The 57,671-nt window shown below is 62.6% G+C and carries 46 protein-coding genes and 2 tRNA genes (1 of these 48 running past the window's edge); 28 read left to right on the forward strand and 20 right to left on the reverse strand.

The annotated features are described in order from the left end of the window. Positions 1 to 1,836, forward strand: a 1,836-nt coding sequence (locus tag BM177_RS15275; RefSeq protein WP_210185921.1) for a glycosyl hydrolase family 28-related protein, incomplete at its 5' end; no start/stop codon positions are given. A 175-nt stretch (positions 1,837 to 2,011) separates the two neighbouring features. On the opposite strand, the gene BM177_RS15285 is transcribed toward BM177_RS15275, so the two are convergent. Beyond that, positions 2,012 to 3,511 (reverse strand): phosphomannomutase/phosphoglucomutase, encoded by a 1,500-nt coding sequence (locus BM177_RS15285; protein WP_091685241.1) that lies wholly within the window; start codon positions 3,509 to 3,511, stop codon positions 2,012 to 2,014. A gap of 383 nt (positions 3,512 to 3,894) precedes the next feature. Here BM177_RS15285 and BM177_RS15295 point away from each other — a divergent pair, with 383 nt between their 5' ends. The 7 genes from BM177_RS15295 to BM177_RS15330 all read left to right on the forward strand — a co-directional run bounded on the left by BM177_RS15295 (position 3,895) and on the right by BM177_RS15330 (position 12,238). Beyond that, positions 3,895 to 6,147, forward strand: coding sequence for an RNA degradosome polyphosphate kinase (locus tag BM177_RS15295; RefSeq protein ID WP_091685373.1), 2,253 nt, complete (start codon positions 3,895 to 3,897; stop codon positions 6,145 to 6,147). A 469-nt stretch (positions 6,148 to 6,616) separates the two neighbouring features. Then, positions 6,617 to 7,642 carry a phosphate ABC transporter substrate-binding protein PstS gene (gene pstS, locus BM177_RS15305; RefSeq protein WP_091685376.1) on the forward strand — a complete coding sequence of 342 codons (1,026 nt, stop codon included), beginning with the start codon at positions 6,617 to 6,619 and terminating at the stop codon, positions 7,640 to 7,642. Between the two features lie 87 nt (positions 7,643 to 7,729). After that, positions 7,730 to 8,698: a phosphate ABC transporter permease subunit PstC gene (pstC, locus tag BM177_RS15310; RefSeq protein ID WP_091685246.1), complete on the forward strand. Its 969-nt coding sequence runs from the start codon at positions 7,730 to 7,732 to the stop codon at positions 8,696 to 8,698. After that, a complete protein-coding gene (gene pstA, locus BM177_RS15315; protein WP_091685248.1) occupies positions 8,698 to 9,603 on the forward strand; it encodes a phosphate ABC transporter permease PstA in 906 nt (301 codons plus the stop codon). Before pstC ends, pstA begins: the two co-directional genes overlap by 1 nt. A 9-nt stretch (positions 9,604 to 9,612) precedes the next feature. Then, positions 9,613 to 10,431 (forward strand): phosphate ABC transporter ATP-binding protein PstB, encoded by an 819-nt coding sequence (gene pstB, locus BM177_RS15320; RefSeq protein WP_091685250.1) that lies wholly within the window; start codon positions 9,613 to 9,615, stop codon positions 10,429 to 10,431. A 23-nt stretch (positions 10,432 to 10,454) separates the two neighbouring features. Then, positions 10,455 to 11,432: a phosphate ABC transporter substrate-binding protein PstS gene (gene pstS, locus BM177_RS15325; RefSeq protein ID WP_091685252.1), complete on the forward strand. Its 978-nt coding sequence runs from the start codon at positions 10,455 to 10,457 to the stop codon at positions 11,430 to 11,432. Between the two features lie 128 nt (positions 11,433 to 11,560). Beyond that, on the forward strand, positions 11,561 to 12,238 hold the full coding sequence (locus tag BM177_RS15330) for a hypothetical protein (RefSeq protein ID WP_091685254.1): 678 nt from the start codon (positions 11,561 to 11,563) through the stop codon (positions 12,236 to 12,238). A gap of 55 nt (positions 12,239 to 12,293) precedes the next feature. Here the strand turns inward: BM177_RS15330 and BM177_RS15335 are convergent, their stop codons facing one another. Further along, complete coding sequence (locus BM177_RS15335; RefSeq protein ID WP_091685256.1) at positions 12,294 to 12,740, reverse strand: DUF1236 domain-containing protein; 447 nt, start codon at positions 12,738 to 12,740, stop codon at positions 12,294 to 12,296. A gap of 221 nt (positions 12,741 to 12,961) precedes the next feature. Here BM177_RS15335 and BM177_RS15340 point away from each other — a divergent pair, with 221 nt between their 5' ends. Both BM177_RS15340 and BM177_RS15345 read left to right on the forward strand, forming a co-directional pair. Next, positions 12,962 to 14,416, forward strand: coding sequence for a cation:proton antiporter (locus BM177_RS15340; protein ID WP_175492638.1), 1,455 nt, complete (start codon positions 12,962 to 12,964; stop codon positions 14,414 to 14,416). Positions 14,417 to 14,477: 61 nt separating this feature from the next. After that, a tRNA-Met gene (locus tag BM177_RS15345) sits at positions 14,478 to 14,554 on the forward strand. A gap of 1,331 nt (positions 14,555 to 15,885) precedes the next feature. On the opposite strand, the gene BM177_RS15360 is transcribed toward BM177_RS15345, so the two are convergent. From BM177_RS15360 to BM177_RS20950, 3 genes are all read right to left on the reverse strand, one after another. Next, positions 15,886 to 16,116 (reverse strand): hypothetical protein, encoded by a 231-nt coding sequence (locus BM177_RS15360; protein WP_139223659.1) that lies wholly within the window; start codon positions 16,114 to 16,116, stop codon positions 15,886 to 15,888. 132 nt (positions 16,117 to 16,248) lie between these two features. Next, complete coding sequence (locus BM177_RS20945) at positions 16,249 to 22,791, reverse strand: hypothetical protein (protein WP_139223660.1); 6,543 nt, start codon at positions 22,789 to 22,791, stop codon at positions 16,249 to 16,251. Then, on the reverse strand, positions 22,784 to 23,821 hold the full coding sequence (locus BM177_RS20950) for a hypothetical protein (RefSeq protein WP_175492639.1): 1,038 nt from the start codon (positions 23,819 to 23,821) through the stop codon (positions 22,784 to 22,786). Before BM177_RS20950 ends, BM177_RS20945 begins: the two co-directional genes overlap by 8 nt. Between BM177_RS20950 and BM177_RS20130 the strand changes: the two genes are divergently transcribed. After that, positions 23,820 to 23,984, forward strand: a complete 165-nt coding sequence (locus BM177_RS20130) for a hypothetical protein (protein ID WP_175492640.1) — start codon at positions 23,820 to 23,822, stop codon at positions 23,982 to 23,984. The genes BM177_RS20950 and BM177_RS20130 overlap by 2 nt on opposite strands. Here BM177_RS20130 and BM177_RS15375 read toward each other — a convergent pair. After that, positions 23,965 to 24,549, reverse strand: coding sequence for an invasion associated locus B family protein (locus BM177_RS15375; protein ID WP_091685274.1), 585 nt, complete (start codon positions 24,547 to 24,549; stop codon positions 23,965 to 23,967). The two genes, BM177_RS20130 and BM177_RS15375, sit on opposite strands and share 20 nt — an antisense overlap. Positions 24,550 to 25,028: 479 nt before the next feature. Here BM177_RS15375 and BM177_RS15380 point away from each other — a divergent pair, with 479 nt between their 5' ends. Continuing rightward, positions 25,029 to 26,144 (forward strand): FUSC family protein, encoded by a 1,116-nt coding sequence (locus BM177_RS15380; RefSeq protein WP_091685276.1) that lies wholly within the window; start codon positions 25,029 to 25,031, stop codon positions 26,142 to 26,144. 48 nt (positions 26,145 to 26,192) lie between these two features. Here the strand turns inward: BM177_RS15380 and BM177_RS15385 are convergent, their stop codons facing one another. The 4 genes from BM177_RS15385 to dapE form a co-directional block, all read right to left on the reverse strand. After that, entirely contained in the window at positions 26,193 to 29,090 is a 2,898-nt protein-coding gene (locus BM177_RS15385) for a DUF2235 domain-containing protein (protein WP_091685279.1), read from the reverse strand. 230 nt (positions 29,091 to 29,320) lie between these two features. Beyond that, positions 29,321 to 30,262, reverse strand: coding sequence for a hypothetical protein (locus BM177_RS15390; RefSeq protein WP_091685281.1), 942 nt, complete (start codon positions 30,260 to 30,262; stop codon positions 29,321 to 29,323). Positions 30,263 to 30,368: 106 nt separating this feature from the next. Then, positions 30,369 to 30,905 carry a Spy/CpxP family protein refolding chaperone gene (locus BM177_RS15395; RefSeq protein WP_091685284.1) on the reverse strand — a complete coding sequence of 179 codons (537 nt, stop codon included), beginning with the start codon at positions 30,903 to 30,905 and terminating at the stop codon, positions 30,369 to 30,371. 171 nt (positions 30,906 to 31,076) lie between these two features. Next, positions 31,077 to 32,258: a succinyl-diaminopimelate desuccinylase gene (gene dapE / locus BM177_RS15400; protein WP_091685286.1), complete on the reverse strand. Its 1,182-nt coding sequence runs from the start codon at positions 32,256 to 32,258 to the stop codon at positions 31,077 to 31,079. A gap of 17 nt (positions 32,259 to 32,275) precedes the next feature. On the opposite strand from dapE, the gene BM177_RS20955 reads away from it, so the two are divergent. The 8 genes from BM177_RS20955 to BM177_RS15435 all read left to right on the forward strand — a co-directional run bounded on the left by BM177_RS20955 (position 32,276) and on the right by BM177_RS15435 (position 41,055). Then, on the forward strand, positions 32,276 to 32,410 hold the full coding sequence (locus tag BM177_RS20955; protein ID WP_280140569.1) for a hypothetical protein: 135 nt from the start codon (positions 32,276 to 32,278) through the stop codon (positions 32,408 to 32,410). Positions 32,411 to 32,419: 9 nt separating this feature from the next. Next, entirely contained in the window at positions 32,420 to 33,583 is a 1,164-nt protein-coding gene (locus tag BM177_RS15405; protein ID WP_091685289.1) for an isovaleryl-CoA dehydrogenase, read from the forward strand. A gap of 7 nt (positions 33,584 to 33,590) precedes the next feature. After that, entirely contained in the window at positions 33,591 to 35,198 is a 1,608-nt protein-coding gene (locus BM177_RS15410; protein ID WP_091685380.1) for a carboxyl transferase domain-containing protein, read from the forward strand. A gap of 22 nt (positions 35,199 to 35,220) precedes the next feature. Beyond that, positions 35,221 to 37,254: an acetyl/propionyl/methylcrotonyl-CoA carboxylase subunit alpha gene (locus BM177_RS15415; RefSeq protein ID WP_091685378.1), complete on the forward strand. Its 2,034-nt coding sequence runs from the start codon at positions 35,221 to 35,223 to the stop codon at positions 37,252 to 37,254. A gap of 233 nt (positions 37,255 to 37,487) precedes the next feature. Next, positions 37,488 to 37,955, forward strand: coding sequence for an aspartate 1-decarboxylase (gene panD / locus BM177_RS15420; protein ID WP_091685292.1), 468 nt, complete (start codon positions 37,488 to 37,490; stop codon positions 37,953 to 37,955). Positions 37,956 to 38,124: 169 nt separating this feature from the next. After that, positions 38,125 to 39,297, forward strand: a complete 1,173-nt coding sequence (gene metX / locus BM177_RS15425; RefSeq protein WP_244532378.1) for a homoserine O-acetyltransferase MetX — start codon at positions 38,125 to 38,127, stop codon at positions 39,295 to 39,297. A 1-nt stretch (position 39,298) separates the two neighbouring features. Next, complete coding sequence (metW, locus tag BM177_RS15430; protein ID WP_091685295.1) at positions 39,299 to 39,958, forward strand: methionine biosynthesis protein MetW; 660 nt, start codon at positions 39,299 to 39,301, stop codon at positions 39,956 to 39,958. 203 nt (positions 39,959 to 40,161) lie between these two features. Continuing rightward, positions 40,162 to 41,055 carry a bestrophin-like domain gene (locus BM177_RS15435; protein WP_091685297.1) on the forward strand — a complete coding sequence of 298 codons (894 nt, stop codon included), beginning with the start codon at positions 40,162 to 40,164 and terminating at the stop codon, positions 41,053 to 41,055. A gap of 69 nt (positions 41,056 to 41,124) precedes the next feature. On the opposite strand, the gene ppa is transcribed toward BM177_RS15435, so the two are convergent. The 6 genes from ppa to pheS form a co-directional block, all read right to left on the reverse strand. Next, positions 41,125 to 41,661, reverse strand: coding sequence for an inorganic diphosphatase (ppa, locus tag BM177_RS15440; RefSeq protein ID WP_091685383.1), 537 nt, complete (start codon positions 41,659 to 41,661; stop codon positions 41,125 to 41,127). A 136-nt stretch (positions 41,662 to 41,797) separates the two neighbouring features. Continuing rightward, complete coding sequence (locus BM177_RS15445; RefSeq protein WP_091685300.1) at positions 41,798 to 42,304, reverse strand: GNAT family N-acetyltransferase; 507 nt, start codon at positions 42,302 to 42,304, stop codon at positions 41,798 to 41,800. A 91-nt stretch (positions 42,305 to 42,395) separates the two neighbouring features. Continuing rightward, positions 42,396 to 43,703: a hypothetical protein gene (locus BM177_RS15450; RefSeq protein WP_091685302.1), complete on the reverse strand. Its 1,308-nt coding sequence runs from the start codon at positions 43,701 to 43,703 to the stop codon at positions 42,396 to 42,398. Between the two features lie 146 nt (positions 43,704 to 43,849). Continuing rightward, positions 43,850 to 44,518, reverse strand: coding sequence for a cob(I)yrinic acid a,c-diamide adenosyltransferase (locus BM177_RS15455; RefSeq protein ID WP_091685303.1), 669 nt, complete (start codon positions 44,516 to 44,518; stop codon positions 43,850 to 43,852). 94 nt (positions 44,519 to 44,612) lie between these two features. Further along, on the reverse strand, positions 44,613 to 44,984 hold the full coding sequence (locus BM177_RS15460; RefSeq protein ID WP_091685305.1) for a hypothetical protein: 372 nt from the start codon (positions 44,982 to 44,984) through the stop codon (positions 44,613 to 44,615). A 61-nt stretch (positions 44,985 to 45,045) separates the two neighbouring features. Then, on the reverse strand, positions 45,046 to 46,131 hold the full coding sequence (gene pheS / locus BM177_RS15465; RefSeq protein WP_091685307.1) for a phenylalanine--tRNA ligase subunit alpha: 1,086 nt from the start codon (positions 46,129 to 46,131) through the stop codon (positions 45,046 to 45,048). 153 nt (positions 46,132 to 46,284) lie between these two features. On the opposite strand from pheS, the gene BM177_RS15470 reads away from it, so the two are divergent. Continuing rightward, positions 46,285 to 47,322: a cytochrome-c peroxidase gene (locus BM177_RS15470; RefSeq protein WP_091685310.1), complete on the forward strand. Its 1,038-nt coding sequence runs from the start codon at positions 46,285 to 46,287 to the stop codon at positions 47,320 to 47,322. 4 nt (positions 47,323 to 47,326) lie between these two features. Here the strand turns inward: BM177_RS15470 and BM177_RS15475 are convergent, their stop codons facing one another. From BM177_RS15475 to murA, 3 genes are all read right to left on the reverse strand, one after another. Continuing rightward, positions 47,327 to 49,141, reverse strand: a complete 1,815-nt coding sequence (locus tag BM177_RS15475) for an aminopeptidase P family protein (RefSeq protein WP_091685312.1) — start codon at positions 49,139 to 49,141, stop codon at positions 47,327 to 47,329. A 100-nt stretch (positions 49,142 to 49,241) separates the two neighbouring features. Continuing rightward, the gene (locus BM177_RS15480) at positions 49,242 to 49,760 is read right to left on the reverse strand and encodes a DUF2948 family protein (RefSeq protein WP_091685315.1); all 519 of its coding nucleotides are present in this window, start codon (positions 49,758 to 49,760) and stop codon (positions 49,242 to 49,244) included. Positions 49,761 to 49,918: 158 nt separating this feature from the next. Continuing rightward, positions 49,919 to 51,214 (reverse strand): UDP-N-acetylglucosamine 1-carboxyvinyltransferase, encoded by a 1,296-nt coding sequence (murA, locus tag BM177_RS15485; protein ID WP_091685318.1) that lies wholly within the window; start codon positions 51,212 to 51,214, stop codon positions 49,919 to 49,921. 512 nt (positions 51,215 to 51,726) lie between these two features. On the opposite strand from murA, the gene BM177_RS15495 reads away from it, so the two are divergent. From BM177_RS15495 to BM177_RS21280, 4 genes are all read left to right on the forward strand, one after another. Beyond that, a tRNA-Thr gene (locus BM177_RS15495) sits at positions 51,727 to 51,801 on the forward strand. A 126-nt stretch (positions 51,802 to 51,927) separates the two neighbouring features. Further along, positions 51,928 to 52,194 carry a hypothetical protein gene (locus tag BM177_RS19615; RefSeq protein ID WP_139223661.1) on the forward strand — a complete coding sequence of 89 codons (267 nt, stop codon included), beginning with the start codon at positions 51,928 to 51,930 and terminating at the stop codon, positions 52,192 to 52,194. A 14-nt stretch (positions 52,195 to 52,208) separates the two neighbouring features. Then, positions 52,209 to 53,306, forward strand: coding sequence for a hypothetical protein (locus BM177_RS19620; RefSeq protein WP_175492641.1), 1,098 nt, complete (start codon positions 52,209 to 52,211; stop codon positions 53,304 to 53,306). A gap of 212 nt (positions 53,307 to 53,518) precedes the next feature. Further along, the gene (locus BM177_RS21280; RefSeq protein ID WP_175492642.1) at positions 53,519 to 53,815 is read left to right on the forward strand and encodes a hypothetical protein; all 297 of its coding nucleotides are present in this window, start codon (positions 53,519 to 53,521) and stop codon (positions 53,813 to 53,815) included. A gap of 79 nt (positions 53,816 to 53,894) precedes the next feature. Here BM177_RS21280 and BM177_RS15510 read toward each other — a convergent pair whose 3' ends face one another. After that, positions 53,895 to 54,299, reverse strand: coding sequence for a protease inhibitor I42 family protein (locus BM177_RS15510; RefSeq protein WP_091685326.1), 405 nt, complete (start codon positions 54,297 to 54,299; stop codon positions 53,895 to 53,897). Between the two features lie 183 nt (positions 54,300 to 54,482). Between BM177_RS15510 and BM177_RS15515 the strand changes: the two genes are divergently transcribed. The 3 genes from BM177_RS15515 to BM177_RS15525 all read left to right on the forward strand — a co-directional run. Next, positions 54,483 to 55,514 carry a GlxA family transcriptional regulator gene (locus tag BM177_RS15515; protein ID WP_091685385.1) on the forward strand — a complete coding sequence of 344 codons (1,032 nt, stop codon included), beginning with the start codon at positions 54,483 to 54,485 and terminating at the stop codon, positions 55,512 to 55,514. Positions 55,515 to 55,631: 117 nt separating this feature from the next. Further along, positions 55,632 to 56,402: a DUF2189 domain-containing protein gene (locus BM177_RS15520; RefSeq protein WP_091685388.1), complete on the forward strand. Its 771-nt coding sequence runs from the start codon at positions 55,632 to 55,634 to the stop codon at positions 56,400 to 56,402. A gap of 267 nt (positions 56,403 to 56,669) precedes the next feature. Continuing rightward, positions 56,670 to 57,671, forward strand: the 5' portion of a protein-coding gene (locus BM177_RS15525) for a hydrogenase maturation protein (RefSeq protein WP_091685391.1). 852 nt of this gene lie beyond the right edge of the window; only the first 1,002 of its 1,854 coding nucleotides appear in the window; it begins with the start codon at positions 56,670 to 56,672; its stop codon lies beyond the right edge, outside the window.

The following is a 57,671-nucleotide window of genomic DNA, read 5'->3' on the forward strand; positions in this document are numbered from 1 at the left end:
GCCGGCGGCGCCGATCCCTTCGGTCTTGGCGCGCCCTGGGCCGCCGATTTCGCGCCGCTCTCCGCAAACAAATACGACGTCAAGACCAGCACGGCACTGACGCTTCGCGCCAAGGGCGACGGCGTCGCCAACGACGCCCCCGCCATCCAGGCCGCGATCGATCTCGCCACGAAAAAGGGCGGAATCGTCTATCTGCCCGCCGGAACCTATTACATCGGCGGGAACGGCTCCGCCGTGATCGGCCTCATCCTGCGCCCCAACGTGGTGCTCCAGGGACACAGCTCCGCCGACACCAAAATCGTCTACGGACCAAGAGGTTCTGTAGGATCGTCCTACTATTTCATCGCCGTCTACACCAACCCGGCAACGAAGCTCGCCGGCATCGCCGATCTCTCCTTGCAGAACACGGATACGACCAGCCTCAATATCTCTCCGCTCGCGATGGGCGACCCCAATGACAGCGAGAATTTTCTTCAGCGCGTGAACTGGGATCTCGGCTCAGGCAAATCGCTCGTCATGGGAGGCGAAAGGATAGCCATTGAAAATTCGACCATCCGGCAGGCCGCGAACAGCCAATATCCCCGCTCGGACGGAGGGACCGGCATCGGCCCGCTCATGCTTTGCCCGATCACGAATATTTATTTTTCCAACAATACCGTGTCCTGGGCGTCGGGAAACATCTGCCTGAACCACATGACCAACGGGATCATCGAGAACAACCACTTCACACGCATCGCTTCGGACCAGATCGTCGCCGGACCCGCCCAGACCTCGTGGCCCTATGTCGGCAAACCGATCGCCGTCGGGGACGTCGTCCAGCGCACCCCGGGACGTGTGATCTCGGCTGATTTCGGGACCAACTCGGTCTTTCAGAACAATATTTTCGACACGTCCGGCGGCGTCATCAAATACAACTGGAATGACGGCGAAACGATATTGAGCGAGGCGGGATCCTATCTGCCTCAGGAGGACAGCGGCACCGTGACGGCGAAAAAGGACGCCTATAATGTCATGGGTCAATCGGCGAATTCGCAACCATGGAACTATGACCCAACCGTTCCCTATGTGCTCGCCCTCGTCACCGGCCCCGGCGCTGGTCAATGGCGGAACATCACCGGTTTCTCGAACAATACCTTCACCCTCGACAAACCTCTCGACCTTTACGCCGAGGTCGGAGATCATTTCATCATAGCGCATCCTGGCTACCTGAACGTGATCATCCGCAACAACACGATGAGCGGCAATCCCTTCGGCGTCGCCATGTTCGACGGAACTTTCATCAATGTGTCCGTCACCGGCAATACAATGACGGATAACGGCGGCGTCTATCTCAGCCCCTCACAGAACACGAGGAGTTCATACAAGACCTTCAGCACCTACAGAAACATCGAAATCAACAATAACATCATAAAGAACAAATCGGGATACTATCCGGCCTACATCAACATCAACTTCAGACTCGTCGATCAGACCACGTTTTTTGGACGCAGCCTTGACACTGTCGAAGTGCGCGGCAACCAGTTAACCGCGCGGCCCGGCACGAACCTGTCGATTTTCCCGTTCTCCGAGGGGTACGGAAACCTCGTCTGGTACCAGACTGGCATGAACACCTATGTCGAGCAGAACAAGACCCCTATAGTTGGGACCATGTTGCAAGGAAATTTCTGCACGAATTGCCCAGTCAATTACAAGCTGACCGGAGGAGATCTGAACACGGTCATCTGGAATGGGGCGTTAATCAACACCGGCGGCTATCAATCGACGTTCTCGACCGACCTGCGGATCGACAACAACACCAATGTAACCTCGGTCGGAACGATCATCGGTTACGATTGACGAGCCTGCGTCTTCCTGCAATCGAAAGCGCGCCGCGAAGGCGGCGCGCCGACGGATTTCGCTGGAGCCTATTGCGATCAGACTGGTTCGGTCCGATTGACAAGACTATGCTCAAGCTTTTGACTCTGGAGCGATTTCTGATCGATCGCATGACTTCATGCGATCGGAAAGCGCTCTAGATGGTCTGGTTATAGGCGCCGACTTCGGGGCTTTCGCGCAAGATCGCATCGACCTCCGCGAACATCTCCCTCATGCGTTTTTCCGAAACGGGACTTTCGACGACGACGACAAGTTCAGGCTTGTTCGACGAGGCGCGCACGAGACCCCACGTCCCGTCCTCCACCGTGACGCGAACGCCATTGACGGTGACGAGGTCGCGGATCTTCTGGCCAGTGAGAAGCGATCCGTCCCGCCGCATCGCCTCGAAATGCGCGAGGGCCTTGTCGACGACTCCGTATTTCTTTTCGTCGTCGCAATGCGGCGACATGGTGGGCGATCCCCAGGTCTTCGGCAATTCGGCGTAAAGATCGTGCATGGATTTCGACGGATTTCGGTCGAGCATCTCGACGATATGAATGGCGGTGAGCACGCCGTCGTCATAGCCGCGTCCAACAGGCGCATTGAAGAAAAAATGCCCGGATTTCTCAAACCCGGCGAGCGCCTTGAGGTCGGTCACCCGGCGCTTGATGTAGGAATGCCCGGTCTTCCAATAGTCAGCCTTGACGCCTTGCGCCAGAAGCTCTGGATCGGTGGCGAAAAGGCCGGTCGACTTTACGTCGACGACGAAGGTCGCGCCGGGGTGGAGTTTCGAAAGATCGCGGGCGAGCATGACGCCGATTTTGTCGGCGAAGATCTCCTCGCCGAGGTTGTCGACGACGCCGCAGCGGTCCCCGTCGCCGTCGAAGCCAAGACCGACGTCGGCGCCGCACTCGCGCACTTTGGCGGCCATCGCGTGCAGCATCTCCATGTCTTCGGGATTTGGATTATAATTCGGGAAGGTGAAGTCGAGGTCGGCGTCGAGCGGAACGACCTCGCAGCCGATCCTTTCAAGGATTTGCGGCGCGAAGGCTCCCGCCGTGCCGTTGCCGCAGGCGGCCACGACTTTGAGTTTCCGCTTGATCCTCGGTCGATTGACAAGATCCGCGATATACCGGGAGGCAAAGTCCTCGACGAAACGATACGAGCCGCCGTCCGCATAGCGAAACGCGCCGGACAGGACGATGTCCTTCAACCGGCTCATCTCGTCGGGACCAAACGTCACCGGACGCTGGGCGCCCATTTTGACGCCGGTCCAGCCATTGTCGTTATGAGAAGCGGTCACCATCGCCACCGCGGGAACGTCGAGTTCGAATTGCGCGAAATAGGCCATCGGCGACAAGGCGAGGCCAATGTCGTGGACCTTCACCCCCGACGCCATAAGGCCGATGATCAAAGCCTGCTTGATCGAGGCGGAGTACGACCGGAAGTCATGCCCGGTCACGAGTTCGGGTTTGACGCCCATTTCGCTCAGGAGGGTTCCAAGACCAAGGCCGAGGGCCTGAACTCCCATGAGGTTGATTTCCCGCTCGAAAATCCAGCGCGCGTCATATTCGCGAAAGCCGGTCGGCTTCACCATCGGACGGGTTTCGTAGTCGTAGGTGTTCGGGATCAGGAGAGGCGCGGGCTTAGGAAACATGAATTGTCCTTTGTGAGAATACTTGGCGAGAACACTTTGGCGAGGGCGCTTGCGGCTATGGCTGGGTTTTCGGTAGGGCTCCGTTCTGGTTCATGAGTGGAGGGAGCCGCCCCGGACGTCAAGACAGACGGGGAGAGAGGCGCGGGAGCCGTGGACGCAAATCCGTCACATCGCCGCGAGGCGCTCGCGTCGCTAAAACTCCAATCTTTCTCAGCGCTCATCGAATTTATATCAGCGCTCATCGAAAGGTCCGACGCCAAATTTTTGCCCCGCCCGACGCGGCGTCACATCATTGTCATCTCCTGATGTTGGGGTCCGTTCAAGAGGTCCGCTGCGGCGCGGCTGACCTGCCTGCCCCAGACCCGCGACCAATGGAAACGAACATGGCTCCTTCGACCAAACGCCCGGCGGCGGTTCGCGCGCCCCGGCCCGCCTCGTCCGGCGAGGTCGATCCCAGTCTCGCCCAAGATCCCGCCCTTGCCCAAGACCCCAAGCTCTCCCAGGATCCCAAGCGCTTCGTCAACCGGGAATTGTCCTGGCTCAGTTTCAACCGGCGCGTGCTGGAGGAAGCGGCGAACGCCGCGCATCCTCTGCTCGAGCGGTTGAGATTCCTGGCGATTTCCGCGAGCAATCTCGATGAGTTCTTCATGGTCCGGGTTTCCGGCCTCATCGAGCAGGTCGGCGGCGGCGCGACCATGCCGTCCATGGACGGGCTCACGCCTTCCGAACTGCTCGAGAAGATCGGCGAGGCGACCGCTCAATTGACCCTCGATCAGGAGCAAAGCTGGCGACGCCTGCGGGAGGCTCTCGCGAACGAGGGCGTGCTCGTCGTCGATCCTGCGGCGCTCGACGCGGCCGACATCGCCCGCCTCGAGGTCTATTTCGCCGATCATGTGTTCGCGACCGTGACGCCGATGGCGATCGACCCCGAACATCCGTTTCCGTTCATTCCAAATCTCGAACTGTCGCTGGCGCTTGAAGTCGTTCGCGAATCCGATCAGCGCGCCTTTGTCGCCCTTGTCCGTTTGCCGGGCAAACTCGCGCGCTTCGTCCGCCTCGACGACAGCGCCGCGGGAGCCGCGCGCTTCACGCGTATCGAGGATGTGATCGCGCTCTTCGCCGACCGCCTGTTCCCCGGTTGTGCGCTTGGCCCGACCGGTTTGTTCCGGGTGGTCCGCGATCTCGATATCGAGTTCGACGAGGAAGCAGACGATCTCGTCCGCGAATTCGAGGCCGCCCTGAAGGAGCGCCGCCTCGGCGCGGTGATCCGGCTCGAAGTTGACTCGACGATGCCGGAGCGGCTCAAGCAAATGGTGTCGCGCGAATTGCGCATCGCCACCAAGGATGTGATCGTTCAGGATGGGATGCTGGCCCTCAGCGCCCTGTCGCAACTGATCGGCGTGGACCGTCCGGACCTCAAGTTTCCACCGTCGGTTCCGCGTTTCCCCGAGCGCATCCGCGAGTTCGGCGGCGATTGTTTCGCCGCCATCCGCACCAAGGACATTATCGTTCATCACCCTTACGAGTCCTTCGACGTCGTCGTGCAATTCCTCCAGCAGGCGGAGCGCGACCCCAATGTCGTGGCGATCAAGCAGACCCTTTACCGCACCTCGTCCGACAGTCCCGTCGTCAAGGCTTTGATCGAGGCGGCGGAGGCCGGCAAATCGGTCACAGCGCTCGTCGAACTCAAGGCGAGGTTCGACGAGGAGGCCAACATCCGGCAGGCGCGCGCGCTGGAGCGCGCGGGCGTCCAGGTCGTGTTCGGCTTCGCCGAACTCAAGACGCACGCCAAACTGTCCATGGTGGCGCGCCAGGAGGCGGGACGCCTCGTCACCTATTGCCATATCGGCACCGGCAATTACCATCCGATCACCGCAAGGATCTACACCGATCTCTCGGTGTTCACGGTCGATTCCGCCGTCGGACGCGACGTCGCCCGCGTCTTCAACTTCATCACCGGCTATGGCGAGCCGGCTGAACTGGAGCGCCTCGCGATCTCGCCGGTTTCCGCAAAGTCCAGGATTCTCGGTCATATCGCCGCCGAAATCGAGCACGCCAGATCCGGCGGAACCGGGTCGATCTGGCTGAAATGCAATTCCCTGGTTGATCCGGTCGTCATCGACGCCCTCTATGAAGCCAGCGGCGCCGGCGTCTCCATCGACCTTATCATCCGCGGCATCTGCTGCCTGCGGCCGGGCGTGCCAGGCCTTTCGGAAAACATCCGCGCGAAATCCATCGTCGGGCGTTTTCTCGAACATTCGCGCATCTACGCCTTCGGAAACGGCCGCGCCCTGCCCCACCCGGAGGCCGCCGTTTACATCTCTTCGGCCGACCTCATGCCGCGCAATCTCGACAGGCGGGTCGAAACCCTCTTCCCGATCGCCAATCCGACCCTGCACGAGCAGGTGCTTGATCAGGTGCTTCTCGCCAATCTGCTGGACAATGAGCAAAGCTGGGTCATCCTCGACGACGGATCGAGCCAGCGCATCAACCGGACAAGCGACGAGGAAGCCTTCGGGGCGCAGACCTATTTCCTGACCAATCCGAGCCTCTCGGGCCGCGGCAAGTCGCTGGCGGGCTCGTCGCCGCGCAACCTCGCGGGCGGCGGCGGCGAACTTGAAAAGGCCGCCGAATAAATTCGGATGACGCGGATCGAGCCGCAGCGCCGCGGTTCCAGCTGGCCCCGTTGTCTTGCGACAGCAGGCGCCGCATCGAAACCCGGCTCGTCATGCAAGTGTCATAACGAATGGTTAAGTTCACATTGTCCTGGACGTTCAGAAATGAAACGCACCCGGTCCGGCGCGCCTCGATAAGGCAAGCGAAGCTTCTGGAGCGGAACATTGCCGCGCTGGCGGCCGGAACAGCCTCCCTCCCGCTGGTTTTCCGGGCGCGCGGGCGCGGCCGTTTCGACCTAGAGCGCTTTCCGATTGCATGAAGTCATGCGATCGATCAGAAATCGCTCCAGAGTCAAAAGCTTGAGCATATTCTTATCGATTGGATTGATGCTATCCGATCGGAATATGCTCAGGCCTTGCGTTGCGGCGGCGCCTCAAGCGCTGGCTCTCCGAGCCGGCGACCCTTAAACGAAACACGAAAGCGAAATGCATGAAGCGCAGTTTGACCCTTGTCACGGCGGCCTTTTTTGCGCTCGCCGTTCAGATGCCGCAGGCGATGTCCGCCGATTTGCGCCTGACCGGTTCGGGCGCGAGTTTCCCCTTCCCCCTGTACTCGGCGTGGTTCAAGGACTTCAGCAAGAAGACGGAGGGCGTCACGATTGACTATCAGGCCAAGGGCAGCGGCGCCGGCATCCAAGACTTGATCAACAATACCGTCGATTTCGCCGCCAGCGACGCCGCGATGACCCCCGAGCAGATCGCCAAGGTCGAGAGAGGCGTCGTCCTGCTGCCGATGACCGCAGGCGAGATCGTGCTCGCCTATAATCTGCCGGGTTCGCCAAAGAACCTGAAACTGCCCCGCGATGTTTACCCTGACATTTTTCAGGGCAAGATCACCAATTGGAACGACGCCCGGATCGCCAAGGCCAATCCCGATCTCAAGCTGCCCGACCTGCCGATCACGGTCGTCCGGCGCTCGGATTCGAGCGGCACGACTTTCGTCTTCACGAAACATCTCAGCGCCATCAGCCCCTCTTTCAAGGAAACGGTCGGAACCGGCACCAGCGTGCAATGGCTGAACAGCGACAAGATCGTCGCGGCGCCGAAGAACGACGGGGTCACCGCGACCATCAAGCAGACTCCGGGCGCCATCGGCTATATCGAATGGGGCTATGCGAAGCTGACCAAGGCCGACACGGCGCTGCTGCAGAACAAAGCCGGCAAATATATCGCGCCCGGCGGCAAGGGCGGGCCGATCGCGCTCGCGGGCGCCAAGTTCCCGGAAGACCTGATCGTCTGGGTCGAGGATCCGGCCGAGGCTGAAGCCTATCCGATCGTGTCCTTTACCTGGATGCTATTTTACAAGACTCAAGACGCCCCCAAAGGCGAGTATTTGCGCAAGATGGTCAACTATGGGTTGACGGATGGCCAAAAAATAGCTGAAAGCATGGGGTACATCCCGTTGCCGGCCAGCGTGATCGAGAAGGTCAAGGCTGCTTCCGCCAAGATTCAGTAGTCGAATATTCTCAAGCGTCATTACTCTTCAATGGCGCTTGAGGCGACCACTGCAATCTGACAGAGAGCCTTTGCAAGAGGAGTGTGCGTGTCGGTCCAATTCGTCGTCCCTGGAAGCAAGTCGGTGTCGCGGCCGCCGTCAGTCGCCGCATATTTGGTAGACCGCACCTTTTTCTTCATAGCGGCCCTCGGGGCTCTGATCATTATCGCCCTCGTCGCCTATATCCTTTGGGAAATCGGCGGCCAGGCCCTTCCCGCGATCCGCACCAGCGGCGCCAAATTCCTCATCAACACCGGCTGGGACGCGCAACGAGGCAATTTCGGCATCCTGCCGCAGATCTGGGGCACGCTCTACAGCTCGCTTCTGGCGCTGGCGATCGGCGGCTTCATTGGGATCACCATCGCGATCTTCCTCACCCAGGATTTTCTGCCGCCGAGGATCGCGGTCATTTTCCGCACACTGATCGAAATGCTGGCCGCGATCCCGAGCGTCGTCTTCGGCCTCTGGGGCATTTTCGTCGTCATTCCCTTCGTGCGGCCCGGCGCCAACTGGCTTTTTGAACACGCGGGCTTCATCCCCTTCTTCGGTTCCTCGCTGAGCGGTCCGGGTCTTCTGCCCGCGGTGATCGTGTTGTCGATCATGATCCTGCCGACGGTCGCCGCGATCTCGCAAGACGCGATCGGGCTCGTCCCCTACAAGATCAAGGAAGCCGCCTACGGCATGGGCGCGACCCGGTGGGAAGCGATCCTGAAAGTCATCGTGCCGACCGCGTCGGGCGGCATTTTCAGCGCGCTCGTGCTGGGTTTTGGCCGCGCCCTCGGCGAGACCATGGCCCTCGCCATGCTGATCGGCAACTCCAACCAGATTTCCCTCTCGCTGTTCTCGCCCGCGAATACACTCGCGGCGCTGCTCGCCTCGAACTTCCCCGAAGCGGCTCAGCCCGAACGTCAGGCGCTGATGTATGCGGCTTTGGTGCTGCTGGCGATCACGCTGGTCGTCAACGTGTTCGGAACGCTGATCCTGATCTGGACCTCTCAAAAGGTTGCGAAGGCCTGATGTCGAAAGTCTCCCAATACCAAGACGGCGGGATCTCCCGCGCGAGGAGCTTCGCGCCGGACCTGCGCCACAATGCGTTCGAGGCGCGCGCGATGGCGAACGTGCTTCTGACCGCCGGCGCCTGGTTCGTCGCAGCGCTCGGCGCCGTGCCCCTCGTGTCCGTCATCTACATGCTCGTCGTCAAGGGCGGCGCGCGGCTCAACACGGAGCTGTTCACGGAACTGCCTCCGGCGGGTTTTGAAATGGGCGGCGGCATCGGCAACGCCATTCAGGGAACGCTGGTCACGGTCGGCATCGCGTCCGCGATCAGCATACCGATCGCCCTTCTGGCCGCGATCTATCTCGCCGAATTCCGCCCCAACAGCAACATAGCCGTCGCGGCGCGGTTTCTGTCGAAAGTACTGACCGGCTTTCCCTCGATCCTCGCCGGCGTGTTCGTCTACGCGGCCGTCGTACTTTTGATGGGGACCTATTCGGCTCTCGCCGGCGGCGTCGCCCTCGCGGTGCTCATGCTGCCGACCGTCACGCTGACGGCGGAAGGCGCCATGCGGATGGTGCCACAGCGGATGAAGGACGCGGCCATTGGCATGGGCTGCACCAAAACTCAGGTCGTGTGGAGCGTGACTCTCCCGACGGCGCTGCCGAGCATCGTCACCGGCGTCATCCTCGCGGTCGCGCGCGTCGCCGGGGAATCCGCGCCCCTGCTGTTCACCGCCCTGTTCAGCAATTACTGGCTGCGCAGCGTCAAGGAGCCGACCGCGTCGCTCTCGATCCTGATCTACAACTTCTCGAGCATGCCCTTCGAAAACCAGATCGAACTCGCCTGGGCGGCCTCGCTGGTGCTCGTCCTGATCGTACTCACCTTCAACATTCTCAGCCGCTTTATCGGCCGCCCCCAGGTCTAGGAGACCCCCATGTCCACCGCCGCTGTTCTCAGGCGTCCTAAAACCGGCACGTCGTCGGATATCGCGATCGACTGCAACGTCAACAAAATCTTCTACGGCAACTTTCTCGCCGTGCGCGACAGCGCCGTTCCGATCGAGAAAGGCAAGATCACCGGCTTCATCGGACCCTCGGGCTGCGGCAAGAGCACCGTTCTACGCAGCCTCAACCGCATGAACGATCTGATCCCCGGCTTCCGCCTCGAAGGCAAGGTCGATTTTCTCGGCCAGGACATCTACGCGAAGGGCATCGACCCTGTCGTCGTGCGGCGCTATATCGGCATGGTGTTCCAGCAGCCGAACCCGTTTTCGATGAGCATTTTCGACAATGTTGCGTTCGGCCTGAGGCTCAACCGGTTCAAGGGCGACGTCGAGGAAAAGGTGGAGCACGCCCTGCGTCGCGCGGCGCTGTGGGATGAAGTCAAGGACAAGCTGAAAGCCAGCGGGCTGTCGCTCTCGGGCGGCCAGCAGCAGCGCCTCTGCATCGCCCGCGCGGTGGCGACGGAGCCGACCGTTCTCTTGATGGATGAACCCTGTTCCGCGCTGGACCCGATCGCGACACGGCGCATCGAAGAGCTCATGCTCGAACTCAAGAAGGACTACACGATCGCGCTCGTCACCCACAACATGCAGCAGGCGCGCCGCGTCGCCGACGTGACGGCGTTCTTCTCGGTCGACATCTCGAAAGGCGGCCGCACCGGATTTCTCGTCGAGATCGGCGACACCAACAACATCTTCGATGCGCCGGAAACCGAACTGACCAAACAATATATCCGCGGCGAGTTCAGCTGAACCATAAAAACCGGGGGGGTTGCATGTCCTTGTCTTTGAAAAAGCTGGCGGCTGTCCTGGCCGCCGGGACTGGATTGTTTGGTCTCGTCGACGCCCCCATCGCCGCAAGCGGCGTCGAAATCCACGGGGCCGGCTCGACCTTCGCGGCGCCTCTTTACGAAAAGTGGATGGCGGCGTTCGAGGCGGCCCAGCCCTCGATTTCGCTGCATTACGACGCCGTCGGTTCGGGCGAAGGGGTCGCGCGGTTCCGCGCCGGCGCCGCGGATTTCGGGGCCAGCGACGCGCCCTTGCCGGCCACGGACGCCTCGACCGTCGACCGGGGCGTCGTCCAGGTGCCGAGCACCGCCGGAATGATCGTGCTGGCCTATAACCTTCCCGGCGTGCAGGGCCAGCTCAAGCTGCCGCAGGACGTCTATGTCGATATTTTCCTCGGCAAGATCAGGACCTGGGACGACCCCCGCATTCTTGAAGCCAACACGGACCTCGACCTTCCCTCCACCAACATCGCCTTGATCGGCCGGAGGGAATCCAGCGGGACGACCTACGCCCTGACCAGCCATCTCGCGGCGGTCAGTCCATCCTGGCGGGAGGAAGGCCCCGGCGTCGGTAAACTTGTTGAATGGCCCAACGTGGCCATGCTCGCGCGCGGCAACGAGGGCGTCGCCGCAAAAATCAAGCTCAGCGAAGGCTCGATCGGCTACGTGGAATACGGCTTCGCGAAAAGGCTTGGACTGCCCGCGGCGGCCCTTGAAAACAAGGACGGTCAGTACGTCGTCCCGAGCGAGGACGCAGGCGCCGCCGCGCTCGCGGCGTCGGCCGGGCATGGGTTGGACGAACATGGGCTGGACGGACTCCCGGCGTCGTTGACAAACCCGCCCGGTCCGCACACCTATCCGATCGTGACCTACAGCTGGCTCCTTCTTCACGAACGCTATCCGGCCGCCCAGGCGCAAGCGGTCGCCTCCTTCGTCAGCTGGGCGCTCGAAGACGGCCAGCGTTAAGCGGCGGACCTTGGCTATCTCGCCCTGCCTGCCGCGGTGGCCGATTTAGGCAAGCGGGCTCTTTCCCGCGTCAAGTAAAGCAGCCTAGATTCGGGTTCAAAGCCCGATTTACCGGGAAGGTGCATGATTTGGCGGTCCTCAACCTTTCTGCGATCGATGCCGCTCTACACGATCTCCAGCGCGACTTTCCCCGGATCAACAAGGAATTGTTCGACCGGCGCGACCCTCTCGACGACGAAGTCGTCGACAATATGCTGGAGGGCTACGCCGCGGTCGACCGCCTGATCCGCGACGGAACCGACATTTTCGCAATGGGCCAGCTCCATCATTGGCTGGAGCTGAACAACATCGTCCTTTGCGGACGCGACCCCGCCGTCCGGGCGCGCCATCACCGGCTCTCGCAGGCGACAGCGTCGCGCTTTTACGAACATCCTGACGGCGGCATCCGCGAAGTCATCGACTGGTACGCCGTCAATTCCGCCAAAGGCCCCTGGCGGCGCGGCGCCGGCGTCTATATCCGCGTTCTCAGCGATCCACAATTGTTCATCGAGGGCAACCACAGAACCGGCGCGCTCATCGTATCCTACCTTCTCGCCCGCGACGGGCGGCCGCCGTTTGTCCTCACGCGACGGAACGCGCGCGAATTTTTCAACCCCTCCTCCGTGTTCAAGAAGAGCAACAAGCGCAGCGTCATGATGCGCCTCAAGATGCCCGGACTGACGAGCGCTTTCGCGGATTTTCTGAAGGCGCAATCGAACCAGGCCTTTCTCGCCGCGCCGGAACCCTCGCGGGCGCCGACGGCGTAACGCCCTTTGGCAGAAGAGCGGCCAACACCGGCCGCCCTCCTTTTCCAGGGTGACGTCAGTTGATGAACTCGGTCACCTTGCGCGACCTCGCCTCGACAAGAACCGCGCGGTCGTTGACGATCGTGTAGCGGAGGTCCTGCTTTGCGCCGATGTCGGCGGGCAACGCATAGAGTTCGACGCTGTCCGGCAGGACCGCTCCGACCGCCACCTTGTCGGCGAATTTTATCGAAGGCTTTTTTTCCCTGACGACAAACTTCTGAATTTTGCCGCGCTGCTCGGCGGAGGGAGAGCCGGTTTCAGCGGCGGCTTTCGGCTCCGTCATTGCTTTTGCGGGTCCCGCGGCTGATCCCTTCACAGCGGCTTCAGACGGCGTAGCTGGGGAGGCGGCCGCCGCCGGAGCGGCGCCTGGCGAGGCTGCGCCGGGAAGGGGCTGAGCATGCGCCGCCAGAGGAAGCGCGACGATGGCGAGAAGTGCGCTGGCGTAAAAAGCGTGCTTGGTCATGTTGTTTGTCCTTTGGCAATCAGTTGCCGGATCTAAATTCCGCCAATCCGCCTGAAGGGATGATGAAGCCGGCGTTCATGCGCCGTTCAAGCTTTCGAGCCTCTCCAGCCTTCCGCCTTGCCACGCCTTCCTCCTTGCCATGCCTTCCTCCTTGCCAAGCCTTCCGCTTGCCAAGCCGCTCCGGTTCAGGTGCTATGGGCCACGCGGAGGAGAATCGGGGCATGGAGCAGGCCGGCGCCGTCAATCTCATGGTTCTTGCCGTCGCGATGGCGCTCGCCGCCGCGATCCCTACCCTCGCCCCGCGGCTTCCTTTGCCCCGCCCCGTGATCGAGATCGTGCTGGGGGCAATTGTCGGGCCGCACATCCTCGATCTCGTCCATCCGGACCTTATCTGGGATTTCCTCGCGGATTTCGGCCTTGGAATGCTCTTTCTCATGGCCGGCTTCGAGATGGACCCCGCTTCGTTGCGCGGCGACCCGATCCGCAATGCGGCGGCAGGCTGGGCGATCTCGCTGATCCTCGCCCTTGTCGTGTCGATGATTCTCCTCGTCGGGGGCGTCGCAGAGGCGCCTTTCCTGACCGCGCTGGCGCTCTGTACGACGTCGATCGGCCTGCTCTTGCCGGTGCTGCGCGACGGCGGCCTGCTCGCGCCTCCCTATGGCCCGGCCATGCTCGCCGCCGGCGCCCTCGGCGAAGCGGCGCCGCTCTTCCTGCTCCCGCTGGCGCTCGCGCATCAGGGCGGCGCGGGCGCGCAGGCGCTGATCATGATAGGCTTCGGCGTCGCCGCAGCCGCAGCCATCGTTTTCGCCTCACATGCGAGCCGGGGCGCGTTCGCCGCGGTCATCGAACGGACCATGAGGACGTCGGGCCAGCTTCCGATGCGCCTCGCGATCTGCCTTTTGATCCTTCTGGTCGTGCTCTCGCAGCGCTTCGAAATCGACTTCGTCCTCGGCGCCTTCGTCGCGGGCGCCGTGGTTCGCGCCGCCCTGCCACGGGATTTGCACGAGGCCATGGCCGCGCGTCTCGACGGCATCGGCTCGGCCTTTCTAGTGCCTGTCTTTTTTCTGTCTTCGGGGATGCGCCTCGACCTCGCGGCGCTCATGAACGACCACATCGCCGCCGGCATGATCGCCATCCCTGCTGCTTTACGACCGCGAATTACTCCCCAGGCAGACCGTAGGCCTGGCGCTGCATTCGGGCACGCAGCTCTCCCTCGTCGTCGCTATCGCCGGGATCGCCGCGCGGCGCGACCTGATGCCGACAGGCCAGGCCGCCGCGCTGGTTGGCGGCGCCGTCGTGACCGTTCTGTTATTCCCCGCGCTCGCCGCGCGGGCGCTGAGGAAGCAGGCGGGGGAGGACTCAAACCTATCCATCGCCGCCATCGCGGCACCGCCCCCGGTCCCGGAGCTATGCGCCGTGGAGACAAACATTGTCGCGGCGACGGCGGTCGCCGACGTCCGCCGCCTTCGATTTTGGGAGCGCGCCCGCTAAAGCAGAGTCCGATCAGACTGGTTTGGCCTGATCGACGAATATATGTTCCGGCTTTTGACTCTGGAGCGATTTCCGATCGACTGAGATCCATCCGGTCGGAAAGCGCGCCAGCACCGCGGTTTTGCGCAAGCGAACCTTGCCGCCGGTTGCGCCTTCATTCCCCGGCGCGACTTGGCTCTGCTTGACACTGCCGCGCGCCTTGCCTATACGGCGAACGCCTCGAAGCGCTTCGTGAGAGTGAACCAGGGCGGAGTAGCTCAGCCGGCTAGAGCAGAGGAATCATAATCCTTGTGTCGGGGGTTCGAGTCCCTCCTCCGCTACCACCTTTCCAATTCTCGTCAGCGATTCGTTAGCTTCCATCCGCCCCGATCGACGTCCGGCCGAATTGTCATCTTAAACTCTATCGAGACAACGTCAGAACACGCGCTTCTCTACCTCTGCGCAGCAAATTCCGTCGTCAAAGCGCTGAAGTCCCGAAGCGTTACGGCACCTGGCTTGTGAATCCATGGATCGGCGGGGGCGCAATGGTTAACACCGCATCCAAAGCGACCGTACCGATGCAAGCGACCAAGAAGAGTGCGGCGAAGGCAGCTAAGCTAAAGTCGCTAACCTTGCAGGGGACGCAAGAACCAGAAAGGTTGTCGTCCGATTCGTAGATCGTGCTCTCAAGCATCGACATTTGAGCCTCCTAGATCTCAGAGAACGCTTCCCGTGCTCACAGAGTTCCGAGACTTAGGTCCCCCAGCCCATGACGCTTGATCGAAGCCTGCTCCCGACGAGTGGCGACGTCCGCGCACTCGGCATGTCCGGCTTCGTTCTCGATTGCGCAGGCATCCATTGCCATGACACCGCACGGATCGAATTCTCGATGCGGACAATTTGATCTTTATCGAAATCCCGAAGGTGCGGCGGTTCGTTTGCGCGGAATGCGGCGGGAGAGCCGTGAGTGTTCGGCCAGACTGGCTGGAGTATTCGGCCGCCGGGGCGCTGCGCCGGTATCCGAGGGCAAGCATTGTGTGATGAATATGCAATGACCATAAGAATTTGACGGCGCATATCGTCTCTGCATCAATTTTTGAATTGACGTCAAGCTTACGTCGCCACACTATTGCCATGTTTCAGCACGTCAAAATTTCAGGTTTCTTTAAGGAAGCCTGCCAGGCACGACTGCAGACGTGCTTGGCAGGCCGATCGAGCACCGCACTCCGCAGCAACATTGGAAGGCGCTACACTGGCGCGCCATCCTTGACTTTCGCCAAGGCAGAGACGGACGCCTTTAATTCAGCCTCAACCGGCGATCATTATGTTTCTTTGCTGTAGGGACCTTGGCGATCGAAACGTCCGGTAATTCTCGAAGAACAATCCGAGTCTTTTCCAACTTCTCAGAAACCTGAAGACCCATTGCCTCCGCGGCCTCCAACTCCCTCAACCTCTCCCAAAGGACGTAGAAAATCTGGCTCTTCAAATTTATCATGGCGCGCCTTCAATAGGGTTTCCAAGTTCGAGGATTCAGAGAGCGAGAAGATCGCGGATGATCGATTCGGTTATCGCGTCATCGACAAAGCCAAGCTCAACGTATTGAGCCTTTAACTTCACCTCTTCGAAATTCGTGGCAACCGATTTTGCTATCTCATCCTCTAGCCTAAGGACCTCATCAAAAGCTGCGCCGACAGCGCGATCCCCGGTCGACCGCGCTGGAAACGAGCTTTTCGAGGTTTCGATAGTACGCTTTCGTCTTATCGAGTTCGGCCGCGAGCGCCCTTAATTCTGGGTTGATGCTGCTCTCTGATTTGCCGAGCTCCGCTGAGGACGCGCTGCCGTGGCCGGTGGCGACGGATCCGGATGCGAGGAAAAGGCGGCGAGTTTGGTTCTCGGTCACGGTCACGCCCTCCAAGCTAGAAGGTCGGCGATGATCGACTGCGCCACGATCACGAATTCAGAAGTGTTGGCGAGTGTCGCCTTCAATTGAAATTCGGCCAGCGTGACTGCCCGGATGCTCGCGAATCGTTCGAGGGCTTTACCATGCGATCCTGACGCCGCCCGATCCTGCAAGCGCTTGGCCCTTGCCCGAGAAGTCTCCGAGGAAATTGCCGAACAGCGCCATGTTGGGAGTGAGGTCGAGCTTGAAGCCGGCGTTGACCCGGGCCGAGTCGCGCGGCGCCTTAGCGCCATAGACAGTGAAATCAAAGCCTGGCGCGGCGAGGAAAGACGCCGTCACCGGACGCCAGACGGAGAATTCATGCATCCACGACACCCGCAGCGAGGCCGAAAGCAGGGAGTCGCCGGGCAAGACAAAGCCGCCGCTCTCCAGTTTTACGCCGAGGAAGCTCGGCAGTGAGGCGACCGAACGGTCGGAGAAAGTGAGTCCGATCACGCTCGGGCCGCGGTCGGCCGTCTCCGAGAAGCCATGCATGTTGAGGCTGGAGAACTGGAATGCGCCGAACGGGGTGATGTTCACGCCTGCATAGGCGCTGCGCCAGCCAGCCTCAAGCCGCCCGCTGACCGAATCAGCGCCAAAATCGCCGGCCAGATGCTCGGCGAAGCTGGGCGTCGGCACGATCGGTTGATTGGAGCCGGGGATCGCCGCGAAGCGATTCTCGTGCACATTGGAAAAGTCATAAGCGACGACGCCGGTCGCGTAGAAGGCGCCGGCGCGGCCCGCGCCATAGAGCGCGACATGACCGGTCTGAAGCGAACCGCTGGTCTCCCGCGCGGAGACGTTGAAGCCGGACGAACCCGCGCCGCCAGCGACGCCGAGAAGCACGTCCTGGGTCAGCTGGTAGTCGAGGCCGGCCGAGACGCCCGAGTTATTATCCTTCAGTTTGGCCGAGCCGAGCGGATATTCGCCGGCGACGCGCGAATTGCCGCCATAGCCGGCGAACCAGGCGCGCCAGCTCCGCTCGCAAGGCGGCGGCGCTACGCCGCCGTTGGGAGCGACGTGCAGCGCCGAACCAGTGAGCACCGTATGTTCGCAGACGGTCTTCCCGCTGGCGTCGGCCGTACGGTCGGAAAGCCAGAAATCAGTCTGTAGCCCGACCGAGGTCAAAAACAGATCATTGGAGCCGAACGCCGTCTGTTCAAAGCCCGAGACGCCCTCGCCCGAAATGGAATCATAGACCGCGCCGAGCGCGGCGACGGTCGGCTGATAAAACAGCGCCGAGGCGATCGGCGTGAAGGCCGGCGAGATGCGCGCCACCTGGATGTTATTGATGGCGTAGCCGACCGCGTGCTCATTGACGGTAAGGCCAGACGGCGAAAAGTCGATCGCGTAGTCGAGGTTGATGTCGGTCGGCGTGAAAGAGAGGCCGTAGTTCGCGACCGCCGACGGCACATAGGTGAGGCCAAGCCCCGGATGGGTCTCGCCGCCTTCTGCATGGACGATGGTGACGACATGGCCGCCAGGCAGCGCGAGGCCGGGATTGAGGATGTTGATATTGACCCTTCCGCCGACAGTCGCCTTGCCGCCGACGCCGGCGGTCTGAAGAACATTTATGCGGTCCGCGGTCTGGTTCTTGAGTTCGAGATCGAGTCCATAGACGCCGGTCGCGCTTTGCAGAAAATTGCCGGTCACATTGGTGGTCAATACATTGAGATAGGCGCCGGGCGACATCAGGCCGTCGTTGGTGAGCAGATTGGCGCCGCCGAGCCAGACGACCGCGCCGGAATTGAACACGCCGGTGGCCATGAATTTGTCGGTCGTCGCCTCGTTGTGGAGCGCATTGGCGCCAGCGGACAGATCAATCGAGCCGTCCATGTGGCCGAAATTGTCGATGGCGTCGTCGCCAAGGCCGCCGGTCACGGTGAAGCCATCGATCCCGGATCCTGTGGTGAGGATGCCGTGGTTGCTCAACATGTTCGCCGCGCCGCCAATGAAGCGCACCGCATTGGCGGGTTCGTCGCCATGACCGGGTGTTCCGCCAACGCCGAGGCCGCCGACGATGGCGACGCCGGTTGCGACGCCGACATTGATGGACCCCCCACGTCCGCTGGCGTCGGTCGATGCGGCGACGATGCCCGTCGAATCCGCGCCCATGGCGAAAATGCTCGCCGTCGCGTCGACAGTGACGACGCCGGCCGCTCCGACCCCGCCAACGCTGCCGGCAAAGGAGCCGGCCGTCGGCAGGGTCGTCGCGAACTGACCCGCGCCGACGAGGCCGCCGCCGCCGCCGACGGACTGCGCTATCACGCCATGCGCGCCGGCTCCGGTCGTGTTGATCTCTCCCTGCACCAGTACGGTCACGCCGCCGCCGGCGCCGCCGCCGCCGCCCGCACCCGCCTGCACAGTGGGCGACAGCAGCGGTCCGTCGAATGCCGCGAAGAAGCCACCGCCGCCGCCGACTGACTGCGCCAGAATGCCATGCGCGCCGTCCCCAATCGTGCGGATCGAGCCGCTGGACGTCACCGACACCAGTTTGCCGTCGCCGCTCGCGCCGCCGCTCGCGCCGAGGGTGATGATGCCTGATCCGGAGAGTCCATAGGCCTGCGCGGCGCCGCCGCCGCCGCCGATGGACTGGGCTATGATGCCAAGCGCGCCGGTTCCCGTCGTTGACAGCGAACTGGAATTGATGAGCGTGACGACCGAGCCATTGCCGACCGCGGCGCCCCCTGCGCCGAGGATGGCGCCAGCCAGCGGCGGCTTCTGCGCGCCGTCGCTGACGAAACCGGCGAGGCCGCCGCCGGCGCCGATCGCCTGCGCGACCAGCGCATCCGACAACAGGCCGGAGGTGACGATGTTGCCGCCGCCGATGGTCCAGGTCGATGCGCCGGTCGGGTCGGCGGAGCCGCCGGAGCCGCCGGTCGAGCCGAGCGAGAACAGAACGCCCGACGCGCTGAGGCCGGACGAGGCCGTGACCGCGCCGAAGCCGCCGCCGCCGCCGATGGTCTGACCGATCACGCCCGGCGCGAAGCGTCCCTGCGTCACCACATCGCCGCCAGTCGTAAGCGTCAGCAGGCCGCCATTGTCGACGCCGCCTTCGGAACCACCGAGCGTCAGGCTCACCGGCCCCGCCATTCCTTGCACCACGCCGAGGGCGTAGACAGCGCTGCCGCCGCCGCCGCCGATCGACTGGGCGAGAAGCGCCGCAGCCGGGTCGCCGCTCGCCGGAACGGCGAGATCCCCGCCGGTCACGATGAGGGCCGCCGTATTGGTGACGCTGGCGATCCCGCCCGATCCCCCGCCGCTGCTGCTGCCGCCGACAACGAGCTTCAACGGGCCGGCCGCAGTGAAGGTCACGTCGCCGGTGACGCCCGAAGTGCCGCCGCCGCCGCCGATCGACTGGCCAACATAGCCGAGCGCGCCGGCGCCGGTGGTGCCGATCGAATTGGCGTTCTTGGCATCGAGCGGATTGCCGTCGCCGACGATCGAGCCGCTGGCTCCGACCATTTGGGTGCTGCCGAGAATACCGATGGTGAGGGGATCCGGCACGGAGAGCGCGCCATTGCCGCCGCCGCCGCCAATCGCCTGCGACAGCAAGCCGTAGGAGAGGTCGCCCGCGGTCACGATGTCTCCGCCACTGATGTCGACGATGACGTTGCCGTTGACGCCCTGCGTGGCGGCGCCGCTGCCGCCGATCTGCAGCGTCGAGCCGTCGAGCGCGCCGTCCTGGGCCGAGATCGCGAAGGCCCCGCTGCCGCCGCCGCCGCCGATCGACTGCGCGATCACGGCGACGGAATCCGCGCTCAGCGTTTCGATCGAGCCGGTGCTAATCACCGTCACGTTGCCGCCGGCGCCGCCGGCGCCGCCGCCGCCGACCGACTGCGCGTAAATGCCGACCGACCCGGCGCCCTTGACGAGGATCGAACCGGTGTTGGTCACCTTAACCTCGCCGCCGCCGCCGCCCGCCGCCCCCTGGCCGCCGACCGTCGAGGTCGCGCCGCCGGAGCTCGAATAGGCGCCGGAGACGCTGATGCCGCCGGCGCCGCCGCCGCCGCCGATCGACTGCGCGTAAATGCCATAGGAGAGCGCCGCGTCGGTCTGAATGGCGCCGTCGTTTTGAACGGTGACGAGGGCGCCCGCGCCGCCCTTGCCGCCGGTTCCGCCGACGCTCTGCGAGACGCCCGAGCCACCGCCACCGACGCCGCCGGAGAACGAGAAAGCGCCATTGCCGCCGCCGCCGCCAATCGACTGCGCCATGATGCCGGTCGAGTTCGCTTGCTCCGTATGGATGACGCCAGCGACGTGGTTGATGACGGTCACCGCGCCGCCCGCGCCGCCCGCGCCGCCGGAGCCGCCGACCGAATTGCTCGTCGCGCCGCCGCTGGCGCTGAAGGCAAGGCCGCCAGAGAAGCCGCCGCTACCGCCGCCGCCGCCGATCGACTGCGCCAGAATGCCGATCGAACTCGCCCCGCCGGTGAGGATCAGGCCGGAATTCTCGACCGTCACCTGCATCGCGAAGCCGCCGCCGCCGCCAGTTATGTGGGCCGTGCAGTTTGCGTTGCAGTCGCCGCCGATCTTCGAGGAAGCGTCGCCGCCGCTCGAGAAGCTGCCCGCGACGACAAAGCCGCCATTGCCGCCGCCGCCGCCGATCGACTGCGCCTGAATTCCATAGTCCATGGCGCCGCCGGTCACGATGAGCGCGCCGGGGCCGTTCACGACCTTGACGACGCCGCCGTTGCCGCCGACGGAATCGCTCGCGCCATTGCCGCCGGTCGATCCGGCCGCGCCGATGGTGAAGCCGCCATTGCCGCCGCCGCCGCCGATCGACTGCGCGAGGATGCCGGTGCTGTGCGCGCCGTCCGCGAAGATCGCGCCAAGGTTGGTGACGTCGACCTCGCTGCTGGAGCCGCCCTTGCCGCCGCTGCCGCCGACGGTGTTGGCCGCCGCCTCGGCGCCGAGCGACAACCCTGCGCCGATCGAGAAGCCGCCATTGCCGCCGCCGCCGCCGATCGACTGGGCGATGACGCCGGTCGAATTGTCCTTTACGGTATGGATGAGCGCGCTGGCCTGATTGGTCACCTCGACCTCGCCGCCGACGCCGCCATCGCCGCCGGCGCCGCCGACCGAGTTCGACGCCACTGAGCCGTTGAGGCTGAGGCTGGCCGACGCCGCGAAGCCGCCGGCGCCGCCGCCGCCGATTGACTGCGCGAGAATGCCGACCGAATTGGCGCCCAGAGTCTCGACGCCGCCGGCATTGTCGACCGTCACCATCAGCGAGGCGCCGCCGCCGCAGCCGGCGGTCATCTTGCAATCGGCATTCTTGTCTTGGCCGCCGATCGAGGATTTGGCGTCGCCGCCATCCGAGAAAGTGCCGGAGATGGCGAAGCCGCCATTGCCGCCGCCGCCGCCGATCGATTGCGCCTCGATGCCGTAATCCATGAAGCCGCTCGTCGTGATCGAGCTGCCGGCGGAGGTCGTCACCTTGACTATGCCGCCCTGCCCGCCCTTGCCGCCCGAGCCGCCGACCGTGTCGCTGGCGCCGTCCGAATCGCTGACCGAGATGCCGGCGCCGATGGTGAAGCCGCCATTGCCGCCGCCGCCGCCGACCGATTGCGCAAGAATGCCGGCTGCATGCGCGCCGCCGACGGTGATCTTGTTGGCGTTGAAGACGTCGACCTCGCTGCTGAGGCCGCCGTCGCCGAGGCTGTTGCTCGCCGCCTTGCCGCCGAGCGACAGCGCCGCGCCGATCGAGAAGCCGCCGCCGCCGCCGCCGCCGCCGATCGACTGCGCGACGATCGCATTGGCCGCGTCGCCGCCGACGGCGATATCGCCCTTGTTGTTGACGATCACCTGCCCACCGGCGCCGCCAGCGCCGCCCTTGCCGCCGATCGCATTGCTCGATGCGTCACTGTCATTGGAGAAGGACCCGGCGATGGCGAAGCCGCCATTGCCACCGCCGCCGCCAATCGACTGCGCCAGAACGCCATGCGCGGCGGCGCCGGTGGTGGCGATGCCGCCATTGTTGTTAACCGTAACGATGAGGCCGTTGCTGGCGTCGCCGCCGCCGCCTGCGACCGCGCCGGTGGCGCCGAGGACGCTTGAGACGTCGTCGCCAGCCCCGCCTTCGATCGACACATTGAGGTCGATCGCGAAACCGCCGTTGCCGCCGCCGCCGCCGATCGACTGCGCCAGAATGCCAACGGCGCCGAGGCCGTGGGTGGAGATCACGGTTCCCGGAATCGTCGAAGTGGCGGTCGCGTTGGTCGTGACCGTCACCGCGCCGCCGGTGTTGCCGCCGCCGCCGTCGCCGCCAATGGCGTTGCCCATGCCCGAGCCGCTCTCCGAGAACGCGCCGGAAATGGCGAAGCCGCCATTGCCGCCGCCACCGCCTATCGACTGCGCGAGGATGCCGTAGGAGAGCTTGCCGAAGGTCTCGATCGTGCCGTTGCTGGTGACGTTGACGGTGTCAGAGGTGCCGCCCTCGCCGCCGCTGCCGGCCTTGCCGATGCCGATGGCGAAAGAATCGAGCGCGGCCGCGACAGAGAGCGAGAAGCCGCCATTGCCGCCGCCGCCGCCGATCGACTGCGCCTCGATGCCGATGGCGTTGTCGGATGGCGCCCCAGCCGAGCCGGTTGTGATCGAACCATTGCTGGTGACATCGACCTTGCCCGCGGTGTTACCCATCCCGCCGCCCGCTGCCGCCGCCGCCGCCGACGCTTTGCGCATAGATGGCGGAGGCGGCGACGCCGCCGGTCTGGATTGAGCCGCCGTTGACCTGAACCGTGACGTCGCCGCCGGCCCCGGCGCTCGAGCTGTTGCCGCCAAACGATAGGCCAAGGCCGAAAGCCCCACCTCCGGAGCCGGCGAATCCGCCTATACTCTGGGCGAAAATTCCGAAGGCGCTGCCGCCTTGAGTCGTAATGTCGCCGGAGTGGGTCACCACGACGGCCCCGCCGCTCGATGCCGCAGCGCCATTGCCGCCATCACAAAAGAAGCAGGCAAGCGCCGCACCGCCGCCGCCGCCGCCGCCGCCGACGCTCTGCGCCCAGACGCCCGCCGCGCCGCTGCCGCTGGTGCCAAGGTTGAGAGCATTGTTGACGTTGACAGCGCCCGGCGCGCCGCCCTGTCCGCCCCTGCCGCCGCCGCCGCCGAGGCTGACATCGATGTCGCCGCCCGTACCGCCCAAACCACCCTTGCTCACCGCAAGGATAGCATGCGACCCGCTTCCGATGGTGCTGATCGCTCCGCTGCCCGACGCGGTGACGCTGACGGCGCGGCCAGCGCCGCCGCCGCCGCCATCGCCGGCGTTCCCTCCGAGGTATTGCGACCCGCCAGTTCCGCCGCCGCCGCCAACGCTCGAGGCGACTACGCCATAGGCATTGGTTCCGTTGGTGGAAATGCTGACCGCGCCGGTCGCCGTGAAGTTGACGCCGCCGCCCAGCGCCCCGCCGCCGCCGCCGCCGCCCGCGCCGCCATCGCCCGGCGAAAAGAACAAGGCGCCATCGGCGCCGCCACCGCCCGAACCGCCGGTGCTGAGAAGCGTCACCGCAGGCGTCCCCGGAGGAGCCGCGATCGTCAGGTCGCCCCTCGTGGCGGTCTCGTTGGCGCCGTCGCCGCCACCGCCGCCGGTTGGATGGAGAACGTTGCCGCCGTCGCCGGACGCGCCCGTCGACTGCTGGTTAATCACCTGCGCCAAGGCGGTCGGCGTCTGCATGATCAACGCGATCACGGAGAAAGAACAAAAGCCGCCGATGCCGAGAAAGACTCCGCTGGCCGCCGCCAAGGTCCTTTTCGATCCGCCCTCAACCATTATCGCTTCCCCCTTGCGTCAAGGCCTGACCATGCCCCGGATCGAACTTATTTTTCCTGCTGCCTGAAAAAAGCGTCGAGAGCCTGGTCGAGGCCGCGCAGCGAAATCGTCAGCGTCGCCGACTTGCCAGCGGCGTCGACCAAAGTCATCTGTCCCGCCGCCTTGGCTTGGCCACGGAACCCCTGCAACTGATCCTTGCTCAGCTCCGCCTCGGCGAGACAGCCCGCGGGCACGCAGGATTTGAACGGCAGGCTGATGTCCGCCTTGCCGGAATCGGCCGCGATCTTGACGGCCAGGGCGGTCGATACATTGACGGGCACAAGGGCGATGAGGCGCATCGGCTTATCCTTCGCCAGGCGCGCGAAAGCGATGCGGGCGAAGGGCGACGACTGGCCGCGGATGGTCAGAGTGGTGTTGACCTCGCATGAGCGGTCAGCCGCGCTGGTCGGCGCTGCGCAGACGAGCGACCAGTCGGCGAAGTTCTCGGTCGTGCTGTCAGGCCCCGCCGGCGCCTTCGGCGCTTCGGCCGGCTTTTGCTTGGCGTCGCTAGACGATTCGACGGCTCGTAGCGGCGAAGCCGCGAGGCATAACAAAATGGCGACAGAGACGACGGCGGCCCAAGCTGCTCGCATGCGACTGATCCAAAGACGTTTGAGGATTATGGCGCAAGGCTATGAAACAGAGGGCCTTCTGAGCAATGACGAAGTCTGATGATTGTTACTATTGTCCGGTCCTGTGCCTTTTCCGCCACGATGACTTTCGCCCTCTGAGACGATCTCGACGACCGGTTCCGCCGGACGTAAAGCTGAATCTTAAAGTCACCATGGCGCAGCATCGTGTCGCGGTCTCCTCCGGCGCGGCGGCGAACAAATCGAGGCGGCGCGCGAGACAGCCTTTGGTCTGCGGTTTGGCGTTTCCTGCTCCTGGTCTCTGTTGAGAGTTGGCGTCCAGAATCCTGCCGCGGCGGGTCTCGTCGTCAAACGCCTATCAGCGGCGCCTTCGCGATACTTGCTAAAAACTACGAGACTTTGCAAAAGACTGCGATTGTCGAAAACTCCCTCTCCGCCACAAATTTCGCGCAGCGGCCGCTGCATCAAACGCCGGTGCTCTGATGAATCGACCCACGAATCTGTGGCGGAAAATAAAGGCGTTCATACACAATCGACGGGTCGAACTCCGGTTGTGCGTCAGGGTCACGGCCGCAGCTATGCTGACTTATGTGGCCGCGATGTTTCTCCATGCGCCGCAGGTCCTCTGGACCGTGCTGACGGCCGTCATCGTGACGCAATTGAGCGTCGGGCGATCGCTCAAGGCGACATTTGATTATTTCATCGGCACGCTCGGCGGCGCCATTTACAGCGCGGCGATCGCGACGCTTGTTCCGCATCAGAGCGAGGTCGCGTTTCTTATGGTTCTGGCGTTCGCGCTTGGGCCGCTCGCCCTTCTCGCCGCGCTCAATTCGAGTTTCTCCGTCGCGCCCTTCACCGCTATCATGGTGCTGCTTGCGCCGGCGATCACCCATGCGGGTCCGATCGAATCCGCCATCTACCGGGTCTTTGAAGTGGCGCTGGGCGGCATGATCGGCCTCGCCGTATCCCTGTTCATCCTTCCCGCGCGCGCGCATGGATTGGCTATCGAGCGCATCGCCGACATCCTCGATGACTTTGCGGTTGCGCTGAGGCAGCTTGTTCGAGGCTTCGCGGGAGAACTCGACCTTGCGGCCATTCCCGGCATTCAAATGGGAATTGGCCGGGCTTTCGCCAGCCTCGAGACCATTGTGAGCGAAGCCAATCGAGAGCGGATCGCCTATTTTAGCGCCGAGCCCGAGTTTCGCGCCCTTCTGCGCACGCTGCTCAGGCTACGGCACGACCTCATTATAATCGGCCGCACGGCGGTCGATCCGCTTCCAGATATCGTCCGGAAGCGCCTCGCAGAGTCCGTTGCAGCGGCAAGCGCCGCAGGAGCGGAATTTCTGAACCAGAGCGCCGCCGCGGTCAGGGACCGTGTAACGCCGCCATCTCCCGGCGCATACGAGACCGCCCTACGAGGCTATGAGTCGGTAATCGCCGCGATCCGGCGCGACGGGTTGACCCGGGAACTCAGCGTGGATGCTCTCGAGCGCCTCTTCGCCCTTGGTTTCGCCTTCGATCAGTTGCAGCAGAACTTTCGCGATCTCGAACGCAACATTGGCGAGTTCGCCAAGCCTCCTGACGGCTCAAACGATTGAAGAAACGTACGGAAAGAACGCGCTGCCCTCGCGATCATTTTCGTCCGCTTATCGAGAGCAACTTCCTTCCGCGGCGCCGCACTTTTTTTCAGCGGCGATGATCGCGTCCGCCTCGATGCGCGTCACTTCGATCGTCGCGCCGCCGCTGTTGTTCATGTAGAACACGTTCATGCTGTTGGGCAGCGCCAGCACGGCGTCGTTGACATAAATGAAGAGCTCGCCGGTCGCGTCTGCCGTGATGTCGGAAATGAGAGTCTTTCTGGCGTCATGACCCATTGCATTCTCGCATGCGAGGTGCGCCTCCTTGAACTCCGCCGCAGCTTGATCCGGGATGTGTAGCAACGCGGCTGGAATGCCCCGAATGTAACCAGGAATGGTCTCAAAAGCCTCAAGCCATGACTGATCCTTCGAATTTTCTGGCCGACAAGAACCAGGTAATGGCGCGGAAGGCTTAAGCGGATGTTCGTAGTTACCAGCCACGCCAATGCGGGCGATCGGCTGGAACCATTTCTCTCCCCACCATCGTTTGAGCGGAGTCGCCACGGCATGGACGACATCATCGGCTTCAAACCCGGCGACATCCGTACGCCGGTCCTTATCGAACCATGCGCCGCGCACGCCCTCGTCCGTTGTGATTTTAATGCGATATTCCCCACCCTTGACAAGCCGGATTCCGGTCGGCTGGCACATCGCATTCGTACGAAACACGGGTCTTGGCCCGATATCCTCTTCGCCGCCGTCCTTGATAGTCCCCCCGCAATAAAGGCCACCCGAGCTTGCGAGATCGAAGGCGCCGCGATTGAGCAATAAAAGCGTTGCAAGAACCGACAAAAAGAGAACAATTCTTGGCATGAGCCTCTTCTCGACGTCTCCGTAAGCGCTCGCGGCCCAACCGTTTGTCCGCATTTTTCGTGCGATTCCAAGCAGAAAGCCCGGATGTTTCGGATCCAGCTCTTCGGATTTGGGCGGACGCGATTCCTGCGTCTGCGGTTCGTTCTGTTGAGCTATCTTGGCTTTGCGGCAGAGCGTGCGCCACAAAACATAAAAGCCGAAGCTCGTTGCGAAAAGGAACGCGATCACACTAAAATCAACCGGCTTCGCCCAACCAAGATGGGTGGACCAAGCCCCAATTGCGAGCCCGAAGAGGGACATCGCAAACCCGATGGCTCCGCCGCGACGGCCTGTGAGTCTTAGATAGTTCGACCGGATGCCCATGTTCCAGCCGGCCCGAGCGCGATCGCAGATTCGCGATTGCAGGACCGAGCTGATGCTGAGGTTCAGGAACAGCGCTGTCGCGACGAGCGCGGCCGAAACCGCATGTTCGCGGACGGCCATGAGCCAGGGGTCCAAAAACCTCGGCAGGAAGCCAGCAGCTAGATCGATAAGGGCGACCACAGGACCTCTCGCCGCCGCCTCGCCTGGAATATCTGGAATGGGTAGAAACGGAAAGAAAAGCGCGATGGAGACTAAGATAACCGATACAAGATAATTGAGTTCGCGCCACCACACCGTATCCTTGACCAACTCGAAAATTTCCGCGCGGTCTTTTCGCCTGCTCGCCGCATCCGCGACCTTTAACATATTCTCGAGGACGAGCTTTTCACCGAGTTCTTGTTCTGACCAAGTTTTAAAGCAGGGTCTGAACTTCGCCAGAGCGGCGTTCACCGCAGGCACGCTAAGAGCGACGGGCGAGCCGTGAGGCGGTAAAACATCAATCGTCTCCGGCAAGGAGATCGGCGCATAGCCTTCCGTTCCAGAAGCGATCCGCGTCATGACGCTTCCAAAGACAAGCGGATTGTTGTTTCCTTCTCCGTTCTTGTTTAAGAGCGCTTGAACATCGCGCGGCTGATAGCGGTATAACGCGCCGAAACCGGAGCGCGGATCGTAGATTCGGCCCGTCGGATTGGCGAGCGCCTTGAATTCCTCGACGACTAGTGACTGGAACTTCAGGCCCTTGTCCTGCGCTTCGCCAATCATCCAGTTCAGCGCCACGAAGGAAATGCCGTCGTCCGGATAACCGCCGCCGACGGATGCATGCGCGCCGGCGAACCAGACCTGCTTCAGCCGCCCCGGATGAACGTCTGGCCTTAGCTTCGGCGGATCAGGTTCATGCTGTTTAGCCCAGAACGCTTTTTCGGCGGACTCGTCCCATGGAATTGGAAAGAAGGTTCTGCGGTCATCATCGAGACTGAGAGCCTGACGGGCGTGCTCGACGCCCTCACACAAGGATGTGTCTTTGAATGTTAGCGGCCAGACCCATTTGTCGAACGCGTCGGTCAATTCTTGTACCGGTAGTCCATAGGCCGCGACCGTGTCCCAAACGCCGATGAAACGAACGTTGATGTCCCGCCTTCCCGCGTGCTCCATATCGCGTGTGACGCTTTCATACGATTGCCCGCCCGCCAGATCGTTCCAGGCGTCGGTCCAACGGGCTCGGATGTACCGGTGCAGCTTGACCCAGGGAAGCGACGAGTCGAAAGCTTTCTTGCGAAAGGAGCGGTAGGCCGCGAGCGCGTTACGGTCGAGGTCGGCCTCGGTTTCCCAGTTGACCAGTCCCTCCATTTCGATAAGGCCGACGAGAACCCTGATCGTGAAGGCGCCGCGGCTGAAGCCGAACGCCCATATCTGGTCGCCTTTGACGTAATTGCGGCACAGGAATTTATAGAGCCTGATGACGTGAAGCTGCACGCCGAAACCGAGCGCTTGCCCCAGAATGCGCACCGGCATGATGCTCGATGTGCCGACGCCGTCGCTGAATGCGGCGATCTGGGCTCCATCGGTCATGTCCAGCGCCTGATACAGACGCCAGACATTCGTCTTGGACGCCGAGGCCGCGCTGTTTCCGGTTCCGTCGGACAAAACCACAAGATTGCGCCCTGCGGGCGGGTTCGCCTTGTCCTTGGAGGCAAGGCCAGAATTATCTTGCAATTGCTCTGCGTTCGCCATTTCGACTTCCCCCCGGATCGAGACGCGGCGTGATCTTTTTGATCACTTCACTATCAAACTACACAAGTGACGGAATGCCAAGAGCCGGGGACGGGATTCGTCCGGGCCGGGCGTCGCAAACCGCGCGTTTTGTCGTTGGCGGGAAGCGCAGCAATAGTTTCAGAGAATGATTTTAAATCATCTCACTCGACAACCCAACTACATGCACAGGTCAAGACTGGATTTCGGTCTCACGGGCGTCCCTCCGCTTGCTTTGTGAGCCAGACCGTTTCTGATGCGGGATCAAAAACCACGGGGCCGAACACGCGCAGGAACGATGCGCCCAATTGCGCGGCGGGAATCGCTACGGCGCCGATTCCGCCGCATCCGTTCGCGCGCTTCAGGATCAGATGATACATCTGCGTTTGCGCAATCGGCGCGCCTTCGCGATTTTCGATCGCGAGGGGAAGATCCTTGATTGTGTAGACGCTCCGGCGCTCGAGGCCCTCGCATGTCGAGACCTGAACATCAGGCAGAGGGCTCAACAGGAGTCCGCTGGCGCTCAGCCTGTCGAAAAAAGCTTCGTTGATATCGATGGAATGAGTGTAGGCGACGTCATCATACCCGGTATCGATCTGAGCCCACGTCCGCACTTCGCCTATTCGAAGAAACACGACAGGCACGTTCGGAAATTTGCCGCTTGAGGGCGCCGCCGAGAAAAACCCTATCTGCGCGACCGGAACAAGCCCCTGTCCGCGTAGAGCCTCCGGCGAGCAAGGCGGCGGGCTCAGAAACGCGGCGGCGCTGGTGAGTTCGATGTTCAATTGCGAAAGGAGATCCGTTCCGAGGATTCCGAACCTTCCTTCGGCTTCAGCAACCGGCAAATCGTAGGCGCCTCGCTCAAATAATCCGGCGCGCGGGCCGTGAGGGAGAAGGCTGGCGGTCAACTCCTGCGGCTTTATGGGCGCGCCGCGCGCAATCGAACTCTTCGTCGAACCATAATCCAGCAGAAACAGTCCGGACGCGCCCTGTGCGCCAAGTTCAATGTAGGGCGACGCTCCATTTGGTTTGGCGCGCAGCTCATAGCGCCTGCCGCCGCAAAGGCTTTCATCGGCGTGGATCGCGCGCGCCGACGCGGCCAGGAAAACCGCCGCCGAAATCGCCAGCCCGGCGCTTTTGAGACGCGCAAACAAGGAAGGATATCCGCTCAGGGCGTTTCACTTTCATGTCATCGACTTCGGCTTGCGCTGCTTTCCGCGCGCGCCGCTACCGTGTGTTCAGGCTCCGCGACGCGGACGCCTATTGAGGCTTTTGAGCCTCTCTTTGCGGCTCGACGTAACGCCGGTCGGGCAGCCCGACATGTTTGCGCAGAAGCGGTTCGAACTTGCGCTTTTGCGCCTCGTCAAGGCTGTCGTAAAGCGGCCCTGCGGCGTCCGCCAGCTTTTCAAACTCGCCAGCGATCACCGCCAGTTCGGCGGATTGAGCCTCGAGCTTTCGGGCGCGGTCCAGCAGGCGTTCGATCGGATTGCGATTTTCCGGGCTTGTCTCGGCCTTTTCGTGCGCCTGCGCCGCGCGCTCCGCGTGGCTTCTCGCCTCTTCGCGAAGCGCCGCCTCGAGCGCAGGCCATTTCTTGCCTTGCGCCGTGTTGAGTTCAAGTCCCGATTTCAGCGCGGCGATGCGCATGTCCGAGTATGCCGCGAATTCGTCGGCCGAAAACCGGGCGGAGCGCGCTTCAGTCTTTTCCGGCGGGTCGGCCGGCCCCGCAAAGGTCGCGTTCGAGAGGCAAGGCGACAACACAAGCGCGGCGAGCGCTCCGGCAAGGACAGGCATTTTCATGGGAGCCGCAATCCAGGTCACGGGATGTCCAAAGCGTCGGCGGCGAACCGGACGGAAAATGGTTCCATCGATTTGAGAAGGCCCGAGGTAAATCGCGCCCGGCCTGTCACCTCTCGCCGCTGTCGACGATGGAAAAGTATCCAATAATATTTTGCGATTGTCGACAAGACGTCAGTCGGCGGGTTGGAAATAGCGCTCCAGCACCGCCTTATAGATCTCCGCCAGCGCCTTCACATCGTTCACCGCGACATGCTCGTCCACCATATGCATGGTCGCGCCAGGAAGGCCGAATTCCAGCACGGGACAAAAGGCGCAAATGAAGCGCGCGTCCGACGTGCCGCCCGTCGTCGAAAGCTCCGGCGTCAGACCTGTTTTGTCCCTGATCGCCTGTGCGACGAGCGTCGTGAACGCGTCCGGTTCGGTGATGAACGAAGGCGCGTTGCAGGGCTCGAACGTCAGATCATACCCAACGCCGTCCGTCCGCCCCCCGGCCGCCGCCGCCCTTCGCCGCAGCTCGGCCGCCAGACTTTCCGCGCTCCACAGATCGTTGAAGCGGATGTTGAACCGCGCCCGCGACTGCGCCGGAATGACGTTAAAGGCCGGGTTGCCGGTATCGACCGACACGACCTCGAGGTTCGAGGCGGAAAAATGCGCGGTTCCCTGGTCGAGCGGCGCAGCTGTCAGCGCGGCGAGCAGACGCAGCAGGAGCGGGATCGGATTGGCCGCGCGCTCGGGATAGGCGACGTGCCCCTGGCGACCATGCGCCTCGAGCGTTCCGTTGAGCGAGCCGCGCCGGCCGATCTTGATCGTATCACCGAGCCGCGCTCGGCTCGAGGGCTCGCCGACGATGCAATGGTCGAAGCGCTCGCCGCGCTCGTGCGCCCAGGCAAGCAGCTTTTGCGTGCCGTTGAGGGCCGGGCCTTCCTCATCCCCGGTGATGAGAAAGGCGATCGAGCCCTTTCCCTCAGCATATCCAGATCCGTGTCCGCCGACGAAATCCGCCGCGGCGGCGGCGAAAGCGGCGATGGCGCCTTTCATGTCGGCCGCGCCCCGGCCGAAAATCGCGCCCTCGGCGATCTCTCCGCCAAACGGGTCGAAGCGCCATCTGGCGGGATCGCCCACGGGAACGACGTCCGTATGTCCGGCGAACGCCAGCACGGGCGCCGTCACGCCGATGCGGGCGTAGAGGTTATCGATGTCGGGCGTTCCCGGTTCGGAGAAAACGACCCGATGCGTGGCGAAGCCGGCCGCCTTCAGAAAGGCTTCGAGCACGCCCAGCGCGCCGCCGTCCTGCGGGGTTACTGACGGACAGCGCAGCAGCGCGCGGCAAAGGTCGATCGCGGAGGCGGACATGGCGGGGGGACCTGATAATGCAAAAAGAAAATTCCCGGATCGCTATCGCATGGCTATGCTGCGCCGGGCAAACCGGCGAAATCAGGGTCACGGCGTTCGAACCCGCAACCGGGCCCGCCATCTTGGCGTTCAACGGCGGCTACGCCGTTTAGGGATAGACAATGACGCAAACTCCCAGTCTCGATTTCGCCCTGAGCCCGGAAATCGAGATGCTGCGCGACATGGCGCGCAATTTCGCAGCGGCCAAGATCGCGCCCCGCGCGGCGGAGATCGACCGGCTCGACGAATTTCCGCAGGATCTCTGGCCCGCGATGGGCGCCCTCGGGCTTCTCGGGATCACCGTCGAGGAAGCGGATGGCGGCGCTGGGATGGGCTATCTCGCCCATTGCGTCGCGATGGAGGAGATCAGCCGCGCCTCCGCCTCCGTCGGGCTTTCCTATGGCGCGCATTCGAATTTGTGCGTCAATCAGATCCGCCGCCACGGCTCGAAAGCGCAGAAACAGCGCTATCTGCCGAAGCTGATTTCAGGCGAACATGTCGGCGCTCTCGCCATGTCCGAGACGGGCTCGGGCTCGGACGTTCTGTCGATGCGGCTTCGCGCCGACAAGGTTTTTGACCGCTACGTCCTCAACGGCGGCAAGTTCTGGATCACCAACGGCGCCTATGCGCAGACGCTGGTCGTCTACGCTCGCACGCAGGACTCTTCCGGGGTGAGCGGGATCACCGCTTTTATCGTCGAGAAGGACTTCAAGGGGTTTCGCCCGGCGCAAAAGCTCGACAAGCTCGGCATGCGCGGCTCGCCGACCTCGGAGCTTGTGTTTGAGGACTGCGAGGTTCCCGAGGAGAATGTCCTCGGCCAGCCCGGACATGGGGTCGCGGTGCTGATGTCCGGGCTCGATTACGAGCGCGCGGTTCTCGCCGCAGGGCCGCTCGGCATCATGCAGGCCTGCCTCGACATTTGCCTGCCCTATACAAGGGAGCGAAGGCAGTTCGGCCGGGCGATCGGCGAATTCGAACTGGTGCAGGGCAAGCTCGCCGACATGTACGCCCGCCTCTCCGCTGCGCGCTCCTACGTCTACGCGGTGGCGGGCGCCTGCGATCGCGGCAAGCCGGCGCGCAAGGACGCGGCGGGAGCCTTGCTCTTTGCCGCCGAGGCCGCCACAAAGGCGGCGCTCGACGCGATCCAACTGCTCGGCGGCAATGGTTATATCAACGATTACCCCACGGGGCGGCTGTTGCGGGACGCCAAGCTTTACGAAATCGGCGCCGGGACGAGCGAAATCCGCCGCATGCTGATCGGCCGCGAATTGTTTGAAGGACATTGATCCGGCGATGAGCATTCTGAAATCGTCAGCCGACCCGCGCGGCGCCGGCTTTTCCGCCAATGCGGCCGCGATGCAAAGCCTCGTCGCGGATCTGCGCGCGAGGGTCGCGGACGTCAAACAGGGCGGCGGCGCGAAAGCCCGCGCGAGGCACGAGGCGCGCGGAAAACTGCTCCCGCGCGAGCGCGTCGGCGCCTTGATCGATCCGGGCTCGCCCTTCCTGGAATTGTCGCAATTCGCCGCGCATGAGGTCTACGCCGAACCCATTCCGGCGGCCGGCCTCATCACCGGCGTCGGGCGGGTCAGCGGCCAGGAATGCGTCATCGTCGCCAACGACGCGACGGTGAAGGGCGGCACCTATTATCCGCTGACGGTGAAGAAACATCTGCGGGCGCAGGAGATCGCGCAGGAGAACAACCTGCCCTGTCTCTATCTCGTCGACAGCGGCGGCGCCAATCTGCCGAACCAGGACGAGGTTTTTCCCGACCGCGACCATTTCGGCCGCATCTTCTACAATCAGGCGCGGATGTCGGCGGCGGGCGTTCCGCAGATCGCATTGGTGATGGGCAGTTGCACGGCGGGCGGAGCCTATGTCCCGGCGATGAGCGACGAAGCGATCATCGTGCGCGGACAAGGCACGATCTTTCTCGCCGGGCCGCCTCTCGTCAAGGCCGCGACAGGCGAAGTTGTGAGCGCCGAGGACCTCGGCGGAGCCGAGGTTCACGCCAGAACATCGGGGGTCGTCGATCATTACGCCCTGAACGATTGGGACGCGCTCGCCCGAGCCCGGCGCATCGTCGCCAATCTCAACCGGGTGAAAACGCCAAACCTCGACATTCGAGCGCCGGTCGAGCCGCTGTATGATCCGCGCGAGATCTATGGCCTCGTCCCGGCCTCGGCGCGCCAGCCCTGCGACGTGCTGGACATCATCGCGCGGATCGTTGACGGCAGCGTGCTGGACCAGTTCAAGGCGCAATATGGAACGACGCTGATCTGCGGCTTCGCGCATATTTCCGGCTATCCTGTCGGCATTCTCGCCAACAATGGAATCCTGTTTTCGGAATCGGCGCTGAAGGGCGCGCATTTCGTCGAACTCTGCGCCCAGCGGAAAATACCTCTCGTCTTTCTGCAGAACATCACAGGCTTCATGGTGGGGCGGAAATACGAGGCGCAAGGCATCGCCAAGGACGGCGCCAAGCTCGTCACGGCGGTCGCCTGCGCCAATGTTCCGAAATTCACCATCGTAATCGGCGGGAGTTTCGGAGCCGGCAATTACGGCATGTGCGGACGCGCCTTCGGCCCGCGCTTTTTGTGGATGTGGCCGAACGCCCGCATCTCGGTCATGGGCGGCGAACAGGCCGCCAGCGTTCTGGCGCAGGTGCGCCGCGACAATCTCGAAGCCGCCGGAACGCCCTGGTCCGCCGAGGATGAGGAAGCGTTCAAGACGCCGATCCGCGAAAAATTCGAACGCGAGGCGCATCCCTATTATTCAAGCGCGCGGCTGTGGGACGATGGAATCATCGATCCGGCGGAAACCCGTACAGTGCTGAGCCTTTCCCTTTCGGCCGCCCTCAATGCGCCAATCGAGCCGACCCGGTTCGGCGTGTTCCGGATGTGAAAGCGGTTCCACAATGCCCGCGATGTTCTCCAAAATCCTGATCGCCAATCGCGGCGAGATTGCCTGCCGGATCATCCGGACCGCGCGGCGGCTCGGCGTCGCGACGGTCGCCGTCTCTTCGCAGGCCGACCGCGACGCCATGCATGTCGCGCTCGCCGACGAGGCCTGGCCGATCGGTCCGGCGCCCGCTCAGGACAGCTACCTCGCCGGGGAAAAGATCATCGCCGCGGCGAAGGCGGCAGGGGCGCAGGCGATTCATCCGGGCTATGGTTTTCTCGCCGAAAACGCAGATTTCGCGCAAAGCTGCGCCGAGGCGGATCTTGTCTTCATCGGTCCCCCTCCCGAGGCGATCCGCGCCATGGGCGACAAATCGACGGCCAAAACCCTGATGGAGCGGGCCGGGGTGCCGCTGCTGCCGGGCTATCATGGAAGCGTTCAGGAATCCCGGCTTCTGGAGCACGAGGCCGCGCGGATCGGCTATCCCGTTCTGATCAAACCTTCGGCTGGCGGCGGAGGCAAGGGGATGAAAATCGCGACGGGGCGAAGCGCCTTCGCCGCCCAGCTCGCCAGCGCGCAACGGGAGGCCATGGCCGCGTTCGGCGACGCGCGCGTCCTCGTCGAAAAATATCTGCCGGCGACGCGTCATGTCGAGGTTCAGATCTTCGCCGACGCGCAAGGAAACTGCGTCCATCTGTTCGACCGGGATTGTTCGATTCAGCGCCGCCATCAAAAAATCATCGAGGAGGCCCCCGCCTCCGGCCTCTCGCCCGATCTGCGCCGCCGCATGGGCGAGGCCGCCGTCGCCGCCGCGAAAGCCGTGGGCTATGTCGGCGCGGGGACGATCGAATTTCTCGTTCCGGCCGACGCCGGCGCCGGTGAGTTTTATTTCCTTGAAATGAACACGCGGTTGCAGGTCGAGCACACGGTCACGGAATTCATCACCGGCCTCGATCTCGTCGAATGGCAATTGCGCGTGGCGGCGGGAGGCTTGCTGCCGCTGGAACAGGCGCGGATCTCTTGCGCCGGTCACGCCATCGAGGCCCGACTCTACGCCGAAGATCCCGAGCGCGAATTTCTGCCTCAGGCGGCCCGTCTCGAACGGCTCGATTTTCCAGCGCCCGCGCCCGACATTCGCGTCGACGCCGGCTTCCGGGCGGGAGACGAAATCCCGATCTTTTACGATCCGCTCATCGCAAAGATCATCGCCTTTGGCCCGGACCGCGCCGCCGCGATCGCGCGCCTTCGCGGTTCGCTCGACGAGATCCGTATCGCGGGGCCCGCCGCCAATCTCGATTTCCTCCGGGCGATCGTCAGTCATGAGGAATTCGCGAACGCGGCGGCGGACACGTCCTTCATCGCGCGAAACCAACACCAGTTGCTCGCGGCGCGGCCGCCCGCCGCGAACGAAATCCTGGCGATCGCCGTCATCGGCCTCCTCGCCCAGCGCGTCGCTGAGGCGCAAGCCGGCGACGGCGCCGACCGATGGAGCCCTTGGCGAAATGCGAACGGCTGGCGCCTCAACGAGGACGCTGAGGAAAAACTAGTTTTGAAGGAACGCGCGCGTGAGGATTCTTCCTCGTCCCGGACCGTCGTGGCCACTTTTTTACGCGACGGCTGGCGCCTCGCGACGCAAGATGGCGCCGTCTACGCCGCAAGCGGCGATCTGGCGGCCGACGGCGCGCTGACCGTCAACCTCGACGGGCGCCGCCGCGCGGCGGTCTGGATGCGCTCGGGAAGCGAAATCCGCGTCTTCGTCAAGGGCGAGAGCGCGCGCCGCTTCAACCTAATCGATCCGGCGCGAGCGATGGAGCGTCCGGACACGAACAGCAAAGGCCAGGCTGCAAAGCTGGTCTCTCCCCTGCCCGGCCGGATTGCCGCCATCCTCGTCGAGCCCGGCGCGAAGGTCGAGCTCAATCAGCCGGTCCTGATCCTGGAAGCCATGAAGATGGAGCATGCGCTTTGCGCGCTAGGCAGTGGAATTGTAAGGGCTTTCCAATTCAAGATCGGCGATCAGGTCGCCGAGGGCGTGGAGCTCGTCACGATCGAGCCCGCTTGATTTGGAAGCCTCTTCGCCCGAACCGGGCGATAGTTCAGACCCGCGCCGAGCGGCAAGAAGCAATTTGCATCGAATTTGCTTCTTAAAATAACTGGATTTTAGCGCCATTTGATGCATGGGTGCCCCGATCTTGGATTGAACGACCCTCGCCGCTCTGCATCCCTGCCCTTTCAAGGGCGGATCATGGGCGGCGGCTCTTTTTTGGCGCTGCGTTTGGAACGGAACTTGAGCGAATGCGGAAGGTCATAGGCGGAAAGCTACACGGCATCCGAGTCACCGAGGCGAATCTCGAATATCACGGCTCTATCACCCTTGATCCGGAGCATTGCGAAGCCGCGGGCATTTTGCCGCTGGAATTCGTTGAAATCTGGAACAAAAACTCCGGAGCGCGGATCTCGACCTATGTCATTTTGGGCAAACGCGGCTCGAAATGCTGCGTGCTCAACGGCGCGGCGGCGCGAACCTGCCAGCCGGGGGACGAACTGATCATCTGCAGTTCCATCTATGTCGAAGGCGCCGGGATCAAGGATCTCAGTCCCGTGGTCCTGACCTTCGACGAGGCCAACAATGTCGTCGAGCATCTGCGCTACTCGGTCAGCCACGACGACGAAGGCCGTTATCAGTTCGCAATCCTCGACGAGCAGGGCGCCCAGCTGCCGACGCCGCTGCTGTCGCGCTCCAGCTCGAAGCGGGTCAATTGACGCTTCCGCGAAGCAATGGCTTTAGCGCGCGATAGAAAATTCTTCTCCGCGACGCATATCCCGAGGGAAGGAAATCGCCCGGATAACCTTGACTCCGCTTCCGGCGCGCTCCTAAGTAACGAACGTATGTTCGCCATATCGGACGATCGGCAGGCCTTTGACTGTTCCGGTGAATAAAACGGCTGGACTTCGCGAGGTCGACGCGCCCCACAGCCTTGTCGCGCATTTTGGTCCTGATCGGCCGCTTGCGATGGATGCGGGCGCCGAGCTCAGTCCCCTGAGGATCGCCTACCAGACCTATGGCGTCCTGAACGCCGACAAATCCAACGCGATCCTGGTCTGCCACGCCCTGACCGGCGACCAGCATGTCGCCAACGAACATCCGGTCACCGGCAAGCCGGGCTGGTGGCAGACCATGGTCGGACCGGGCCGTCCGATCGACACCGACCGCTATTTCGTCATCTCCTCGAATGTCGTCGGCGGCTGCATGGGCACGACGGGACCGGCCTCGCTCAATCCGTCGACGGGGCGCCCCTACGGTCTCGAATTGCCGATGGTGACGATCAGGGACATGGTCCGCGCCCAGGCGATGTTGATCGACCATCTCGGGATCGAGACTTTGTTTTGCGTCGCCGGCGGTTCGATGGGCGGAATGCAGGTGCTTCAATGGGCCGCGACCTACCCGGAGCGCGTCTTCGCCGCCATGCCGATCGCGACGGCCGCCAAACACTCGTCGCAGAACATCGCCTTTCACGAGGTCGGGCGGCAGGCGGTGATGGCCGATCCCGACTGGCGCAAGGGCCGTTACCTCGAGGAGGGCCAGATCCCGACCAAGGGTCTCGCCGTCGCCCGGATGGCCGCGCATATCACCTATCTGTCGGACGAAGCGCTGCAGAATAAATTCGGGCGCAAACTGCAGGACAGGACGGCGCCGACGTTTTCATTCGACGCCGAGTTTCAGATCGAAAACTATCTTCGCTACCAGGGCATGAGTTTCGTCGACCGGTTCGACGCCAATTCCTACCTCTACATGACGAGGGCTTGCGATTATTTCGATCTTGCGGCGGACTATGGCGGTTCGCTCGCCCTCGCCTTCAAGGGCGCGAAGACCCGCTTTTGCGTCGTTTCGTTCAATTCGGACTGGCTCTATCCGACCAGCGCCTCGCGCGCCATCGTCCATGCCCTGAACGCCGGCGGCGCATCGGTGTCGTTCGTCGACATTGAAACCGATCGCGGTCACGACGCCTTTTTGCTGAACGTCCCCGATTTCATCGCGACGTCGCGCGGATTTCTCGACGCGGCGGCGCGCGCGCGCGGCCTTCCCCCCGCCAGAACAAGATAGGCTGAACGTGAGCGACGCCACACTTGTCAACGCTCCCTCGCCGACTCCACCAGCGCCGCCGCGCGTCGATCTGCTGCTCGTGGCGGATATGGTGAAGCCGAACAGCCGCGTCCTCGACGTCGGTTGCGGCGACGGCGCGCTCCTGCGTCTGCTCGCCGAAGAAAAAGGCGTCGACGCGCGCGGCATCGAACTGTCCCAGCGCGGCGTCAACGATTGCGTCGCCAAGGGTCTCTCCGTCATCCAGGGCGACGCGGACACAGACCTGGCGGGCTACCCTGACGGGGCGTTCGATTATGTGATTTTATCGCAAACGCTGCAGGCTACCCGTCAGCCCAAGCAGGTGCTTGAACATATGCTGCGGATCGGCCAGCACGCCATCGTGTCGTTTCCCAATTTCGGGCATTGGCGCATCCGCGCGCAGATCGCCGTCGGCGGCCATATGCCGAGGACGCGAAATCTTCCGTCCTTGTGGTACGAAACGCCGAATATCCATTTTTGCACGATCCAGGATTTTATCGCTCTCGCCAAAACTCTCGACGCCCGTATCGAGCGCGGCGTCGCCCTCGACCGTTTCGGCAAACCCCTCGCCTACAGCGCGCCGTGGATCTGGAATTTCTTTGGCGAGCAAGGCGTATTCCGTCTGGCCCGTAAGCGGAGATGATCGGCGTGTTGGCCCGTCGCTGGCCGCGCCTTGATCAGGGCGCCCGCATTTAGAGCGCTTTCCGATCGCATGAAATCATGCGATCGATCAGAAATCGCTCCATAATCAAAGACTTGAGCATATTCTTGTCGATTGGATTGATTCAATCCAATCGGAATATGCTCTAATGTCTTGATCAAGCCTCTCTCGGCAAAGGCGCCTTCATGATCGACGCGTGGTTGAACCTGCCGCTTCCCTTGATGCTTCTCGCCGTCACCACATTCTACTGCGGATCGGCGCTTTGCATTTACGCCTTGTGTTTTGGCCCCCGCACACGCAACTGGATACTCTCGTTCAGGGAAACCGTGCCTGAACTGTTCAGCGCGATCATGGTGATCTTCAGCATCCAGCTGGGATTCCTTACGAGCGACATCTGGGACATCAACCGGCGCGCGGCGACGGCCGTGGAGACGGAAAGCGCCAGTCTGACGATGCTCCGCGCGCTGGCGGCCGACAGCGGCCTTCCGATCGACGGCATTCATCAGGCCATTCGCGTCTACGTCACCGCGGTCACCGAAAAAGAATGGCCCAGCATGGCGCAATATGGGGGCGGCGTTCCGGAGGCTGAAGAAGCGCTTGGGGCCTTGCTGAGAACGGTTGCCTCCACTCACCATGATCCCAACGACGCCAACGCCAAATTCGACGCTCTGCTTCTGGACACGGCGTTGAAGGTTCAAAGCGCGCGCGCCGCCCGGCTCGTGCTCAGCGCGCCCTTTTCAGAATCGACGAAATGGGCCTGCGTTCTCTTGCTCGCGCTCGCAGGTCAGATCAGCATCGCGCTGCTTCATCTTGACAAGCGGCGCCCGCACGTCGCCGCCATGGTCATATTGACATCGAGCATCGTCCTGATCATTGGCCTTGTCGCGGCGAACGAAGGTCCGTTTCAGCCGCCGATTTACGTGTCAAGCGACCCGATCGCCAAAGTCGGGGAGGTTGTTCTGGATCCGCGCGCCGCATCCCCGCCCCCTTTAATCCCGAGCGAGGCAAAAACCGTCGAGAAGGCGCCGCCCCCCGAGCCGGTTCATCGCCACGCCGGCGGAGGCGGCAAAAAACGCTGAGCGCGGCGGACTTTTCTGTTCAAAACGACCGGAGGGAGATCGCCGTGGCGGGCGGACCAGCGCTCGTCATCAGTATTTTTTATTTTTGGCTCGTTCAATCGCGGCGACGACAAAACCGCGCGCCTCGTCGGCGTCGCCCCAACGCTCGATTTTCACCCATTTGTTTGTTTCAAGATCCTTGTAGTGAGCGAAAAAGTGCTCGATCTGTTGCAAGGTGATCTCGGGCAGGTCGGTATAGTTTTCGATCTTGGCGTAGCGTTTCGTCAGTTTCGCCGAGGGCACCGCGAGGATCTTCTCGTCGCCGCCCGCCTCGTCTCGCATGAGCAGCACGCCGACGACCTTGCAACTCATGACGGCCCCCGGAATGATGGCGCGCGTGTTGGCGACGATCACGTCGCAGGGGTCGCCGTCCTCGGACAAGGTGTGCGGAATAAACCCGTAATTCCCCGGATAGCGCATCGAGGTGTAGAGAAAACGGTCGACGATCAGCGCGCCGGCCGCCTTGTCCAGCTCGTATTTGATCGGCTCGCCTCCGATGGGAACCTCGATGACGACATTCACCTCGGAGGGCGGGTTAGAGCCAATCGAAATAGCGTCAAGCCGCATCTTCATCTCCGGATTGTTCGGGGTTTTTGGCGCCGCGGCCGGCACTGCGGATCAAGGGCGCCGGTTCAAAGGGCGGAGCGCAATTCTAGTGGAACCCGCCCATTACGGGCAGGCTTTAGCTCGGCGGCAAAATAGGTCACTCGAACGCAAATGCAAGGCGCGCGCGCGTCTCCGAGCCAAATCGCTCCTGAGCCTCCCGCACATTGCGTCCTCCAAGCCGCCGGTAAAACTCGACGGCCCGTTCGTTATCGGCGAGCGCCCAGACGACAAAAGAAGAATAGCCATGTTCGGCGAGATCTTTGCGGGCGAGTTCGAACAGCCGCTTGCCAAACCCGAGGCCTTGAAATTCAGGAGCGACATAAAGCTCGAAAACCTCGCCCCCATAACGCAGGGACGGCACCCGGTTACGGCCGTAGCTGGCGTAGCCGCCGATGATTTCATCGAAATCGAGCACGAGCAGCCGGGAGCCGCGCATGATCGCCGAGTGCCACCAGCGCGGACCCCGCCGGGCGATCATCCGCTCCAGTTCACGCCCCGGTATGACGCCGCGATAGGCGTCCCGCCATGCGGCGTCATGCACGTCCGCAATGCTCTGGGCGTCGCCTTCGCGCGCATTCCTGACGGTGATGACTGCCTCGATCATTCCGTGATGTTAAAGCGGGTTCACCGGCTCCCGCAAGACCCCAATCGGGGATTTGTTCGGCGCGAGCGATGCCGAGCCAAGGCGTGGCCAATCACAAGTCTGAGATTGGCGGGAAGGCCGGCTTCGAATTGAAGCCGGGCGGCGAGTCGGGTCCGGCGTTCTCATCCTCCAGCGCTCCTCGGGACTCGATGAACGGCCGCTGGGTCCGGTAAATGCCTTTGATGAGGATGACAAATGCGATCACCGCGCAATCGATGAGGGTCACCCACCAGATCTGGGCGGTCGCGACGCCCAGAAAGCCGAGCGTCAAAATCGCAACGAGTCCCGCCATCACGGCGGGCGCGACAAGCGGCGGGATTCTCCCCGCCAGCAAGAAAACCCGATGCGTCAAAATCGCGAAGGCGACAGCCCCGATCAGGCCCAGATCATACCAGACCACGAACAAGAGACTTTTGGGCGTCCGGACCGGCAGATACCCAAGGCTGAACCCTCGATTGGCCGCGTCGAAACCATGTCCCGTGACAAGCCGGGGCCATTGCCCCGTGGCGTTATCCGCCCAGACCGCCATTGTCGCGGTGATCGGCGCGGAGCCTTGAGGGCCGCCGTGACCGACCAGTCTCATAACAAGGCCGAACGCCAACGGGAGCGCGGGCGCCAGCAAAATAAGGCCGGCGGCCAGGCGGGCGAGAGCGCGGGCCGTTTTCGAGGGATCGGACATGGCGATGGCGAATGTCAGGGCCCCCGCGCCCATGGCGGCGAGAGCGATCTGGGCGAACCCCGCCAGCGCCGCGCCGGCCGCCAGCAAAGCGAGGCCCGCCGCCAGCGTCCAGTGTTCGCGCAACGACAATGCGCCAAGAGCCGGCCAGACCAGGACGACAATGGTGATGATGGAGCGTTCGAAGGTCGTTTCATCGAATTCGGAACCGCCGATGAACCACAACGGCCCATAAAGACCCAGAACGAGCGTCGCCGCGGACGCCAAAGCGACGCCCGAAGGCAGCAGATAAAGGTCGAACGGCTTGGTTTTTTCCGGCAGATAAGCGGCGGCGAAGGCGATCAGCAGGGTGGTGCCGACGGTTTGCAGGTAGCGCTGGACGGCCTCCGTCAGAAACGGGGTCCAGACCAAGGACAGCCCGGCCCAGAACGCCAGAAACAAGGCCGTCGAGCCGGCTCTCGACGAGAAGGCTTTCCTCAATTGTCCCGGGCCATGGGCCGCCTCGCCGACAGCGGCGCCCAGAAGCGTCAAAATCGCGCCTACCGGGACGAGAATATAAATCGCGCCCCGCGAAAAAACCCCGGCGCATGGCAGGGCGACCATCAGGCAGATCAAGCCTGCCCGGATCAGGACCTTAGCCGCGTCCTCGGCGGGCGTTGCAGTGTGACGAGTGGCGAGGGACATGATTTGCCGGGTCAAGAAGGCCTGAACGCCCTGACCTCATCCTAGCCCCGAAAAATCTCAAGCGCTGTGCTATTGGCGCAACACGCGACTGATTTCGTAACGCGCCGGCCGTCTCGTCGTCTGCGTCCTGAACGTCGCGCCGCGGGTCACGCTTTCTGGCCCGGCGTCCACAAAATATCGCCTTCGCCTTTCCGGTTGACATATCGCGCCGCGACAAACAGCATCTGCGAAAGGCGATTGATATACCGCACCGCGGGCTCCCCGATCGTTTCCCCCTGCGCGGCGGCCAGATCCGTAAGCCTTCGCTCGGCGCGCAATGTCGTCGCGCGGGCCGAATGCAAAGCCGCCGCGGCGGCCGACCCTCCCGGCAGAACGAACGAATTCAGCGACTGGAGGTCCATGCTCAGTTCAGCGATCCTGCTTTCGAGGCGATCCACCTGCGACTGAACGACGCGAAGAGGTTCGTAGTCTGGTCTTGCTCCGGTCGCCGGAAGGCAGAGATCCGCGCCAAGATCGAACAGATCGTTCTGGACGCAGAGCAAAGTTGCGTCCACCCTCGCCCATTCGGGATTCGTCGAGATCGCGAGGCGCGCAAGTCCGATGGCGCAATTCGCTTCGTCGATGGCCCCATACGCTTCGATGCGAAGTTCGTTTCTGGGGTTGCGCGCGCCCGTGATGGTCGGGGCGCCGATGGACGTGACGGCGAGAAGACTGACCGGCGAGTCGTCGGCAGAGTCCTGCGCCAACGCGCCCGAGGAAAACGCCGCGAACCAGGCGGCGGCGACGGAATCTGAATCTGAATCTGTCGAAGACATGGACTGACCTTTTTGACAGGCTCGAACCAGGACGCAATCGATCCGCCCTGCGGGCGGCGCGCCGCGGAAAAGACGCGCTTGCGAAAAGCTGGATTCAGAGGCTTTCCGGAGGGCCTCGCGCCAGAAAAGACGCGCTCACCCGCGAGACCGCTCCGAACCTTCCCCGAGCAAGCCACGCCAGATTCGACGCGACGCGCGGCGGAGAGGCAACAGTCGCCTGTTCCGCCCCCGAAAAAATGTGGGCGCAGAAGACGGACGCAAGGATGCAGCAGAGCCCGTGGCCCGAATGCGGCCGCCCGGGCGACTCAGGCGAGTTCGAGTTTACTCCACAGAGAACGCCTTGGGCGGGCTTTTGATCCATCGGCGACGCAGCGGCGCCGATCAACGCCTGAAGCGCGAACGCATAGGCCGCGACGACGACGATGGCGCCGCGCTTGAAAGCCGGTCCGTGGCGATCGCTGATCATCCGAACCGTTTAACATGCCGGGGTTTCGGCGCAAAGGATCAATGGCCGCCGGGGTCGCCGCTCAGGCTCCGGTCAGCCCGGCGACGAGGCTTGGAATATCAAGGGGCCTGAACCCGTAATGCCGGAGCCAGCGGATGTCGGCGTCGAAAAAGGCCCGCAAATCCGGGATTCCGTATTTCAGCATCGCGATCCGGTCGATGCCGATGCCCCAGGCAAAGCCCTGGTGAACATCAGGATCGATGCCGCAATTTCTCAGGACCTTCGGATGGACCATGCCGCAGCCGAGAATTTCGAGCCAGTCCTCGCCCTCGCCAAACCTGATTTCGCCGCCCTTCCTCGAACATTGGATGTCGACCTCCATCGAGGGCTCCGTGAACGGAAAATAACTTGGCCGGAAGCGCATCTTCACGTCCGGCACCTCGAAAAAGGCCTTCAGGAATTCCTCGAGAATCCATTTCAGGTGGCCAAGGTTCGCCGAGCGGTCGATCACCAGCCCCTCGACCTGATGAAACATCGGCGTATGGGTCTGGTCCGAATCGCAGCGATAGGTCCGCCCCGGACAAATCACCCGGATCGGGGGGGTCTGCCCGAGCATCGTGCGGACCTGAACTGGACTCGTATGGGTGCGCAGAACCTTGCGAACCCCGTTTTCATCAGGGTTGAAAAAAAACGTGTCGTGCATGTCGCGCGCGGGATGATCGGGCGGAAAATTCAGCTTGGTGAAATTGTAGTCGTCCGTCTCGATGTCCGGACCTTCCGCGATCGAAAACCCGAGGTCCGCGAAAATGACGGCGAGTTCGTCCATGACCTGGGTGATCGGATGAATGCGCCCGAGGTCGATCGCCCGCGGGCGGGAGGGGAGCGTGACGTCGATCGTCTCGCTTTGAAGGCGGGCTTCGAGCGCGGAATCCTTAAGGAGGGCGCGCTTCTGCGCCAGCGCGTCGACGACGCAATCCTTGAGCGCGTTGATTTCGGCGCCATAGGTTTTGCGATCCTCGGGCGCCATCCTACCAAGTCCGGACAGCAGCGCGGAGATCGCCCCCTTCTTGCCGAGGGAGGCCACTCTCACCTCTTCCAGAGCGGCTTCGTCGGCGGCGGCCGCGATCTCGGCTAAAGTCTTGGCTTTGAGGGCGTCCAGCTCGGACATCTCAGACATACTCCGGATTTGCGAGCCCCGGCTTTTGCCATGGAGCAACCGCTTTGTCGAGAAGCGCCGCCGCGATCAAGGCGTTGACTTGGCCATGGCCGAAGGGTAGGAAATCGCGATCGCTGCGACGCAGCATATTCGGGAGGTTTTTCAATGCTGAAGCGCGTGTTGGCCGCCGCCGCAGTCTCGGGCGTCGCCTTGGCCTCGCCCGCAGGCGCGGACGATCTCATGACGAAGGCTCGCCAGCTTTTCGAGCCGCTCCCCAAAACCGCGCCCGCCCTGCCCGGAAACCCGTCGACGCCGGCGAAACTGGATCTCGGCAAGAAACTCTTCTTCGAGCCGCGGCTGTCCGCGAGCCACGCCATCAGCTGCAATTCCTGTCACAATCTCGGACTCGGCGGAGCCGATGCGGAGCCGACATCGATCGGACATAACTGGCAGCGCGGCGGCCGCAATTCTCCAACCGTGTTCAATGCGGCTTTTAACGTGGCCCAGTTCTGGGACGGCCGCGCCAAGGATCTCGAGGAGCAGGCCGGCGGACCGATGATCAATCCGGTGGAGATGGCATCCCTCGAATCGCAGGTCGGCGAGCAGTTGAAAGGCATTCCCGGATATAAAGCGGCGTTTTCGGACGCGTTCCCCGGCGAGGCGGACCCCGTCACGAAGTCCAACGCGCAGAAAGCCATCGCCGTCTTCGAAGCCACCCTGATCACGCCGGACGCGCCGTTCGACCGGTTCCTGAACGGCGACGCCAACGCGCTCTCGGCCAGCCAGAAGGAAGGGCTCGCCTTGTTCATGGAGAAGGGCTGTTCGGACTGCCACAACGGCATAAACATCGGCGGCGGCCGATACGCTCAGTTCGGAGCGGCGATCAAACCCGGCGTCGAATATCTGCCGCAATCCGACAAAGGCCGGTTTGCGGTCACGAAGGACGCCAGCGACGAAAACGTCTACAAGGTTCCGACGTTGCGCAACATCACCCTTACGGCGCCCTATTTCCACACCGGCAAGGTCTGGGATTTGCGGCAAGCGGTGCAATTGATGGCGGCAAGCCAGCTTGGCGAGCAGATCACGCCCGGCGAAATCGACAAGATCACGGATTTCCTCGCCAGCCTCACCGGCGACCAGCCCCAGGTCAGCTACCCGATCCTGCCGCCGAATGTCGCGTCGACCCCGAAACCGGCGCTTTGAACGCTTAAATCCGTTTCGTCGCGGCCTGAAGCCAGCGACGAACGGGCGGCTCGACCAGCGGCGAAATTTCACGGCGCACGCGCGCGTGATAGGCATTGAGCCATGCGGCTTCCTCGGCGTCGAGGAGGTCGCGGGCGACCAGGGAGAGGTCGATAGGCGCGAGGGTCAGCGTCTCGAACCCCAGCATGTCGCGTTCGGCGCCCGCGATCTCGCGAGGTTCGACGATGATCAGATTCTCGATGCGGATGCCCCAGTGACCCGCGAGGTAATAGCCTGGCTCGTCGGACAGGATCATTCCCGGCTCAAGCGTCGCCGAGCCGAGCTTGGAGATCCGTTGCGGACCTTCGTGAACCGACAGGTAAGACCCGACGCCATGGCCGGTCCCATGATCGAAATCGAGACCCGCGCGCCATAAGAACTGCCTCGCCAGCGCGTCGATCTGCGCGCCCGAGACGCCTTTCGGAAAGACCGCCCGGGCGATCGCGATATGGCCTTTGAGCACTCTCGTGAACCGGTCGCGCATTTCGGCTGTCGGGCGCCCAACGGCCAGCGTGCGGGTGATGTCGGTGGTGCCGTCTTCGTATTGGCCGCCGGAATCGATGAGGAAGATTCCTTTTCCGATTCTGCGGTTGGTTTTGACCGACACTTTATAGTGCGGAATCGCGGCGTTCGGCCCCGCTGCGGCGATAGTCGGGAACGACAGGTCCTTGAGTTCGAGCGTGTCGCGACGAAAGGTTTCTAGCGCCTGCGCGGCGTCGATCTCCGTCAGGCGCCCTGCCGGCGCGTTGACAGAAAACCAATGCAGGAAGCGCGTGACGGCGGCTCCGTCGCGCAGATGCGCGCGCCGGGTGCCTTCCAGCTCGACCGGATTTTTTCGGGCCTTCATGATGGCGATCGGATCGGCCGCAATGTCGCAAACGCCGCCGGAATTCTTGACGATGGCGACAAGTTTGTGGGGAACGGTTCCGGCGTCGAAAACAACGCGGGCTCCCCGCGCCCCCAGCAATTCGAGATCGCGCTCGAGGCCGCCCGGCGCCTCGATCTCCACATAGCGCGAAAGCGTTTCGCGCGCCTTGCCGTCGAACTTCCGCGGATCTGCGTAAATCCGGGGCTTGGCCTCCTTGAGGATCAGGGCGAAGCAAAGCGGCAGCGGCGTATGCGACACATCTTGTCCGCGGATGTTGAACGTCCAGGCGACGCAATGCGGATCGCTGATGAGGAGCGCGTCCTTGCCGCCCAGCGCCGCCGCCACACGCCCCAGCTTGTGCTTTGTGTCTTCCCCCGACAGTTTTTTGGCGTGAAGGCTGATCTTGCCAAGCGGCGGCGGCGGCCGGTCGGTCCAGAGGCCGTCGATGGGATTTTGTTCGACCGCGACAAGCTCCGCGCCGGCGCCGCTCAAGGATTTCATAAGCCGCTCGACCTGCCGGGGCGTGTGAAGCCACGGATCAAAGCCGATCCGCTCGCCGCCGCGGACGTTTTCTGCGAGCCATTTCTCGGGGCTCGTCTCGGCGAGCTCCACCGGCTGGAAGATCGCGACATCGACCTGATCCTTCACCGCCAGGACGTAGCGTCCGTCGACGAAGATCGCGGCCCGGTCGCGCAGCACGATCACCAGACCCGCCGAACCGGAGAACCCGGACAGCCAGGCGAGTCTTTCTTCCGAACGCGCGACATATTCGTTCTGATGACGATCGGCGCGAGGAACAAGAAAGCCATGGAGATTCAGCCGCGACAGGGCCTCGCGCAGGGCGACGACTCGAGCGGACCCCACCGAGGGATCGATTTCATCCTCGAACGACTGAAAGTGACTTTCAAACATGAGACGAGATTAGATTCCGACGGAGGGGACTGCAACAGCGGGGCGAATTGTCCCCCGTTTGTTTGCGCCTCAGCTTAACTTATCGCGCCGCCCGCAGGACTTATTCGACGCCGGGCTCCGGCCAGTCCTCCAGCGGATGCCCCGGCAAAACTTTCGCTTTCCAGCGGATGTCAAAATCGCGCAATTCGGCCTCGAGACATTCAACGTCAAGACGCAGGCCGCACCCGCCCGAAAATATCAGATGAATTTCACCGGCCGGGGCCGAGGTCTCCCGATAGCAGATGCTGAGGAGATTGAGGATCGCCGCCTTGTCGCGTTGCGCGAACCCCGTACAGGACGCTTTCGAGACGCGTCTGAACTGCAGACCGGTCCGGCAGCGCTCCCAACTCCCCTCGGCGGCGCGAACCCAGTCGAAACGCGCCGCGACGATCACAAACCGCTTCGTCTTCGGCAGGTAGGCCATTTCCCCCACCCGGACCAGCGAATCCTGCACGTTGGCCGAAATGATCTTGAGGTCTTCCGTGTCGAAGGCGATCAATCGCAACTCTTCTGGAACCTGAGCCGCAGCAAATTGCCGCGTCGCGGGGCGTCCCGCAAAAGCCGCCCTGCGCCCCGCCATGGGCGTCTCCGTTGGCATTGCGTCCCTGAAAAAGCTCTTCATGCGTCTCGTTCCGTTTGCGTGAACTTCTCAGTTGGGGTGCTGGGGCGCTTCACTCAAGCGCAAAGACCGGATTTTCCATTGGAAAATTCTTTTTTTGATCGCGTCGCCGACTGCCCTTAGTTCGGCGACGACAGGCGCTCGATGATGGCGCCGCAGCCATTGAGCTTGTCCTCGAGATGTTCGAAACCCCGGTCGAGATGGTAGACGCGGTTGACCATCGTTTCGCCCTGCGCGGCGAGCGCCGCGATGACGAGGGAGACCGAAGCGCGCAGATCGGTCGCCATCACGGGAGCCCCCTGCAATTCCTCGACGCCCTCCACCAGCGCCATGTCGCCATCGAGCCGGATATGGGCGCCAAGGCGGGCGAGTTCCTGAACATGCATGAACCGGTTCTCGAAAATCGTCTCCGTGATTCGTGAAGAACCCTTGGCTTTGGTCATCAAGGCCATGAACTGGGCCTGCAAATCCGTCGGAAAGCCCGGAAACGGCGCGGTCGTGACGTCGACCGGCGAAATTCCGGCGCCGTTGCGCTGCACCCGAAGACCTTCGTTGGTGGACGAAACCTTCGCGCCGGCCTGCTCGATCACGTCGATCGCGCTTTGCAAATGGCCGGCCGCGGCGCCCTCCAGAAGCACGTCGCCTCCCGTCATGGCGACGGCGATGGCATAGGTTCCCGTCTCGATCCGATCGGGCAGAACCTTATGGACCGTTCCCGACAGGCTGCCGACTCCCTCGATTTCGATGATGGACTGGCCCGCGCCCTTGATCTTCGCGCCCATTTTGATGAGGCAGTCGGCGAGGTCCACGATTTCCGGCTCGCGCGCCGCGTTGACGAGGACGCTGTGCCCCTTGGCCAGAGAAGCGGCCATCAGCGCCGTATGGGTGCCCCCCACCGTCACCTTGGGAAATTCGATAGTGGCGCCGATGAGGCCCTTGTTCGCGACGGCGTGGACGTAACCCGCCTCGATCTCCACGCGGGCGCCAAGCTTCTCCATCGCCATGATGAGAAGATCGACCGGACGGGTGCCGATGGCGCAGCCGCCGGGCAGCGACACCTTGGCCTCTCCCATCCGGGCGAGCAGCGGGGCGAGAACCCAGAAGCTCGCCCTCATCTTGGAGACGAGTTCGTAGGGCGCTGTCGTATCCACGATGGTTTTGGCGGTGAGGTGGATCGGGCGGCTCGCGCGCGCGGGCGCCCCGGCCCTCCTGCCGTCGACCGAATGATCGACGCCATGATGGCCCAGAATGCGCAGCAGCATATTGACGTCGGCGAGGTTTGGAACGTTTTCGAGCGTCAGCGTCTCGGCGGTGAGAAGCGACGCGATCATCAGCGGCAAGGCGGCGTTTTTCGCCCCGGAAATACGAATGACGCCGTTCAGCGGCTGGCCGCCCACGATGCGAATGCGATCCATGAATCCCCCAGCTTCGAAATGATCTTGATTTTAATCGCGGCGGCCGACTGTCTCGGTCGGGCGTTCGGCGCCGGGGCCTGATTGCCCGGCGGCGCGGGCGCGGGTCTGCGCCTTCCGTCGGTTCAGGTTGGCGCGCAAGGCTTGAGCGAGACGGCTTTTTCGGGCAGCTTCCTGAAGAGCCGCCTCCTGAAGAGAAGTCTTCGCCTGGCCGCTCTCTGGCGCAGGACGATCGTCGTGTTCCGAAAATCCCATTAAATCGAACTCAAAAGGTTCAGGTCTGAAAACCCTGGGGCGAACGCCCTCGCGCCGCTCCAAAAAGGCCTTGTAGAGCCAGGAGGCGGCCAAGACAAGGCTCGCGGTCAGGGCTCGCGGTCAAGGACACGGCTTCCGGTCGGGCGCGGAGGCGGACGGTCGACAGGTCCGCCGCCTCCTCGAAGCGGAACGCTTGCCTAACCAGCGAGCCTATGCCAAACACGCGCCCGGCGGCTCCAAACATCGACGCCTTTGTGAACGCTGCGGTAGCTCAGTGGTAGAGCACTCCATTGGTAATGGAGAGGTCGACAGTTCAATCCTGTCTCGCAGCACCATAAAAACAACGAGTTGACAAAGACGACGAAAATGTCGGTCGGTTCACATGAACTGGTCTTGTCGAAAAACCTTTCAAGCGAAAAAAGGAGCCCGCAAGCCGGCTCCGAACGCGCCATCGTATTGGCTTGCTGTTCGATGTCCTGAACAATCTATGTCCTGAACCGCGCGGTTGGCGGGTTGCCCAGGAATATGAGCAGCACGAAGCCGCCCGCCTTCCGGTCGAAGGAGCGGGCGTTGTTTCCGGCGGCCCGCACCGCGCAGCATGGCCACTTATTTTTTCGTCTTCATCATTCCCCGTCTTCATCGCTGAAATCGTGGAACGCGGTTCGGAGCCGGACAAAAATATGATTTACTTTCCGTATTGGCTAAATTTAAGTATAGAAAGACTATAATACCGCATTATTTCATGGCGTCGTCAAATATTTTAACGTTCAAAAACCGTATAATGCGCAGCTTGATAACATCCTATCAAATAGGGCATAATGCACAAATTATTATAATACTATTTTTAAATACCAACATTGATGGAAATATCATGATCTACTTTCGATGCGCACTTTTAGGCATTGCCCTTTTCACGACACTCCTGACCTCTACCCTTCCGGCACACGCGACAGAAACGTTCGGCGCGAAAATGCGCAGATTGGCGGCCGCGGCTCAAATTTCAAACTCATTCACAAACATGCCCCTGCGCCCCGCTTCCGCATGGATCCCAAATAAGACCTACGCCGTCGGAGAGGCGGCCCAAAACGGCTCAAATCTTTACTTGTGCAGAACTGCAGGAACGAGCGCAGCCTCGGGAGGTCCGATTGGAACCAGCTACGCCGACATTGGCGACGGCACCGCCGCGTGGGTCTATCTTGGTCCTTCACTTGTCAACACACCGGATCCTGCGGCTCCAACGATTACTAGCGTCTCAACACTGGCGTCCTTGGGCCTGACACAATTTTTCAACCCATTAACCAGTCCTTCCAGCTTTAATTTTGGCGGGGGCGCGCCAACTGCGCAGCCGACCGGAAATTCGAGCTTCATCTCCTTTCCAGCCGTTCATTCGATCGCGAATGGGACGGGCGGAAACATCGGCTTTAACAATGGCGTCGACAATTTTTTTTGGTCCGCAAGCTTTGTTACGGACGCTCCGATTGTCGCAATCCTCGTGTCTTGGGGAGCAGAGCCCGCAAACATCATCATAGACGGACGGAAGCTAAGCCCAGGAGGCGTAAAAGGATTGGCCGGCCCATCCTATTTTCTGCTCGACTTTACCAAGGCAGGCAGCCGGAAACAGCGTACAATCACAATCGAAGATTACGGAAACATCAGATTCGGGGGCGTCAGCGTGGACGCAGCCAGCACTTTACGTGCGCCCTCCACGGTGGACAGATTTCGCGTCGCGTTTTTGGGCTCATCAATTGAGACTGGCGGCTATGGCTTCCCTCTGTTCGGCAGCCCCCATGGCCGGTATCAGCATCGAAACTTCTTGGCTGGTCCGATCCTTGGGTCCTAGGAATTGCTGCGACCGGCTACATAAACAATAATCAAGGCAAGTTTTTTAATTATGAAGGTCATGTTAATGACGCCATCCAAATCTCGCCCGATGTCGTTGTTGTAGGCGGTCCCATCAATGATGAAGGTTACGGGGCGACACAGATAACGGCTGCGGCTGTGTCCCTTTTCCGGAAGCTCCGCTCAGCCCTACCAGCCGTGCCGATCTTAGCGATGGGCACTTTTCCAGGCAGCCGCGGCCCGGATGCCGCCTCCGTCAACAGTGAATTGGCCATACAAGCCGCAGTGATGCAACTTAACGATCCTCGCATCTATTTTATCCCGCTGATTTCAGGCCAGGACGGAGCTGTGATCACCGGGACCGGCAGCGTGACAGCGCCAAAGAATAATGGAAACGGTGATTACTATATTTCTTCGGACGGCACCCACCCGACCCAGCTAGGGACGGACTATGAAGCTGGACAATTCGCAGCCAGGATCAAGTCGATTTTTGTGAACAGGGTTTATTAGCCGCCTTTTGCGAGGCGTCACCGCGCCGACGGCTGCGCACCGCCCGGGATATAAGGAGGCGTCTCCCTCGCCTTCCCCCTTACCTCACCTTGACCGTCACGACATGGCGTCCGGCGGGCGCGCCATGCTCCCAGGGTCGGGAATAGACGAACATTGCGCGCGCGGCGCCGGATTTGCGGCCCTCGATCTTGAATTGCGCCACGCCCGGCGCGCCGATCAGCGGAGCGCCGTTCCCGCCGCCAGACTTGAACCCCTCGGCCGAAATGACGAGCGCTCTGAGATTCGAGCTTTCCGCTGCGCTGAGGCTCCAGCTGTAGCCGGTGGATGGGTTTTCGGCCAATTCGACGATGGCGGAGCCGCCAATGGTGAGATCGAGGGTCTCGCCGCTGGTCTGCGCCCTGACGGCGCCGCCACAAACCCCGCGGGCCATTGCGCCAACAAACAGCGCAAAAACAAGACATTGTTGCAGGCGCGAGACGGCCATGGCGAGAAATCCTGCTGAAAACGGTCGATCATAATTGCGCGCCCGGTCCTGCGAACACAACGCCACAACAAGGATTTTCCGCTCTCATCGAAGTCGCGGGCGAATGCGTTTGGCCGAAAACGCAGGTTCTTTGTCCTTGCATCCCCCGTGACGCCGGCCGAACATTCACAAATGACAAGCAACATGACCACGCCTCTCCCAGATCAGGCGCCCCAAGAGATCGGGCGATCCCGGCGGATCGGGTTTCTGGTCTATCCAGACTGCGAAATTCTCGATGTTTGCGGACCTCTCGATACGTTTTTCTACGCCGACGCCTGGTTGCCCAGATTCGGGCGAGTCAACGAGCCTGGCTACCATTGCGATATACTCGCCGCGAAGCCGGGTCCGGTCCGCTCAAGATGCGGCATGGAATTTAACGCGACCCATAGTTTCCATGACTTTGGCGAAAGCCTCGACACTCTGGTTGTCGTTGGCGGCGCGATCAGCGTCGAAGAAGCCGGTAAAGATCCCGCCATGATCGAATGGGTGCGTTTTATCGCGCCGAAGGCGCGGCGCGTGGCGTCGATTTGCACCGGCGCGCTCATTCTCGCGGCGGCGGGCCTTTTGCACCACCGCCGCGTCACGACGCACTGGATGTTCGCCGAGGTCCTGAGCAGCGAATATCCATCGATAGAGGTCGATTCCAGCCTCCTCTTCGCGCGAGACGGCAACATCTACACTTCGGGCGGGATAACTGCGGGAATCGATCTCGGTCTTGCGATGATCGAAGAAGATCTTGGACGGGAAATCGCTCTCGCGGTCGCCCGCATGATGGTGGTGTTTCCGCGCCGTCCGGGAGGACAGTCCCAATTCAGCAGCTATATCCAGCATAACACGAAGAACAGGCCCGACATCATTGAACTTCAGGTCTGGGTCCTTGGACACCCGGGAGAGAATCTCAGCGTGCCCGCGCTCGCGGAACGCATGGCGATGAGCCCGCGCAATTTCACTCGGCTGTTCCGGAGCGAGACCGGAGAGACGCCGGCGCAATTCGTCGAGCGCGCGCGGGCGGACGCCGCCCGCTGCAGGCTCGAAACAACCTCCTTGCCGATTGAAACGATCGCCCTGGAAAGCGGCTTTGGCGGCGCCGAACGCATGCGGCGCACGTTCCAGCGGCTTTTCACCGTCAGTCCGCACGACTACAGGGCGCGGTTTCGATCCACGCTTCTGAACTGACCAGGCTGACGCCGACAGTCGGCTCAACACCTGACTCCGCCCCCTACAATTTCTTCATCCGTTTTGATGATGCGGCGCCGCGAACTTCCGCAGATGCGCCTATGGGAGAAACACGCCATGAACACGCAAGAAGTGTTTGCCTCTCCGGTCTGTCCGGAAGTGCGCAGGATCAAACCGTCCGATCTGACGGACGCCCTACGCGAGGGCGTAACGGATTTTTGGCGCACGCTCGACGTCTTCGCCGACCCCTTCTCGGTCGCGATAATTGGCGTCCTCTACCCGGCCGTCTGTCTTTACCTGTTGGACGCCCACCCGCAGTTGCTGTTTCCGTTCATGTCTGGTCTCACTTTGATCGGCCCGTTTGCGGCGACCGGCCTCTACGAGGCGAAACGGCGGCAGGAACTCGGTCTTGACGCATCCCCTGCGGCGCGCGGATCGCCCGCGCTCCCCTCGATCCTGGCTCTCGGGCTGGCGCTTCTGATCATATTCACGTGCTGGCAAGCTACGGCGGACTCGCTCTACCGCTGGCTGTTTGGTCCCGCGACGCCGATGTCCCTTGGCGGATTCCTGCGGGAGGTCTTGACGACGTCCCGGGGCTGGACGCTGATTATTCTGGGCAACGCCATCGGCTCGGTTTTCGCCTTCGCGGCGTTGAGCATTAGCGTCATCTCTTTCCCGCTTCTTCTCGACCGCAATGTCGGCGAAGCCGTAGCCGTGGAAACTTCGATCCGCGCGGTTATGGCGAACCCTTTAACGATGATGCTCTGGGGTTTGATCGTCGCGGCGGCGCTGACGATCGGCTTTTCGCTCTGCTTCGTGGGAGCGCTCATCGCCGCGCCAATCCTCGCTTCCGCGAATTGGCGTCTCTACCGCAAGACAGTGCAATAAGCGCGGCGCCGGCGCTCCGCCGACGACAGACGCAACTCGTTCAGCTCTGTGTTTCCGACACGCTCCGCATCGCCCTTGGCGGCTCCTTATCCCCCTCAATCGCCACCCTCCAAACGGGGAGCCCATGAACAAAGTCCGTAGAGCGCTTTCCGATCGCATGAAGTCATGCGATCGATCAGAAATTGCTTCAGAATCAAAGGTTTGAGCATAGTCTTGTCGATTGGATTGATTCAATCCGATCGGAATATGCTCCAGAGGAAAATTGCCATGAAAATCCTTTTTTTGACCACCGCACACAACAGCCTCAGCCAGCGCCTCTGGATCGAGCTTCGTGAGCGCGGGCGCCGCGTCAGCGTGTGCATCGCTGATTCTTTCGAGGCGATGGCCGACGCCGTCTCGCGCGAGGATCCAGATCTGATCATTGCGCCGATGCTCAAGATCGCCATTCCAAAAGAGATCTGGTCGCAGCGCCTGTGTCTGATCGTGCATCCCGGCGTCATAGGCGATCGCGGCCCCTCCTCGCTCGACTGGGCCATCGCCAACAGGGAAGAGGTCTGGGGCGTCTCGGTCCTTGAAGCGGCGGAGGATTTCGACGCCGGCGCAATTTGGGCCTCGCACGAATTCGATCTCGAAACCGACCCGCCCGCAAAGAGCAGTCTCTACCGCGGAGCCGTCACCGAAGCCGCAGTGGCCGGCGTCCTCGAGGCGGTGGCCCGGATCGAGGCGGGCGAGTTTCAATCAGGCTCATGGCGACCACAGGCGCTCTCGAAGGTCAACGGTCCCTTACGCGGACGCTTGCGGCCGCCGATGCGTCAGGCTGATCGCGTCATTGACTGGGAGAAGGACAACAGCGCGGAGATCGTGCGGAAAATCCGCGCGGCGGACAGCGCCCCGGGCGTTCTTGGCGAAATTCTCGGAAGAACCTGCTTTCTGTACGGCGCGCATGTGGAAGATCGCCTGAAAGGCCGGCCTGGAGCGGTGATAGCCCGGCGCGACGGCGCAATCTGCCTCGGCGCCGCCGACGGCGCCGTCTGGATCAGTCATCTGAAAGCCAAACCCGTGTTGAAGGAGCCGGACTGTCTTCTCCAGGCGGATTTCGGCTGCGAGTTATGCGACGCCGAGGCCTGTCCGGCCGCCGGAATCAAACTGCCCGCGACTCAGGTTCTCGGGCCGCTGGTTCGCGGCGCGCCGGAGGCTCCCCTTCCCTTCGACGCGCCGGACGACCACCGCACTTTCCGCGAGATCGTCTACACCGAGGACGGCGAGGTC

This window comes from Methylocapsa palsarum (assembly GCF_900114285.1).
Taxonomy (GTDB): Bacteria; Pseudomonadota; Alphaproteobacteria; order Rhizobiales; family Beijerinckiaceae; genus Methylocapsa; species Methylocapsa palsarum.

What these genes read in the sequence shown, in the direction of transcription:
- pstA (WP_091685248.1), top strand. Translation starts at nt 8,698, where the DNA reads ATGTCGAAAGTCTCCCAATACCAAGACGGCGGGATCTCCCGCGCGAGG.
- BM177_RS15295 (WP_091685373.1), top strand. Translation starts at nt 3,895, where the DNA reads ATGGCTCCTTCGACCAAACGCCCGGCGGCGGTTCGCGCGCCCCGGCCC.
- BM177_RS15340 (WP_175492638.1), top strand. Translation starts at nt 12,962, where the DNA reads ATGGAGCAGGCCGGCGCCGTCAATCTCATGGTTCTTGCCGTCGCGATG.
- BM177_RS15520 (WP_091685388.1), top strand. Translation starts at nt 55,632, where the DNA reads ATGAACACGCAAGAAGTGTTTGCCTCTCCGGTCTGTCCGGAAGTGCGC.
- BM177_RS15470 (WP_091685310.1), top strand. Translation starts at nt 46,285, where the DNA reads ATGCTGAAGCGCGTGTTGGCCGCCGCCGCAGTCTCGGGCGTCGCCTTG.
- BM177_RS15380 (WP_091685276.1), top strand. Translation starts at nt 25,029, where the DNA reads ATGAATCGACCCACGAATCTGTGGCGGAAAATAAAGGCGTTCATACAC.
- ppa (WP_091685383.1), bottom strand. Translation starts at nt 41,661, where the DNA reads ATGCGGCTTGACGCTATTTCGATTGGCTCTAACCCGCCCTCCGAGGTG.
- BM177_RS15450 (WP_091685302.1), bottom strand. Translation starts at nt 43,703, where the DNA reads ATGTCCCTCGCCACTCGTCACACTGCAACGCCCGCCGAGGACGCGGCT.
- BM177_RS15285 (WP_091685241.1), bottom strand. Translation starts at nt 3,511, where the DNA reads ATGTTTCCTAAGCCCGCGCCTCTCCTGATCCCGAACACCTACGACTAC.
- murA (WP_091685318.1), bottom strand. Translation starts at nt 51,214, where the DNA reads ATGGATCGCATTCGCATCGTGGGCGGCCAGCCGCTGAACGGCGTCATT.
- BM177_RS15395 (WP_091685284.1), bottom strand. Translation starts at nt 30,905, where the DNA reads ATGAAAATGCCTGTCCTTGCCGGAGCGCTCGCCGCGCTTGTGTTGTCG.
- BM177_RS15460 (WP_091685305.1), bottom strand. Translation starts at nt 44,984, where the DNA reads ATGATCAGCGATCGCCACGGACCGGCTTTCAAGCGCGGCGCCATCGTC.
- BM177_RS15515 (WP_091685385.1), top strand. Translation starts at nt 54,483, where the DNA reads ATGACCACGCCTCTCCCAGATCAGGCGCCCCAAGAGATCGGGCGATCC.
- BM177_RS15375 (WP_091685274.1), bottom strand. Translation starts at nt 24,549, where the DNA reads ATGCGAGCAGCTTGGGCCGCCGTCGTCTCTGTCGCCATTTTGTTATGC.
- panD (WP_091685292.1), top strand. Translation starts at nt 37,488, where the DNA reads ATGCGGAAGGTCATAGGCGGAAAGCTACACGGCATCCGAGTCACCGAG.
- pstB (WP_091685250.1), top strand. Translation starts at nt 9,613, where the DNA reads ATGTCCACCGCCGCTGTTCTCAGGCGTCCTAAAACCGGCACGTCGTCG.
- BM177_RS20955 (WP_280140569.1), top strand. Translation starts at nt 32,276, where the DNA reads ATGCAAAAAGAAAATTCCCGGATCGCTATCGCATGGCTATGCTGCGCC.
- BM177_RS21280 (WP_175492642.1), top strand. Translation starts at nt 53,519, where the DNA reads ATGGGCACTTTTCCAGGCAGCCGCGGCCCGGATGCCGCCTCCGTCAAC.
- BM177_RS15475 (WP_091685312.1), bottom strand. Translation starts at nt 49,141, where the DNA reads ATGTTTGAAAGTCACTTTCAGTCGTTCGAGGATGAAATCGATCCCTCG.
- BM177_RS15510 (WP_091685326.1), bottom strand. Translation starts at nt 54,299, where the DNA reads ATGGCCGTCTCGCGCCTGCAACAATGTCTTGTTTTTGCGCTGTTTGTT.
- BM177_RS15455 (WP_091685303.1), bottom strand. Translation starts at nt 44,518, where the DNA reads ATGTCTTCGACAGATTCAGATTCAGATTCCGTCGCCGCCGCCTGGTTC.
- BM177_RS20130 (WP_175492640.1), top strand. Translation starts at nt 23,820, where the DNA reads ATGATCAACGCGATCACGGAGAAAGAACAAAAGCCGCCGATGCCGAGA.
- dapE (WP_091685286.1), bottom strand. Translation starts at nt 32,258, where the DNA reads ATGTCCGCCTCCGCGATCGACCTTTGCCGCGCGCTGCTGCGCTGTCCG.
- BM177_RS15435 (WP_091685297.1), top strand. Translation starts at nt 40,162, where the DNA reads ATGATCGACGCGTGGTTGAACCTGCCGCTTCCCTTGATGCTTCTCGCC.
- pstS (WP_091685252.1), top strand. Translation starts at nt 10,455, where the DNA reads ATGTCCTTGTCTTTGAAAAAGCTGGCGGCTGTCCTGGCCGCCGGGACT.
- BM177_RS19620 (WP_175492641.1), top strand. Translation starts at nt 52,209, where the DNA reads ATGGCGTCGTCAAATATTTTAACGTTCAAAAACCGTATAATGCGCAGC.
- pheS (WP_091685307.1), bottom strand. Translation starts at nt 46,131, where the DNA reads ATGTCCGAGCTGGACGCCCTCAAAGCCAAGACTTTAGCCGAGATCGCG.
- pstS (WP_091685376.1), top strand. Translation starts at nt 6,617, where the DNA reads ATGAAGCGCAGTTTGACCCTTGTCACGGCGGCCTTTTTTGCGCTCGCC.
- BM177_RS15335 (WP_091685256.1), bottom strand. Translation starts at nt 12,740, where the DNA reads ATGACCAAGCACGCTTTTTACGCCAGCGCACTTCTCGCCATCGTCGCG.
- BM177_RS20950 (WP_175492639.1), bottom strand. Translation starts at nt 23,821, where the DNA reads ATGCAGACGCCGACCGCCTTGGCGCAGGTGATTAACCAGCAGTCGACG.
- BM177_RS15480 (WP_091685315.1), bottom strand. Translation starts at nt 49,760, where the DNA reads ATGGCGGGGCGCAGGGCGGCTTTTGCGGGACGCCCCGCGACGCGGCAA.
- BM177_RS15415 (WP_091685378.1), top strand. Translation starts at nt 35,221, where the DNA reads ATGTTCTCCAAAATCCTGATCGCCAATCGCGGCGAGATTGCCTGCCGG.
- BM177_RS15410 (WP_091685380.1), top strand. Translation starts at nt 33,591, where the DNA reads ATGAGCATTCTGAAATCGTCAGCCGACCCGCGCGGCGCCGGCTTTTCC.
- BM177_RS15445 (WP_091685300.1), bottom strand. Translation starts at nt 42,304, where the DNA reads ATGATCGAGGCAGTCATCACCGTCAGGAATGCGCGCGAAGGCGACGCC.
- BM177_RS15385 (WP_091685279.1), bottom strand. Translation starts at nt 29,090, where the DNA reads ATGGCGAACGCAGAGCAATTGCAAGATAATTCTGGCCTTGCCTCCAAG.
- BM177_RS15405 (WP_091685289.1), top strand. Translation starts at nt 32,420, where the DNA reads ATGACGCAAACTCCCAGTCTCGATTTCGCCCTGAGCCCGGAAATCGAG.
- BM177_RS20945 (WP_139223660.1), bottom strand. Translation starts at nt 22,791, where the DNA reads ATGGGTAACACCGCGGGCAAGGTCGATGTCACCAGCAATGGTTCGATC.